Genomic DNA, 54,226 nt, shown 5'->3' with positions numbered 1-54,226 from the left:
GGGGTCCTATCCGGTATTAGACCCAGTTTCCCAGGCTTATCCCAGAGTCAAGGGCAGGTTGCTCACGTGTTACTCACCCGTTCGCCACTAATCCACCCCCGAAAGGGCTTCATCGTCCGACTTGCATGTGTTAAGCACGCCGCCAGCGTTCATCCTGAGCCAGGATCAAACTCTCCGTCAAAAACAGAAGAACCAGCCGGAAGGGCGGGAAAACACCCACACCGGCCAGCACAATCCAAAACTGGCATAAAAACCCGGCCACGCACACGGGGGTGCACGCAACCAGACAATCAACACCATCAAAAAAATGGCATCAACGAACTTGGCACACTATTGAGTTCTCAAACAACAGGCCCCCCGGGTAACGCGCTCAGCCGTTCCGGCCCTGCGCCTCCCCGAAGCACGATCCATAACTCTACCGGTTTCCATCCGCAGAATCAAATCCGCGTCTTCTTCGAAAACCTGATCCGGGGCGCTGCAGGAAGGCCGGAATTCCGGCAGTCCGAGCATTTCCCGGTTGAGTTCTGGGGTTTTTCGCCTCCGCTCTGCGTTGGCGACTCGGAATACATTACCCCCCGGCCGCTGCCCTCGCAAGTCGGGCGAACCGCCCGGGCGTGTCGGCTGGCGGCGCGGCCCGCCAGCGCGAGGGTCAGTCCTCGAGGACAGCCGTGGCCAGGTGCTTCTTTCCGCGGCGGACGAGGAAGTACCTGCCATGCAGAGCGTCCTCGGCGGCGATCCTGGCCTCCGGATCGGTGACCTTGGTGTTGTTCACGTACGCTCCGCCTTCGCCGACGGTGCGCCGCGCCGCGGACTTGCTCTCGGCCAAGCCCGTGGCGACCAGGAGCTCGACGATCCCGAGCTGCCCGGGCGTCACGGCCGCCGTCGAGAGCTCGGCTGTCGCGGCGTCGAGCGTTTCCTCGTCGAGGACACCCAAATCGCCGTTGCCGAACAGCGCGGCCGAGGCCGCGATGACCTTCTCGGTGGCCTCGACGCCGTGGACCAGCGAGGTGACTTCGTATGCGAGCCGGCGCTGGGCCTCCCGGGCGAACGGGCGCTCCGCGACCGACGCCGCGAGCTCCTCGATCTGTGCGCGCGTGAGGAACGTGAAGACCTTCAGCCGGTCGATCACGTCGGCGTCCTGCGTGTTGAGCCAGAACTGGTAGAACGTGTACGGCGAGCACATCGCCGGGTCAAGCCAGATGGCGTTGCCCTCGCTCTTGCCGAACTTCGTCCCGTCCGAATTCGTGATGAGGGGGGTTCCCAACGCGTGCACGGTCTTGCCCTCGACCTTGCGGATGAGCTCCGTCCCGCTCGTCAGGTTGCCCCATTGGTCCGAGCCACCGGTTTCCAGGCGGCAGTCGTACTGGCGGAACAGCTCCAGGTAGTCCATGCCCTGGAGGATCTGGTAGCTGAACTCGGTGTAGGAGATGCCCTCGTCCGAGGAGAGCCTCGATGCCACCGCGTCCTTGCGCAGCATCGTCCCGACACGGAAGTGCTTGCCAACCTCACGCAGGAAGTCGATCGCCGAGAGGGGCGCCGTCCAGTCGAGGTTGTTGACGATCCGCGCCGCGTTGTCCCCTTCGAAGGAGAGGAAGCGGCTCACCTGCGCCTTGAGGTAGCCCACCCACTCCGCCACGGTGTCCTTGGTGTTGAGGGTGCGCTCCGCCGTCGGACGCGGGTCTCCGATGAGCCCGGTGGAGCCTCCCACGAGGCCGAGCGGCTTGTGGCCTGCGAGCTGGAGCCTGCGCAGCACGAGCAGCTGCACGAGGTTGCCCAGGTGGAGGCTCGGAGCTGTGGGGTCGAAGCCGCAGTAGTACGTGATCGGCTCACCGGCGAGGAGCTTCTCGAGCTCGGCCTCATCCGTGGAGACGTGGACGAGTCCCCTCCACTTGAGCTCCTGCCAGATGTTCGGGAAGCTCGGATCGTTCTTCTGGGAGTCGAGAATTGCTGTCTGCGGCACGGCTTCTACGGTATCAGCGCCCGTGGTCGCCCAGCGCATCCCTGCCCTGCTTCAGCGGCCCTGCTCGATGCCGGCAGGGATGGGTCCCTCGGCGATGAGCCGGAGGCGCTGGGTGGGCCGCGTCATGGCGACGTACAGGTCGCCGACCTTGCCGTGCTCGTGGTCCAGCAGCGCCGCGGGCTCTAGCACCACGACGACGTCGAACTCGAGGCCCTTCGCCTCCCGTGGGTCGATCACGACGATGTCCTGCTCGAAGCTGCCCGCGCCGCTGCCGACCCGGGCCCCGTAGGCGCCGCGCAGCGCCTCCCGCGCGGCGCCGGCGAGCTTGCCCTCCGCGATCACGGCGACCAGACCGCCGTCGGCCGCCTCGATTTCCTCTGGCAGGACGGCGAGGAGACGTTCGACGACGCCTCCCGGGCCCACGCGGTCGACGATCGGCTCCCAGCGGCCCTCCCGCACGGCCTTGGGCGCGGAGACGACGAGGCCCGCCGCGGCCGCCATCCGGGCAGCGGCCTCCGCAATCTGGGCAGGCGTGCGGTAGTTGACGGTGAGCTCCTCGAGCGTCCAGCGGTCGCCGAAGAACGGCGTGAGCGCCCGGCTCCAGGAGGACGCGCCGGCGGCCGACGACGTCTGGGCGATGTCGCCCACGATGGTGAAGGACTTGAGCGGGCAGCGGCGCACGAGCAGGCGCCACTGCATGTAGGAGAGCTCCTGCGCCTCGTCCACGATGATGTGGCCGTAGGCCCAGGTGCGGTCTCCCACAGCGCGCTCAGCCGCCGTCATCCGCGCCTCGGGGCCCTGCTGGTAGTCAGCGAGGTCCTCCGCTTCGATCACTCCGTTCAGCCCGACCTCGCGGAGCGCCGCGTCCACGTTCTGCAGGGCCTGCTGCGCGTTCTCGAGGTCGCGGCGGCGCTCGGCCTCGCGCCGGGCCGCCTCGTGGCCCGTGGTCGCGTCGAGCTCCCCGAGGAGCTCTGCCGCCTCGTCCAGAAGGGGGACGTCGGCCTCGGTCCACGGCGAGTCCGCGGGGCGCCGCAGGAGGTCGCGCTCCTCCTCCGTGAGGGCCGAGCCGACCGCGTCGAGGATGCTGCGCCTGCTGAAGAGCTCCGAGACCAGCTGCTCAGGCGTCATGGGCATCCAGCACAGGTTGACGGCGACGCGCACGTCGCGGGACTGCCGGACGTCCTCGGCCAGGTAGGAGCGGTCGGCGGTGTTGCCGGCGTTGCTCGCTTCGACCTTGGACTGCAGCTGTTCCGTGAGCTCACGCAGGAGGATCTTGACGAAGGTGTTGCGGGCCTCGTTGTACGGCTTGCCCGTGGCCCGGGCCTTGTCCCGGGCCCGGCGCACCTGCCGCGGGGTGAGGAGGAGCTTGTAGCCCTCGACCTCGAGGACCCTGTCCCCCGCCGGCACACGCTGGCGGTTCGCGACCGCCGCCGCAACGAGGTCGACCATGCGCTTGCTGCCCTTGAGCGCGGCGACACGGGCATCCGCCTCGGGGACGGCCGTGATGCCCGGCATGAGCCTGCCGACGCTGGACATCACGACGCCGGTCTCGCCGAGCGACGGAAGCACCCTCTCGATGTACTTCATGAACGACGACGATGGGCCGACCAGGAGCACGCCCGCGCTCTTGAGGCGCTCCCGGTGGGAGTAGAGGAGGTACGCGGCGCGGTGGAGTGCAACCGCCGTCTTGCCGGTGCCCGGCCCGCCCTGCACGACGAGCGCCCCGGGCATGGGCGCGCGGATGATCCGGTCCTGCTCGGCCTGGATGGTGCTCACGATGTCGGCCATGCGCCCGGTGCGCTTGGAGTTCAGGGCCGCGAGGAGCGCGCCCTCGCCCTGGTGGCTGGTCGAGCCGTCGAGCATCTCGGCGTCGAGCACATCGTCCTCGATCGCCTTGACCTCGCGCCCCTGGAGGATGAGGTGCCGGCGCCGGCGGACACCCTGCCGGTCGAAGGCCGTGGCCTGGTAGAAGTGGCTGGCCTCGGGGGCGCGCCAGTCGACCATGAGCCGGCGGAGGTCGTCGGTGCTCAGGCCGATGCGGCCGATGTACTGCTGCTCGCCGCCGTCGAAGTCCAGCCGGCCGAACACGAGCCGGTTCTCGACCGCGTCGAGCTGGGCGAGGCGGTCCTCGTACATCGCGGCGAACGCGTCACGCTCGGAAACATTCTGCATCGACCCGATCGCCCCGGCCTTGCGGACGGCGTCGAGCTGTCCCCTCTTCTCCTCGCGCAGCTCGTCGAGCCGCGCGTAGAGGCCCCGGACGTATTCCCGTTCGTGGGACAGGTCGGCGTCGAGCATCTGTGCGTTCCCCTCATACTGAAAAGCTGGACCGTCCATTCTACAGCGATTCGGGTGAACGACGGCGAAACCTGGCCGGCGGCGGGTCAGTCGACCCGCTGGAGCGAGTGCACCGGGCGGCCTTCGAGCGCAGCGCGGCCGCCGAGGGCCGGCAGTTCGAGGACGACGCCGATCCCCACCACGTGCGCCCCGCACCGCTCGACGAGCCGGGCGGCAGCCCCCACCGTGCCGCCTGTCGCCAGCACGTCGTCGAGGATCAGGACGCGGGCTCCGGGGGCGAGGTCGGTCGTGTGGATCTCGAGGGTCGCGGCCCCGTACTCGAGCGCGTACTCCTCGGCGTAGGTCTCCCGGGGCAGCTTGCCGGCCTTGCGGATCGTGAGCACTCCGGTGCCCGTCGCGTAGGCCGCGGCGGCGGCGAGGAGGAAGCCTCTGGCCTCGATGCCCGCGATGAGGTCGAAGTGGCCGAGGAAGGGCTCGACGATCGCGTCGACGACGGCTCTCAGTCCCTCCGCATCCGCGAACACCGGGGTGAGGTCCTTGAACGAGACCCCCGGTGCGGGATAGTCGGCGACCGTGGCGCACAGGCGGTCGAGAATGTCCTCCACAGGGTGCTCCGCGAAGGCAGCGGGGCGGGCCTCGTCGTCAGTCTGGGGCGTGATGCCGGGGCGGGGTTCAGTCACGCCCCCACGTTACCCAAAGTTCATATCCACATCCGCCGCTGCGGCGTACCGGACAGGTTTCCCGGGTGCTTCACTGTCGGCATGCATCACGCGCTCACGCTCGCCGGGCACGGCGTCCGGCTGGTGCCGCTTGCGCCCCTGCACGCGGAGCACCTCTTTGGCCACGTCGACGTCCCGACGTGGTCCGGGATGGCCGCGCGCCGACCCCAGTGCGTCGAGGACCTGGCGGAGATCTTCTCCTCGCGGCTCGAGGACCCCGCGGCTCTGCCCTTCGCCGCCTGCGATCCCGTCACCGGGGCCGTGGCGGGGACGACCGGGCTCTACAATCTCGACGTGCGGCTGGGCCGTGCGGAGGTGGGCGGGACGTTCTTCGCCCGAGCGCACTGGGGCTCCGGCATGAATCCGGCGACGAAGCTGCTCCTGCTGGGCCATGCCTTCGACGATCTGGGCCTGAGCCGGCTCGCCTTCCGGGTGGACACGCGCAACGGGCGCAGCGTGAACGCCCTGCTCAAGCTCGGAGCGGTGCACGAGGGAACCCTGCGCGCATATCGGCCGGGGCACGACGGCGCGAGGGTGGACACGGCGGTGTTCTCGGTCCTCGGAGCCGAGTGGCCGCTCGTGCGCGCCAGGCTCCTGGCCCGGCTCGAGCGCCGCGACCTCACGGGCGCGGACCGTGTGGGCGAGGCACCCCCGGTCGATGCGGCTTAGCCGTCAGACGGCCGGGGTGTCAGACGGCCGTGGGTGTCAGGCGTGGGGCCGTGGGCGGGGCTTCGCCGGGCGGTAGGCGGAGACACTGGGCTCGCCGGGGAGCCAGAACCGCCACGGGTAGTCCGCCGACCCTCCGGGGCCGGCGACCCCGACCCGCGGACCGGAGAGCACCCCGGCGGCGCGGTGGGATGGCGGCTCGAGCCGGAACCGGCCGCCGTCGAGCGCGGCGCCGTTGTCCCCCCGGCCGATCGCGAGCGCCTGGGCGAGCCGGGCCGGTCCCCGGGCCAGATCCGCGTCGCGCTTCGCGGCCGGGCGTCGGGAGCGGGCGAGCTCGATGCCCTCGACGACCTCCCCGGCCCGCAGGAGGCAGCCGGAAGAGCTGCCCGCAGGGCCGCACACGACGTTCGCGCAGAAGTGCATGCCGTACGTGAAGTAGACGTAGAGGTGCCCGGGCGGTCCCCACATGACCTCGTTGCGTGGCGTGCGCCCGTTGTAGGAGTGCGAGCCGGGGTCGGGATGCTCGGAGTCGCGGTGCCCGCGGTACGCCTCGACCTCGGTGAGCCGGACCGAGACGGCGCCTTCCGCAGACGTGTGGGTCAGCACGGCGCCGAGGAGGTCCGGGGCCACGAGGACAGGGTCCCGGAGCAGCCACGCCGCCAGGTCGTCGGGCATGCCCTACTTCGCCGACGATGCCGCCGGCCACGGGCCGATCTGCGGCAGCGGCACGGCCTCGCCCGCGTGCTCCGCGCGCACCGAGGCATGGTCGACCGGCCGGCCGGCGAGCCATGCGAGGATGTCCGCCAGACGCCCGTGGACGTCCACGGTGTCCGGGCCGGAGCCGATGAGCAGGTCCGGGCGGCCCTGGGGATGCAGCGCGAAGGACATGCCCTCAGGCACGCGCGCGGCGAGGAAGCCGAGGAGATGGCCGCAGAACGCCTCGTCCCAGCCGTGCTGGCTCGCACCGGTGCCGAGGTCGGTGCGATGGATGACGAGCTCGCGCCAGAGGGCGAGGCCGCCGTCCCGGACCACACCGTCGCGGTACGTGATGGGCCGGTCCCACCCCGCGGGGCCGAGGCCGCGGAACGCCTCGAGCGCGCGGTCCAGCGCGGCGCCCGTCCGCTCGCGGTGCTCCTCGGCGCTCGAAGCCGCCCCCGCCTCGATTTCCTTGGTGCGCCCCTCCTGGCCGCCGTCGTACAGCTCGATGAGCTCGCCCCGCTCCGCATACTCGAGCTGGCGGGCCATCCCGCGGCACACCCCGGCCACGTGCGCGAGGACGTGCCCGCGAGTCCAGCCGGGCAGCAGGGAGTCCTCTGAGACCGACGTGTCCGTGAGCTGTGCAAGCTCAGTGCGGATGCCCTCGGCGGCGCTCTCGATGCCTGCGAGGAGGCGCTCGTCGTCGAGGCCGGCCGACGGGGTGGGGGCAGCAGCGGTGTCCATGGGGCCAGCGTACCGCCGGCCCACGACACTCGAGCGAGCCGGGTCTATGCTGAGGCCGTGCACCGGCGCCCTGGCCGCTGCCGCCCGCGCCGGCGACGAGGCGGCCCGCATGCTGTCCGCCCGCGCGAAGGACCGCAGCCGGCTCTGCGGAGCCACGGCCGAAGCATTCCTGAAGCGGGCGCGGGCGCTGGCCGGGCTGCGGGAGGAGCCGAAGTTCCTCCTTGTCCGCGTCTTCGACGCCGTCCGCACGGAGCTGCTGGCCGTCGGACGGCACCTCGCCGACACGGGCGTCCTCCCCGACCGGGACGCCGTCTTCTTCCTCACGTTCGCAGAAGCGCGCTCGGCGCTCGCACTCGCGCAGCCCTCCCGTAACCACAGCGTGCCCGCGGACGACGGCGCGCGGCGGCTGCGCGCCGTCGTCGCCCGCCGCCGGGCCGACTACGCGCGCGAGATGCACCGCCGCCGCGTGCCGCGGGTCCTGCTCTCGGACGGGACGGAACCCGAGGCGGCCCTCGGAGCGGGGACGGCGGGAGGGCCGCGCGAACCGGGAATCCTGAGGGGCGTTCCCGTGTCCGCCGGAACGGTCGCCGCAGCGGCGCGCGTGGTCCTCGATCCGGGGAACGCGTCGCTGCTGCCCGGGGAGGTGCTCGTCGCGCCGTCGACGGATCCGGGGTGGACGGCGGCGCCGGGACGGTGCGGCTGCCCTAGAGCCCTTCGAAGATGTCCCTGAGCAGGGGCATCCCACGCTCTCGAGGGGGCCACGCCTGGACGAAGTACTCCCGCGCGGCGATCGAGTGCCACGCGTCGAGGCCCGCCGGCGGGGCCATGAGGGAGAGCTGCTGGCTGCGGTGCTCCACGACCCCAGCGACGACACGCCCGGCGACGGTGCGCGTGTCGACCCGCATGTCGATGAGGTCGTCCGGGACGCCGCGGAAGTGGTAGACCTCCTTCGGGTCCCATGGCGGAAGGCCGAGGCGCAGCCGGGCCCGGTTCATCGTGAGCCACGAGGAGTGCTTCACGGCCCAGTGCAGGAGTCTGCGGAAGCCGGGGCCGCCGTCCGAGGCAAGTCCCAGGAAGGCGGCGTCGGCGGCCTGGCCGACCGCGATGTGGTCAGGGTGTCCCGTGATGCCGTCCGGCCCGAAGGTGTAGACCACGTCGGGCCGCTCCTCGGCCATGATCGCCCGGATGCGCAGCGCGAGGTCGGAGGGGTCCTCCTCGGCGACGCGCCCGTCGTCGTACTCGAGCCACTCGTGGCGGTCCGGCTCGCGCCCGTGGGCGAGCCAGGCCCGGCGGTCCTCCTCGCGCCGCACGGAGCCGAGGGTCTCGGGCGTCGCGTCGACGCCGGGTGCGATCTGGCCGGCGGCGCCGTCGGTCGCGTGGACCAGCACGAAGCGGAACGCCGGCTCGTCCGCGTGGAGGGCGATCGAGCCGGCGATACCGTAGGCGTCGTCATCGGGATGGGCGACGACGACCATCAGCGTGCGCGACTGCACGCAATGATGATGCGCCCGGCGGGTGTCCGCCGGGAAGGGTCAGCCCGCGAACTCCCGCGCGTCCGCGAGCTGGTCCTTGAGCGCCGTGAGCTGGCGGGCGACGGCGGACGGCGCGGTGCCGCCCTGCGCGTTCCGGCTCGCGAGCGAGCCCTCGGTCGAGAGCACCGTGCGCACCTCGGGGGTGAGCGCCGGGCTGATCGCCGCATACTCCTCGTCCGTCAGGTCCCAGAGCTCGACGCCGCGCGACTCGGCCTGCTTCACCGCGGCGCCGGAGAGCTCGTGCGCCTCGCGGAACGGCACGCCCTGGCGGACGAGCCACTCGGCGATGTCGGTTGCGAGGGCGAAGCCCTGCGGGGCGAGCGAGGCCATGCGCTCGGTGTTGAAGACGAGCGTGGCAACCATGCCCGAGACCGCCGGGAGCAGGAGCTCGAGGGTGTCCGCTGCGTCGAAGACGGGCTCCTTGTCCTCCTGCAGGTCCCGGTTGTAGGCGAGCGGAAGCCCCTTGAGGGTCGCGAGCAGGCCCGTGAGGTCGCCGATGAGGCGCCCCGCCTTGCCGCGCGCGAGCTCGGCGACGTCCGGGTTCTTCTTCTGCGGCATGATGCTCGACCCCGTGGAGTAGGCGTCGTCGAGCGTGACGAAGGAGAACTCCTTCGTGGCCCAGAGGATGACCTCCTCGGAGATCCGCGAGAGGTCCACCCCGATCATCGCCGCGACCCACGCGAACTCGGCGAAGACGTCCCGCGAGGCGGTGCCGTCGATCGAGTTGTGCACGGCCGAGTCGAAGCCGAGGTCCGCGGCGACGGCCTCGGGGTCGAGTCCGAGCGAGGAGCCGGCGAGCGCACCGGATCCGTACGGCGAGACCGCGGCGCGCCTGTCCCAGTCCTGCAGTCGCTGGACGTCGCGGAGCAGTGCCCAGGCGTGGGCGAGCAGGTGGTGGCTGAGCAGGACGGGCTGGGCGTGCTGGAGGTGCGTGCGACCGGGCATGGCCGCCTCCGGGTGCGCCTCCGCCTGGGCCACGAGCGCGTCGACCGTCGCGAGGACCCCGCGGGCGATGAGCCGCGCGTGGTCCCGCAGGAACATGCGCCCGAGGGTCGCGATCTGGTCGTTGCGCGACCGCCCGGCGCGCAGCTTGCCGCCGAGGTGGGCGCCAGCGCGCTCGATGATGCCGCGCTCGAGCGAACCGTGCACATCCTCGTCGGACTCCGCGGCGACGTAGGCGCCGGAGGCGACGTCGGCGTCGAGCCGGTCGAGCGCGTCCAGCATCCCCGCGAGCTCGGCGTCGTCGAGCAGGCCGGCGCGGTGCAGGACCCGCGCGTGGGCGCGGGATCCCGCGATGTCGTAGCGGGCCAGGCGCCAGTCGAAGTGCGTCGACTTGCTCAGCGCGGCGAGCGCGTCCGCCGGTCCCCCGGCGAAGCGGCCGCCCCACAGCGCGCCCTCGTTCGTCCCCGAGCGCCCCCCGGCCTCGCTGCGCTCGGCCGGGGACCCCTGCGCCCGTGGGCCCTGCTGCGGTGCTCCGCTGCCCTCAACCACCGGCGCTCACTCCCCCGCGACGCGCTGGTCGCGGCTCGAGGCCACCTTCGAGGACATGCCCCAGATGTCGATGAAGCCCTTCGCGTTGGACTGGTCGAACGTGTCGCCCGTGTCGTAGGTGGCGAGGTTGAAGTCGTACAGCGACGTGTCCGAGCGGCGTCCGTTGACCACGGCGGTGCCGCCGTGGAGGACCATGCGGATGTCGCCGGAGACGTACTGCTGGGAGTCCTCGATGAAGGTATCGAGGGCGCGCTTGAGCGGGGAGAACCACTGGCCGTCGTAGACGAGCTCGCTCCAGCGGCGGTCCACGCCGGCCTTGAAGCGGGCGTGCTCGCGCTCGATCGTGATGTCCTCGAGGTGCTTGTGCGCCGTGATGAGCGCCATCGCGCCGGGGGCCTCGTAGATCTCGCGGCTCTTGATGCCGACGAGGCGGTCCTCGACGACGTCGATGCGGCCCACGCCCTGGGCGCCGGCGCGGCGGTTGAGCTCCTGGATGATCTGCAGCGGGGACATCGCGACGCCGTCGAGCGCGGTGGGCGTGCCCTTCACGAAGGTGATCGTGACCTCGTCCGGGGCCGGCGGGAACTCCGGCGTCTGGGTGTAGTCGTAGATGTCCTTGGTCGGCGCGTTCCAGATGTCCTCGAGGTAGCCCGTCTCGACGGCGCGCCCCCAGACGTTCTGGTCGATCGAGTAGGGGTTCTTCTTGGTCGTGATGATCGGGAGGTGCTTCTCCTCCGCGTACGCGATGGCCTTGTCGCGGGTCAGGGCAAGGTCGCGGACCGGGGCGATGCACTTCAGGTCCGGGCCGAGGGTCTGGATGCCGACCTCGAAGCGGACCTGGTCGTTGCCCTTGCCGGTGCAGCCGTGCGCGACGGTGGACGCGCCGAACTCGCGGGCGGCCTTGACCAGGTGCTTGACGATGACCGGGCGGGAGATCGCGGAGACCAGCGGGTAGTGGCCCTGGTACAGGCCGTTGGCCTTCAGGGTCGGCATGCAGTACTCGTCCGCGAACTCGTCGCGGGCGTCCGCGACGTAGGCCTCGACGGCGCCGCAGCCGAGGGCGCGCTGGCGGATCGTCTCCATGTTCTCGCCGCCCTGCCCGACGTCGACGGCGACGGCGACGACCTCGGCGCCCGTCGCGTCGGCGATCCAGCCGATCGCGACGGAGGTGTCCAGACCGCCCGAGTAGGCGAGGACGATGCGATCCTTCACGGTGTTCTCCTTAGGCACAGGTTCCCTGGAAGCAGGGCAAGCACGAATTGTTATGCATCAGTCTACATAGATATGCATGGCGCGCAATCCGCAGGGGAGACGGCACTCAGGCATTCTCCCGCCCCGCGGCGCCGGGCGTACAGTGCTTGGCTCGGCCGAGCCCCTCTGGGAGGGTGGGGGCATGATGCCTTTCACGGCTGCACTGCGCGCCGAGACGGAAGCAGGCTTCGACGACGCCATCGCGGACCTCCGACGGCTGGTGGCCATCCCGGGCTCGGCGTGGGCCGCGCTCGATCCGGCGCCGCTCGAGCGCAGCGCGCAGCTCGTGGCGGAGCTGTTCGAGGGGACTGGCTTCCCGGAGGTCCGCATCGTGCGCGAAGCGCGGCCCGACGGCGCGCCCGGCGCCCCGTCGGTCCTCGCCAGCAGGCCGGCCGCGCCCGGGCGCCCGACCGTGCTCCTCTACGCGCACCACGACGTCCAGCCGGCCGGCGACCCCCGCGCCTGGCACACCCCTCCCTTCGAGGCGACCCGACGGGACGGACGGCTGTTCGGCCGCGGCGTCGCCGACAACAAGGGCGGGGTGGTCCTCCATCTGGCCGCGTACCGCGCCTTCGCCCGGGCCGTGGGGGCGGCGAACGGGCTCGGCGTCGTCGTGTTCATCGACGGAGAGGAGGAGATCGGCTCGCCGTCGCTGCCGCAGCTGCTGAGCTCCCGCGGGGACCTCCTGCGCGCCGACGTCGTGGTGGTCGCCGACTCCGGCAACTGGCGCGTGGGGGTGCCCGCGCTGACCACGAGCCTCCGCGGCATCGCGACAGCGGTCATCGAGGTCCGCGTGCTCGACCATGCCCTCCATTCCGGCACGTTCGGCGGCCCCGTGCTCGACGCGCTCGCGGTCACGTCCCAGCTGATCGCGAGCCTCTACGGACCCGACGGCAGCGTCGCCGTCGCCGGGCTGGGCGGGTGGGACTCGAGCCAGGTGGACCTGAGCGAGGACGACTACCGGGCGGACGCGGGCGTCCTCCCGGGCGTGCGGCTGGCCGGCTCGGGTAGCATCGCCTCCCGGCTCTGGACGAAGCCGGCTCTGTCCGTGGTCGGCCTCGATGCCCCGGGCGTGGACGTCTCGTCCGACGCCATCGTGCCTGCCGCCCGGGCGAAGATCAGCCTGCGGCTTGCCCCCGGGGACGAACCGCTGCGGGCGCTGGAGGCCGTGCGGGCCCACCTGGAGTCCCACACGCCCCTGGGCGCACACGTCTCGCTCGTGCCCGGGAGCGCGACCAAGTCCTTCGCCGGCGACGGCGAATCCCCGGCGGCCCGCACCATGCGCCGTGCCATGGAAGAGGCGTGGGGCGTGGCCCCGGTGCTCATGGGCGTGGGCGGCTCGATCCCGGCGGCCGCCGAGCTCGCGGCGTGGTTCCCTCACGCGCAGGTGCTCATCAACGGGGCCGAGGACCCCGATTCGCGCGCCCACGGCGCCGACGAGTCCATTGACCTGGCCGACTACCGCCGCGCCATCTTCGCCGAGGCGCTGCTCCTGGCGTCCCTCGAGCAGGGAGCGTGAATCGGGGCGGCGAGGAGGCGTCACCGACGGGTGAGCACGGTGTTCGAGGCGAGTCGGGTCAGCTTCTCCGGATTGCGCACGTAGTAGAGGCCCGTGGCCAGCCCCTCCTCGACGCGGACCATGAGGACGCCGTCGAGCTCGCCGCTGATGCGGAACTCGAGCCCCGGCGTCCCGTTGACCGAGGCAACCTCGCACGTGATGCGCCCTGGGGTCTTCGCCGAGATGCCGGCGAGGAACCGGACGGCCTTCTCGGCCCCGATGATCGGCCGGAGCGCAGCCTGCTTGAGGCCTCCGCCGTCGCTGACCAGGACGACGTCCGGGGCGAGGACGCCGAGCAGGCCCTGGAGGTCGCCGGTGTCGACCGCGTGCTGGAACGAGGCGAGCGTCGTGGCGAGCTGGCGCGGCGACGCGGTCTCCCGCGGCCGGCGCGCCTCGACGTGCTGGCGCGCGCGGGACGCAATCTGCCGGACGGCGGCCGGGCTCTTGTCGACGGCGGCCGCGATGTCGTCGTAGCCGACCTCGAAGACCTCGCGCAGGACGAAGACGGCGCGCTCAGTCGGCGAGAGCGTCTCGAGCACGAGCAGGAGTGCCATCGAGACGCTTTCGGCGAGCTCGACGTCGTCGGCCACGTCCGGCGAGGTGAGCAGCGGCTCGGGGAGCCAGGGGCCGATGTAGGCCTCCCTGCGGCGCGCCATGGTCCGCAGCCGGTTGAGCGCCTGCCTCGTGACGATCCTCACCAGGTAGGCGCGCTCGTCGCGGACGTGGTCGGGATCGACCGCGACCCACCGCAGCCACGACTCCTGCAGGACGTCCTCGGCGTCGGCCGCCGAGCCGAGCATCTCGTAGGCCACCGTGAACAGCAGGTTCCGCTGGTCGACGAAGGCCCGGGTGGCACGCTCGGTCGCGTGGTCGCTCATGGATCCTCCCCTCTTCTGCGCCCACGCTACGCGGGGCGCAGCGGGGCGAGGCCGTCATGGCGCGCGGCCTCGAGGTCGTCGCGCCGCCTGCGATCGGTGATGAAGGCCCAGTTGACGACCCCTGGCCTCCTGGCCTCGAAGAGCAGGCCGCGGTAGGTCGACCGGCAGATGCCTTCCTTGATCGCTGCCGCTGTCCGTCCGGCGAGGAAGGCCTTCCGCGCGCGGTCGTCCGTCGATGCGGCCTGGACCAGCCCAGTCCGTCGGCCGAGGCTCAGGCACTGTCCGACGAAGCCCGGGGAGACTGCCTTGGGCGTCGTGCCCGCGACGCGCGCCAGCACCGCGTCGGCCGCCAGCGAGCCGAGCGGGATAGCGGCCTGGCAGCTCATCCGGTACGGGATGCCCGACGGCGAGGCCGCGTCGCCGGCAGCGACGATGCGCGGATCGTCCACGCTGGCGAGCGTCTCGTCCGTCAGGATGCGGCCGCCGTCGTCGGTCGCCAGTCCGCTCTCGGCGGCGAGGCCCGGGACGGCGAAGCCGGCCGTCCAGATGGTGACGCCGCTGGGCACGTCGCGCCCGTCCTCGAGGCGCACGACGCCGGGACTCACCTCCGCGGCCCGGGCGCCCGGGCCGTCGAGCACTGTCACGCCGAGGCGGCTGAGCCGCCCAGCGAGTGCCAGGCGTGCCTCGGGGTGCAGGTACGGGCCGAGCACGCCGCCGCACACGAGAGCCACGGGCCGCCCGGCCTCGGCGAGCTCTGCGGCGGTCTCGATGCCTGTGGGGCCGCCGCCGACCACGGTCACGGCGGCGCGGGCCGGTGCGGCGTCGAGCGCGGCACGCACCCGTCGGGCGTCCTCGACCGTGGCGAGGGGGTGGGCGAACTCGTCCGCGCCCGGCACGTCCATGGGTGCGCCCGAGCTGCCGACGGCGTAGACGAGGTAGTCGTAGGCGAGCCGGGCACCCGATGCGAGCGCGACGGTGCGGCGAGGGGCGTCGATCCGCGTCGCCCTGTCGACGACAAGCCGGACGTCTGGGGCGAGGACCTCGCGGAGGTCGTGGACGGCGTCGTGCGTGCCGCCGACGAGCTGGTGCAGGCGGATCCGCTCGACAAACTGCGGGCGCGGGTTGACGAGGGTCACGTCCACGTCCCGGCGCTGCGTGAGGCGGTTGGCCGCCATCGTGCCGGCGTACCCGCCGCCGATGACGACGGCACGGGTCCGGGCGGTGCGGGGGTCTGCGGTGCTGCTGTTCTGGGTCACGGTGTCTCCTGACGGCTCCGGATCCCGCGGGCGCAGGATTCCGGCCACAAGACACCGCAGGCCCCGAATCTGTGACACCTCAGGGCTGACCGGATCGGGAGGCCCAGAAGCCGCCGCGTCTGGCAGGGCAGCCTCGACCTTGCCGGGCAGGACCGCCTACGTCCCCCCGAAGGACGCGCCTTCTACTGTGTATCGGCGCTCGATCGCCGCCGTGACGCGCCCCCACTCACTGCCAGCGACCCGTTCCTGGTGGACCGCGAACGCCTCCGGGTCGCTGAACAGTTCCTCGACCTCCCACACCAACGGGTCCGCGGACGGCTCCACTCGGAACGAGACGCACCCGGCCTCCGCACGCGTCAGCGCAACGTGGCGGGGGAGATGCCGGACCACAAGCGCGGCCTCGTTACTGTCACGGCAGATGAGCTGACCGCGGAGGTGGACTGCGGGCATGAAGCCTCACCCCCCCTGGGAGGCGAGCTCGAGGAATCGGGCAGCGACGGACTCTCCGCCCCCCGGCTCCCGGGTGACGATCATGACGGTGTCGTCGCCGGCGATGGTTCCGAGGATCGAGGGGATCACGGAGTGGTCGATCGCGAGGGCCAGGAAGTTCGCCGCACCCGGCGGGGTCCGCAGGACCACGATGTTCGCCGACGCCTCGGCGGTCACCAGCAGATCGGCGCACAGCTTCGCGAGGCGTGCGTCGAGCACTTCGGGGGCCTGGCCCGTGCGTGGGCTCCGGTCCCCTCCCTCGCCGCGGACGGCGTAGACCAGGCCGCCGTCGGCGCCGCGCACGCGCACGGCCCCGATCTCCACGAGGTCGCGCGAGAGGGTCGCCTGGGTGACCTGCACGCCGTCGTCCGCCAGGAGGGTGGCGAGCTCCGCCTGCGAGCGCACCGAGGTCCCCGCCAGGAGCGCGCGGATGCGCGCCTGGCGGGCGGCCTTGGTCTGCGGTGCGGAGCTGGGTATGGCGCTCATGTCGCTCAGGAGACCGCCGGGAGGCCCTCGACGACAGCCTGGCCCGAGTAGTGCAGGACCCACGCGAGCAGGGCCTTCTGGGCGTGCAGGCGGTTCTCGGCCTCGTCCCAGACCACGGACTGCGGGCCGTCGATCACCTCTGCGGCGACCTCGTAGCCGCGGTAGGCCGGAAGGCAGTGGAGGAACACGGCGTCGGGCGCGGCCTTGGCCATCGCCGCGGCGTCCACGGAGTAGTCGCGGAACAGCTGCATCCGCTCGGCCTTCTCGGCTTCCTGGCCCATCGAGACCCACGTGTCGGTCGTGACGACGTCGGCACCCTCGAGCGCTGCGGCCGCGTCCACGGTGACGAGCACCGATCCGCCGGTCTTCGCCGCGACGTCCTCGGCCTCCGCCACGATCTCCGGTGCGGGCAGGTAGCCCTCCGGCCCGGCGATGCGCACGTGCATGCCGGCAGTCACGCCCGCGAGGAGGTACGAGTTGGCCATGTTGTTCGCGGCGTCGCCGAGGTAGGCCATGCTCAGGCCGGCGAGCTCGCCCTTGTGCTCCTTGACGGTCAGGAGGTCGGCGAGGAGCTGGCACGGGTGGTAGTCGTCGCACAGGGCGTTGACCACGGGCACGCGCGAGTGGGCGGCCATGTCCACGAGGCCCTGGTGCGCTCCCGTGCGCCACACGATCGCGGCGACCATCCGCTCGAGGACCTTCGCGGTGTCCTCGACCGACTCCTTGTGGCCGATCTGCGCCTCGCCCGGGTTGATGATGAGCGGAGTACCGCCCATGTCGGACACGCCCGTGGCAAAGGAGACCCGCGTGCGGGTCGAGGTCTTGTCGAAGATGACGGCGACCGTCCTGCGGGCGGAACCCTCAGCCGCGAGCGGCTGGACCGAGTAGGGGGCGGCCTTCATGCGCACGGCGAGGTCGAGGACCTCCGCCTGCTCGGCGGGGCTGAGGTCGGTGTCCTTGAGGAAGTGCCGGGTGCTGGTCACTTCGCCTCCTTCGATGTCTGCGCGGCGGTGAGGCGTTCTGTGGCTGACGCCACCAGACCCGGCAGCGCCGCGACGAACGTGTCGGCCTGCTCGGCCGTGAGGATGAGCGGCGGCGCGAGGCGGAGGGTCCGCGGGCCCGGCGCGTTGATGATGAAGCCCGCCTCGAGTGCCTGGTTCACGACGGCGGCGGCGAGGTTCGCGCCGTCGGGCAGCGGCGCCGTGTCCCCCGGGGGGACCGCCAGGTCGATGCCGATCAGCAGGCCGCGGCCGCGGACTTCGGCGACCTCGGGCAGCGCGGCGAGGGCGGTGCGGAGCCGCTCCCCCACGGCGCGGACGTTCGCGAGGACGCCCTGCGACTCGAGCGCGTGGACTGTGGCCAGCGCGGCGGCGGTCGCGACCGGATTGCCGCCGAACGTGGTGCCGTGCTGGCCGGCGCTCAGGAGCGCGCTCACCTCGGCGCCGAACGTCACGAGGGCGCCGATCGGGAACCCGCCGCCGAGGCCCTTGGCGAGCGTGACGGCGTCGGGGACCACGCCCGAGCCCTCGATCGCGAGCCAGCTGCCCGTGCGGCCGATCCCGGTCTGGACCTCGTCGACGATCAGGAGGGCGCCGGCGTCGTGCGTGATCTTCCGCGCCTCGGCGAGGTATCCCTTCGGGAGCGGGATCACGCCGGCCTCACCCTGGATCGGCTCGAGGAACACGGCCTGGGTGCTCTCGTCGACGGCGGCGCGGAGCGCCTCGACGTCGCCGAACGGGATGTGCACGACCCCGCCGGGCAGCGGCTCGAACGGCTCGCGGTACGCCTTCTTGGCCGTCAGCGCGAGGGCGCCCATGGTGCGGCCGTGGAACGCGCCCTCGAGCGCGACGACCTTGGTGCGCGGCCCGCCGCCCGCGTTGGTGCTGTTCCTTCGAGCCAGCTTGAACGCGGCCTCGTTCGCCTCGGTGCCGGAGTTCGCGAAGAACACCTTGGACCCAGCGGGCGCGCCGGTGATCTCCAGCAGCTTCTCCGCCAGCGCCACCTGGGTGGGGCTCGTGAAGAAGTTCGAGACGTGGCCGAGCGTGGAGAGCTGGGACGAGATCACGCTCGTGACGAACGGGTGCGCGTGGCCGAGGGCGTTGACGGCGATGCCGCCGAGCAGGTCGAGGTACTGCTTGCCGTCGGCGTCCCACACGTAGCAGCCCTGCCCCCGGACCAGGACGCGCTGCGGAGTGCCGAAGACGCCCATGAGCGAGTCCGAGTAGCGGGCGAGCCAGGCCGCGCCGGACGGCGAGCCCTCCACCAGCTCGGTGAGGGGGCGGGCCTCCGGGGATCCGTGGGCACTCGTGGGCGGCAGGCCCGCCCCCTCAACGGGCGAAGGCGAGGTCGACCCAATGCTGTCGCTCATGCGTGCTGTCCTTCCCCGTCGGGCACCACCTGGGTGCCGACGCCGGCGTTCGTGAAGATCTCGAGGAGCATCGTGTGGGGGCTGCGGCCATCGACGATCGCGGCACGGTCCACGCCCTCCGTGACGGCCTTGAGGCAGGCGCCCATCTTGGGGATCATGCCGGACTCGAGGGAGGGGAGCATGTCGCGCAGCTCGGAGGCGGAGATCTGGGAGACGAGCGAGTCCCTGTCCGGCCAGTTGCTGTAGAGGCCCTCGACGTCCGTGAGGACCACGAGGCGCGAGGCGTTGAGCGCGACGGCGACCGCGGCCGCGGCGGTGTCGGCGTTGACGTTGAGGACCTGGCCGGTCGGCTGGAAGCGTTCGACGCCGTCGGGCCCGGTCTCCGCGGTGACCTCCGGGGCGACGGTGGAGACGACAGGGATGCGGCCCGCGCCGAGGATGTCGAGGATGGCGCCGGGGTTGACGCCGACGACCTCGCCCACGAGCCCGAGGTCCACCTCCTCGCCGTCGACCTCCGTGCCCGTGCGGACCGCCCGGAGGAGGCCGGCGTCCTCACCCGACATGCCCACGGCGTAGGGGCCATGGGAGTTGATGAGGCCGACGAGCTCGCGGCCCACTTGGCCCGTGAGGACCATGCGGACCACATCCATGGCCTCCGGCGTGGTGACGCGGAGGCCGCCCTTGAACTCGCTCTCGATTCCCACGCGGGCGAGCATCGCGTTGATCTGCGGGCCGCCGCCGTGCACGACCACGGGATGGATGCCCACGTGGTGCAGGAAGACGATGTCCTCGGCGAAGGCGCGCCGCAGCTCGTCGTTGACCATCGCATTGCCGCCGTACTTGACCACCATGGTGGTGCCGGCGAAGCGCTGGATCCAGGGCAGGGCCTCGATGAGGGTCTCGGCCTTGTCCATGGCGAGGCGGATGTTCGGGCTCGTCGTGCCGCTGCTGGTGGTCTCAGCCACGCGCGTCCCCTTTCAGCTCGAGTAGGCGGAGTTCTCGTGCACGTAGTCGTGCGTGAGGTCGTTGGTCCAGATGGTCGCCTCGGCGTCCCCGGCGGCGAGGTCGATCTCCACGAGGACCTCGCGCGGCTCGAGGTCAACGAGCGAGCGGTCCTGGCCGATGCCGCCGTTCTGGCAGATCTGGACCCCGTTGATCGAGACGTTGAGCGAGTCCGGCTCGAACGCGGCGTCGGTGGTGCCGACAGCGGAGAGCACGCGGCCCCAGTTCGGGTCCTTGCCGAAGATGGCCGTCTTGAACAGGTTGGACCGGGCCACCGCCCGCGAGACGGTCTCGGCGTCGCGCTCGCTGGCAGCGTTGAACGTGCGGATCGCGATATCGTGCGCGGCGCCCTCGGCGTCGCCGATGAGCTTGCGGGCCAGCTCGGCGCAGACCTGGGTGAGCCCGGCCGTGAGGGCAGCCGTGTCCGGCACCGCCCCCGAGGCGCCGGAGGCCATGAGCACCACGGTGTCGTTGGTGGACATGCAGCCGTCGGAGTCGGCGCGGTCGAACGTCACGCGGGTCGCGTCGCGCAAAGCCGCGTCGAGCACCTCGGGATGGACCTCGGCGTCGGTCGTGAGCACGACGAGCATCGTGGCGAGGCCCGGGGCGAGCATTCCGGCGCCCTTCGCGATCCCGCCGATCGTGAACTCCACACCCTGCGTGTCGGCGCCGGTGAACACGGCCTCCTTGGGCACGGTGTCCGTCGTCATGATCGCGACCGCCGCGTCGTGGCCGCCGTCCTCGGAGAGGGCTGAGGCGAGCGAGTCGATGCCCGGGACGATCTTGTCCATGGGGAGCTGCTCGCCGATGAGGCCGGTCGAGCACACCACGACGTCGCCCGCCGAGATGCCGAGGGCGTCGGCGGTCTTCTCCGCCGTGGTGTGGGTGTTCTGGAACCCCTTTGGGCCGGTGCACGCGTTCGCGCCGCCGGAGTTGAGCACGACGGCGTCAACGCGCCCGTCCGTGACCACCTGCTTCGACCAGCGCACGGGGGCAGCGGCGACGCGGTTGGAGGTGAAGACGGCCGCGGCGTTCCTGTCGGGTCCGTCGTTGACGACCAGAGCCATGTCCGGCTTGCCCGAGGCCTTGAGGCCCGCGGTGATCCCGGCGGCCCGGAAGCCCAAGGGTGAGGTGACGGTCACGGTGCGACTCCCAGCTGTGCGAGGCCGGCGCCCTCGGGAAGGCCCAGCGCGATGTTCATGGACTGCACCGCCCCGCCGGCGGTGCCCTTCGTGAGGTTGTCGATCACGGAGCTCACGATCACACGGCCCGCGTGCTCGTCGAACGCGAGCTGGATCGCGGCGTGGTTCGAGCCGACGACCATCTGGGTCGCGGGCCACTGGCCCTCGGGCAGGATGTGGATGAAGCTCTCGCCGGCGTAGGCCTCGTCCCACGCGGCGCGCAGCTGCGCGGCGCCGACGCCGGGCTTGACGCGGGCGGTCGCCGTCGTGAGGATGCCGCGGCTCATGGGCGCGAGGGTCGGCGTGAAGGAGACGGAGACGGGGGCGCCCGCGGCATTGGAGAGGCCCTGCTCGATCTCAGGGGTGTGGCGGTGGCCCCCGCCCACTCCATAGGGGCTCATCGAGCCCATCACCTCGGAGCCGAGCAGGTGCGGCTTGGCCGACTTGCCGGCGCCGGATGTGCCGGAGGCCGAGACGATCACGACGTCCTCCGGTTCGAGGAGGCCCGCGGCGAAGCCAGGGGTGAGGGCGAGCAGCGCCGAGGTCGGGTAGCAGCCCGGGACCGCGATGCGGCGTGCGCCGACGAGCTTGTCCCGCTGTTTCGCGCCGCCGCCCGTGGGCAGCTCGGGCAGTCCGTACGGCCACGTGCCGGCGTGCTCGGAGCGGTAGAAGCGGAACCAGGCCTCGGGGTCCTCGAGGCGGTGGTCCGCCCCGGCGTCGATCACCAGGGTGCCCTCGGGCAGCGCCGCGGCCACCTCTGCCGATGCCCCGTGCGGGAGGGCGAGGAACACGACGTCGTGCCCCGCCAGGTTCTCCGCGGTCGTCTCGACGATCACCCGGTCCGCGAGCGAGAGCAGGTGCGGCTGGAGCTCGCCCAAGCGGCTGCCGGCGCTCGAGTGGGCCGTGATGGCGCCGATCTCGACGTCGGGGTGGTTGGCCAGCAGGCGGAGGACCTCTCCTCCGGCGTAGCCGCTGGCTCCGGACACTGCTGCGGTAATAGTCACCCGGCCACTCTAGGCAAGTTTATGCATGACAGTCAATATTTATGCATCAGCAGATTGTCGGCGTCCGTAGGATGGTTCCCGAGCCTAGACGCACCCCAGCAGAAGGAGAGCCATGATAAACGCCATCGTCGCCGCCGCGCCCGGAGGGCCCGAGGTCCTCGCACCTGCAGAGGTGGAGATGCCGCATCCCGGTCCCGGCCAGCTCCTCATCCGGGTCGCCGCGGCGGGCATCAACTTCATCGAGACCTACCAGCGCCAGGGCATCTACAAGATCCCGTTCCCCTTCACTCCCGGCGCCGAGGCCTCCGGCGTCGTCGCCGAGGTGGGCGAGGGCGTCGAGGGATTCGCCCACGGCGACCGGGTCGCGACCGCCGAGGGCGTCAGGACGTACGCCGAGTACGCGCTGGTCGACGCGGACAAGGCGCTCCCGATCCCCGAGGGCCTGGACCTCCTCACCGCGGCGGCCCTGCCGCTGCAGGGCATGACGGCGCACTACCTCGTGACCTCGACATTCCGCGTCGAGTCCGGCCAGACGGCCCTCGTGCACGCGGGAGCGGGCGGCGTGGGGCTCCTCCTCATCCAGATGCTCAAGGCCCGGGGAGCGCGGGTCATCACGACCGTCTCCACCGACGCCAAGGCCGAGCTCGCCGACGGCGCGGGCGCGGACCACGTGATCCGCTACCACGAGTTCCCCGACCAGGTGCGCGAGCTGACGGGCGGAACCGGCGTCGATGTGGTGTACGACGGCGTCGGGCGGGACACGTTCGACGGCTCGCTCGCAAGCCTCCGCGTCCGGGGAATGCTCGTGCTCTTCGGCGCTGCGTCGGGCCCGGTGCCCCCGGTCGACCCTCAGCGGCTCAACACCGGCGGCTCGCTCTTCCTCACCCGCCCGACCCTCGCGCACCACCTGCTCAATGCCAACGAGCGGCGGTGGCGCTCCTCCGAGGTGTTCGGCGCCGCGGCCGACGGCTCGCTCAGCGTGCGCGTCGGGGCCCAGTTCCCGCTGTGGCAGGCGGCCGACGCCCACCGCGCCCTCGAGGGACGGAGCACGACCGGGAAGGTGCTGCTCGTCCCCTGATGCTGTGACGACCGCCGCCGACGGGAACCGTCCCCGTTCCCGGTCGGCGGCGCCCCGCTCTGCAACAATGGGCCGGGAGATGACAGCCCCGAGCGAGCCCGAAGGCCCGGCAGTGACAGATGCCCCAGAACGCGTTGCAGAGGCCGCGCCGAGGCCCCATCCTCCCCAGCTGCCCGGCTCGGACCGGACTCCGCCGGCGAGGACACTCATCGACATCCTGATCGCGACCGCGCAGGCCTTCCCCGACGCCCCGGCGATCGACGACGGCGTCCGGGCCCTCTCCTACGCCGAACTGCTCGAGGAGGTCCGCGCCACCGGCCGGACGCTCCACGCGGCAGGCCTCGGCGCCGGTGACCGCGTCGGCGTGCGGATCCCCTCGGGCACCGCGGAGCTGTACATCGCGATCCTGGCCGTGCTGCTCGTGGGCGCCGCATACGTCCCCGTGGACGCCGACGACCCGGACGAGCGCGCGAAGCTCGTCTTCGGCGAGGCCGGCGTCGCGGGAATCATCCGCGGAGGCGGGTCCCTCGTGGTGGGCAGGAAGCGGCCCAAGCCATTCCCCGCCCCCCGCATGCCCCGTCCCGAGGATGACTGCTGGATCATCTTCACCTCCGGCTCGACGGGCACGCCGAAGGGCGTCGCGGTGTCCCACCGCTCCGCGGCCGCGTTCGTCGACGCCGAGGCCCGCCTCTTCCTCCGGCACGAGCCGGTCGGCCCGGAGGACAGGGTCCTGGCCGGGCTCTCCGTCGCGTTCGACGCCTCGTGCGAGGAGATGTGGCTCGCCTGGCGGCACGGGGCGTGCCTGGTCCCCGCCCCGCGGGCGCTGGTGCGCACGGGCATGGACCTGGGACCGTGGCTCGTGCAGCGCGGCATCACGGTCGTCTCCACCGTCCCCACGCTCGCGGCACTGTGGCCTGCCGAGGCGCTCGAGAACGTGCGCCTGCTGATCTTCGGCGGCGAGGCGTGCCCGCCCGAGCTCGCCGCCCGCCTGGCGGTCGAGGGCCGCGAGGTCTGGAACACGTACGGGCCCACCGAGGCCACCGTGGTCGCGTGCGCCGCGCAGATGGACGGCGTCGGGCCCGTCCGGATCGGTCTCCCGCTCGACGGCTGGGACCTCGCAATCGTCGACGCGCACGGCACACCGGTGCCCGAAGGCGGCGTGGGCGAGCTGATCATCGGCGGCGTCGGCCTGGCCCGCTACCTCGACCCCGCCAAGGACGCCGAGAAGTACGCCCCCATGCCGAGCCTCGGCTGGGAGCGTGCCTACCGTTCGGGGGACCTCGTCAGGTTCGAGCCTGAAGGGCTCCTGTTCCAGGGCCGGGCCGACGAGCAGGTCAAGCTCGGCGGCCGCCGCATCGAGCTCGGCGAGGTCGACGCCGCCCTCCAGGCGCTCCCCGGCGTTGCCGGCGCGGCCGCGGCTGTGCGCACGACGGCGGCGGGGAACCAGATCCTTGTCGGGTACCTGGCGCTTTCCGACGGGGTGACGCCGGACCTCGCCGCATACCGGAGGCGCCTCGCGCGGGAGCTGCCGGCCGCGCTCGTGCCGGTGCTCGCCGTCGTCGGCTCCCTCCCGACCAAGACGAGCGGCAAGGTGGACCGCAACGCGCTCCCATGGCCGCTGCCGGGCCAGACCGATGACGAGGGGCCGGGCCTCGAGCTGCCAGAGGATGCGGCGTGGATCGTCGAGCAGTGGGGCGCCGTGCTCGGCACGCGGGCCCCCGGCCTGGACGCGGACTTCTTCGCCCATGGCGGCGGCTCGCTCTCCGCCGCGCAGCTCGTCTCGGCACTGCGCCGGAGGTATCCGACGGTGACAGTCGCGGACGTCTACGCGCACCCGCGGGTCGGCGCGCTCGTCGAGGCCGTCCTCGGAACGGGCGGGGCAGCGGCTGAGCCGCGGGAGCGGACCGTGCGGCCCACTTCGCGCCGGACCCAGGTGGTCCAGACCCTCATGGGCATACCGCTCTTCATCCTCGTGGGCATGCGGTGGCTCACGTACCTCGCCGCGGGCAACAACCTGCTCGCCGCGATCGGCGGATGGTCCGCGGCGCCCACACTCTCGTGGTGGTGGGTCGCCGCCATGTGGCTCGTGTTCGTGAGCCCGTGGGGCAGGATGGCCATCTCTGTCGCGGCCTCCCGGGTCCTGCTGCGCGGGGTGGAGCCCGGCAGGTACCCACGCTCGGGCAGCGTCCACCTGCGCCTGTGGCTTGCTGAGCAGATCTCCGACCTCGCCCAGGCCGTGAGCCTGGCGAGCGCGCCGTTTGTCCCGTACTACGCGCGGGCCCTGGGCGCGAAGATCGGCCGGGACGCCGTGCTTCATTCCGTCCCCCCGGTCACGGGCATGCTGTCCGTTGGCCCGGGCGCGTCGGTCGAGCCCGAGGTGGACCTCTCCGGCTGGTGGATCGACGGGGACTGGGTGCACATCGGCGGCATCAGCATCGGCGCCGGCGCGGCCGTGGGCGCGCGCAGCACGCTCCTGCCGGGAGCACGCATCGGCGCAGGGGCGGTCGTGGACCCCGGCTCGGCCGTGTCGGGGAAGGTCAAGGCCGGCCTGCGCGTGGCTGGCTCACCCGCCACCCGGGTGGGGAAGGCGAAGCCGGGCTGGCCGGAGGCCCCCGTGCGCCGGTCCAGTGTGCGCGAGGGCGCATGGATCGCCGCGTTCGCGGCGGCGTCGACCCTGCTGGCCCTCATTCCTTTCGTCTCGGCCGCGGCCGCCGCTCTTGTGCTCGTCTGGGCGGCGCGGGGGCACGACTCGCTGCATGGTGCCATCGTCCCGCTGCTCGCGGCGACGCCCCTCGCGGCGGCCGCCTGGTTCGTGCTCAACCTGGCGCTCGTCGCTGGCGTGACGCGCCTTCTCGGGCTCGGCCTGACCCAGGGGTACCACCGCATCCGCTCCCGGACGGGCTGGCAGGTCTGGGCCACCGAGCGTGTGCTCGATCTGGCCCGGGACGTCCTGTTCCCCGTCTACGCGAGCCTCTTCACCCCGGTGTGGCTGCGGATCCTGGGGGCAAAGGTCGGCAAGCACGTCGAGGCGTCCACGGTCCTCCTGCTGCCGAAGATGACCACGGTGGCCGACGGCGCGTTCCTCGCCGACGACACGATGGTGGCCAGCTACGAGCTCGGAGGCGGCTGGGTGAAGATCGCCCCGGCTAAGGTCGGCAAGCGCGCGTTCCTGGGCAACTCGGGCATGACGGCGGCTGGCCGCGCCGTGCCCAAGGACGGACTCGTCGCGGTCCTCTCGGCCACACCCAAGAAGGCCAAGTCGGGCTCGTCCTGGCTGGGCAGTCCTCCCGTCCGCCTCCGCCGCACCGCCATCTCGTCGGACACCGAGCGGACCTTCAACCCGGTCCCGCGCCTCAAGGTGGCCCGGGCCCTGTGGGAGCTGTGCCGCGCGGTGCCGGTCGTGCTCACGGTGGCGATCGCCGTCGTCGTGCTCGTTGCCCTCGACTGGCTCGCCTCGGCGTGGGGGTACCTGCCCGCGGCACTGCTGGGCGGCGCCGTCATGCTCGTCGCGGGCGCGATCGCCGCGGTGTCCGCGACGGCCGCGAAGTGGCTCTTCGTGGGGCGCATCAAGGCCGGCGAGCACCCGTTGTGGAGCTCGTTCGTGTGGCGCAACGAGGTCCAGGACACGTTCGTGGAGATGGTCGCGGCACCGTGGTTCGCGCGTGCGGCGTCCGGCACCCCGGCGCTCGTGTGGTGGCTGCGGTCCCTCGGTGCGAAGATCGGCTCGGGCACGTGGTGCGAGAGCTACTGGCTGCCCGAGGCGGACCTCGTCTCGCTCGGCCCGAGCTCCACCGTGAACCGCGGCTGCGTGGTGCAGACGCACCTGTTCCACGACCGCATCATGGCGATCGACGCCGTGGTGCTCGGCGAGGGCGCGACCCTCGGCCCGCACGGTGTGATCCTCCCGGGGGCGGAGATCGCCGACGGCGCGACCGTGGGGCCGGCGTCGCTCGTGATGCGGGGCGAGCACGTCCCGGCGGCCAGCTACTGGCGCGGCAACCCCGTGGCGCCCTGGAAGGAACCGGAGGCACCCACGCGGTGAGCCAGACGACGCATACCCGACCCGGGAAGAAGTCGAAGGACGAGGCCCTGCCGGACCCCTACACGCCCGGACACGGACAGGCGGGCTACGCCGTGGCGCACTACGACCTCGAGCTCGACATCCGCCTCGCGAGCAACCGCCTGTCCGGGCGTGCGCGCCTTCGTTCCACTGCGCGGGACCGGCTCGAGACCATCGTCCTCAGCCTCGCCGGCCTCCGGGCGACCAAGGTCCAGGTCAACGGCGCGAAGCCCGCCAAGACGTCCCAGCGCGCCGACGAGCTGCGCATCACGCCGTCAGCCCCCCTTGCGAAGGGCCAGGACTTCCACCTCGAGATCCGCTACGAGGGCACCCCGGAGCCGGTGGATGGGCTCTGGGGCGAGGTCGGCTGGGAGGAACTGTCCGACGGCGTGCTCGTCTCCGGCCAGCCTGTTGGCGCTCCCACGTGGTTCCCGTGCAACGACCACCCGAGCCAGAAGTCGACCTTCCGCATCACGGCGACGGCGGACGCTGGCTACCGGGTCGTCTCGAACGGCCTCCTCGTGGGCCACCGACGCAAGGCCAGCCGCGAGACCTGGGCCTACGAGGTCCACGAGCCCATGGCGCCCTATCTCGCGACCCTGATCATCGGGCGCTACCAGTTCCTCGAGCTCGGGCGGGTGCGTGCGCACGGCTCCCCCGCCGTCGGCGTGTTCGCCGCCGTGCCGCCGGCGCTGCGCGGCGCGGCGCTGACGGGCCTCCGCGACCAGGTGCGCATGGTCGAGCTGTTCGCCGAGCTCTTCGGGCCGTACCCGTTCCGTGACTACACCGTCGTCGTCACCGACGACCCCCTCGAGATCCCGCTCGAGGCCCAGACGCTCTCCATTGTGGGGCGCAACCACATCACGCGGTCGTGGGAATCCCAACGGCTCCTCGCGCACGAGCTGGCCCACCAGTGGTTCGGCAACTCGGTCACCGCGCGCCGTTGGGAGGACATCTGGCTCCACGAGGGGTTCGCCTGCTACGCGGAATGGCTGTGGAGCGAGCACTCCGGGCAGGGAACCGCCGCCGCGCGGGCGGCCGACGCCTGGAGGCTGCTCTCGGAGCAGAAGGAGGACATCCTCGTGGCGGCGCCCGGCCCGGAGCTCATGTTCGACGACCGGGTCTACAAGCGGGGCGCGCTGGCGCTGCATGCGGTGCGGCGGGCCGTCGGGGACGACCGGTTCTTCCGGGTGCTGGCGGCCTTCGGCTCCGAGCGGCGGCACGGCAATGCGACGACGGCGGACTTCACCGAGCTGCTCGGACGCGTCGGCGCCGGCGCACGCGGCTTCCGCGCCGAGGACCTGCTGGGGCCCTGGCTGTTCGAGCGCGCGCTCCCGCCGCTCCCCCGGTAGCCTCCGCAGCCACCCCGGCGGGCCGCCTTCCCGTCCCCTCCCTCTGGGAGTCACCTCCTGTGGGTCACCTTCTGGAGGTCATCTCCTGTGGGTCACCTCCTGGGGGTCAGCTGCAGCGCGTCTGGGCGACGGCCGCGACGAATTCCGGCGGCAGGCCGAGAGCTGCCGGGCTGAGGTCGCGCACCCGCGGGTCCTCGAGCGTCTCGATCGACTGGGTGTCCCCGCGCAGCCCGCTGCCGAAGGCCTTCAGAAGGGCTTCCTTGCGCGCCCAGATCCTCGCCGCTTCCCGGGCGGGCTCTGCCGCCTCCAACGCACGACGGCGCTCGGCCGCTGAGAAGGCAGCGTCCGGGATCGCGGCGCGGAAGTCAGCGACGGCGGCCAGGTCGACGCCGAGACCCTGCACGCAACCGGTGACCTCGGCACCACACGGGGTGACCTCGGCACCACACGGGGTGACCTCGGCACCACACCGGGTGACCTCGGCACCACACCGGGTGACCTCGGCACCACACGGGGTGACCTCGGCGGCACACGGGGTGACCTCGGCGGCGAGGAGGGCCCAGCCCCCGGCGCGGGACATGCTCGCCGCGACCGGGAGGAGCCGCCCGGGACGGGGAAGCGGCAGGCGGGCACCGCCGTCGTGCGCGGAGGCCGCGAGCACGAACCCGGGCGCACCATGCTCCCCCCGCCCGCAGTCGGGGCAGGTGTACGCCGGGAGCACGAGCCGGGGATCGGTCCCGGCGGCCTCGGCCACGAGTGCCCTGAGCGCGAGCCGCCCGGCGAGGAACTCGTGGCTCCGGACGGGCTCGAGGATCGCGGCGGCCCGCTCGAGCTCCCCGGGCGTGCAGACGCCGGCGGGCAGCACCGACCCGGGCGACCCGAGCGGCACTGCCCGCAGGAGCACGGCGGCGGGACGTGCTAGCCGCGCTGGACCGCGCCGTACCGCTCGGCGGCGAGCGCCACGGCGGCCGCCCGGGCCTCGGAGGCCTCGTCGGCGGTCAGGGTGCGGTCCTCGGCGCGGAAGCGCAGGCCGAAGGCGAGGGACTTCTTGCCTTCGTCGATGCCCTTGCCCGTGTACACGTCGAACAGGTGGACGTCCTCGAGGAGCTCACCGGCCCCCTCGCGGAGCGCACCGAGCACCTCGCCCGCCGGCAGCGCGGCGTCGACGATGAGGGCGACGTCCTGGGTCGCGACCGGGAACGTGGAGAGGTGCTTGGCCACGACGACGTCGGCCGCCGCCTCGAACAGCGCGTCGGCGTCCAGCTCCACAGCCACCGAGCGCGCCGGCATGTCCAGCTCGGCGAGCAGCTTCGGGTGCAGCTCGCCGGCGAACCCGACGACCTCGCCCGAGCGCAGGGCAAGCTGCGCCGCCCGCCCCGGGTGGAACGCCTGGTGCGATCCCTGGCTGACCACGAGCTCCACGCCGAGCACGTCGCCGGCGAGGCGCGCGACGTCGAGCGCGTCGGCCCAGTCCCACGCACGAGGCTCGGTGCCCGGTGCCTGGGGCGAGTCCTTCCCGGTCAGGACCGCCGCGACGTGCAGGGGCTGGTCCGGCAGCCCGTCGTAGAGCGCGTCGAGGACCTCATCGGCGGGACGGACGCCGAGCGGGGGAATCTCCGGCGTTCCGAGGGCACCGTCCTCGGGCAGGAAGACCAGCCCGGCCTCGAAGACCGCGAGGTCGCGGAAGCCGCGGCCATGGTTCCGCTTCGCGGTGTCGATGAGGCCCGGCAGCAGGGAGGTGCGGAGCCATCCGTGCTCCTCGCTCAGCGGGTTGGCGAGCTTCACGGCGGGGCGCGCGGCCCCGGCCTCGGCGACGCCGAACGTCTCGTTCTGCCTCCTGGAGGCGAACGGGTACGAGAGGACCTCGGTCAGGCCTGCGTCGGCGAACGCCTGCACGAGCCGACGGCGCTGCTGCTGGCTGCGGGTGTAGCCGCGCCCGGGAGGGGCCACTGGCAGGGTCGCGGGGATCTTGTCGTAGCCGACCAGACGCGCGATCTCCTCGGAGAGGTCCTCCTTCGTCTCCAGGTCATTGCGCCAGCTGGGCGGTGTCACGAGGAAGTCGGACCCGGACCGCTCGATGCGCGCGCCGAGGTCCCCCAGCGTTCGGGTGATCAGCTCCTCGCTGAACTCCATTCCGATCCGCTCGGAGGCGAAGTCCGCTGGCAGCGGGATGCGGATCGGCTCGGGCGCCGTCCCGACGTCGGTGCCCACCTCGTCCGCGACGCCGCCGCCGAGCTCGACGAGGAGGTCGACGACGCGCTGGGCCGCCACGTGCGCGACGTTCCAGTCCACGCCGCGCTCGAAGCGCTTGGACGCCTCCGAGGGCAGCTTGTGGCGCCGGCGCGAGCGGGCGATGCTCACCGTGTCGAAGTGGGCCGCCTCGACGAGGATGTTCACGGTCTCGTCGCTGCACTCGGTCGACGCACCGCCCATGACGCCGGCGATGCCGATCGGCCCCGACTCGTCGGTGATGAGAAGGTCCTCGGGGTCGAGCTCCCGGACCTTGCCGTCGAGGGTCTCGAGCTTCTCCCCCGGCGCGGCGCGGCGCACCGTGATGGGGCCGGTCAGCTTGTCGAGGTCGTAGTTGTGGATCGGCTGGCCGAGTTCGAACATGACGTAGTTCGAGATGTCCACCGGCAGGGAGATCGAGCGGACGCCGGCGAGGCGCAGCCGCGAGACCATCCACTGCGGCGTCGGCCGGGTGGGGTCGATGCCGCGCACCGTCCGCGCGACGAAGCGGTCGCAGCCGGGCACGCCGTAGATGGGCGCCTGGTCGTCGAGCACGACGCCGTAGCCCCCCTCGAGCGCCTCAGGCGCCTTGATCAGCTCGGCCGGGTCCGTGAACTCGGTGCCGGTGGCGTGGGAGTACTCGCGGGCGATGCCGCGGATCGAGAAGCAGTAGGCCCGGTCCGGGGTCACGTTGATCTCCGCCGCCTCGTCGGTCAGGCCGAGGAGCTCCAGCGCATCAGTGCCGACCTCCGGGTCGAGCCCGATGCGCGAGAGCACGAGGATGCCGTCGTGGTCGTCGCCGATGCCGAGCTCGCGCACGGAGGCGATCATGCCCGCCGAGACGTGGCCGTACGTCTTGCGGGCGGCGATGTGGAAGTCGCCGGGCAGCGTCGCTCCGGGGAGGGTCACCACGACCTTGTCGCCGGGCGCGAAGTTGTGCGCACCGCACACGATGCCCTGGACGCCGGAGGGGTCGATGCCCTTGCCGGTGAGCGTCTGCTCCTGGCCCTCCGGGACCACGCGCACCTGGCACCAGTTGATCGTCTTGCCGTTGCTCTGCGGCTCCTTGACGGCGCTGAGCACCTGCCCCACCACAATGGGGCCCCGGATCGAGTCGGACGGACGGTGGACGTCCTCCTCCTCGAGGCCGACCTTCACGAGGTCCGCCATGAGGTCCTCTGCGGTCGCGTCTGCAGGGAGCTGCGTGTATTCGCGCAGCCATGAAAGGGGGATTCGCATTGAACTAGATCTCCATCCCGAAGTGCTGGCTGAAGCGGACGTCGCCCTCGATCATGTCGTGCATGTCGGCGACCTCGTTGCGGAACATGAGCGTGCGCTCGATGCCCATGCCGAAGGCGAAGCCCGAGTACTCCTCGGGGTCGATGCCCGCCGCGCGCAGCACGTTCGGGTTGACCATGCCGCATCCTCCCCATTCGATCCACTGCGGGCCGCCCTTGGCGCCCGGATGCCAGATGTCCAGCTCCGCGCTCGGCTCGGTGAACGGGAAGTAGTTCGGGCGCAGGCGGATCTGCGCCTCGGCTCCGAACATCTGGCGGGCGAAGTGCTCGAGGGTGCCGCGCAGGTCGGCCATGGACAGACCCTTGTCGATGGCCAGGCCCTCGAACTGGTGGAACACGGGCGTGTGCGTCGCGTCGAGCTCGTCGGTGCGGAAGACCTTGCCGGGGCACAGGACGTAGATCGGGACCTCCCGCTCGAGCATCGAGCGGACCTGCACCGGCGACGTGTGCGTGCGCAGCAGCAGGTGGGCCTCGGGCGGGTCGACGAAGAAGGTGTCCTGCATCTCCCGGGCGGGGTGGTCGGGCTTGAAGTTGAGCGCGTCGAAGTTGAACCACTCGGACTCGACCTCGGGCCCCTCGGCGATCTCCCAGCCCATCCCGACGAAGATGTCGCTCACGCGGTCCTGAAGCGTCGAGAGCGGGTGACGGGCCCCGGCACGACGGCGGCGCGGAGCCGCCGTGACGTCGACGGTCTCCTCCACGAGGATGCGCGCATCGTTCTCGGCCTCGAGCACGGCCTGGCGTTCGGCGATGGCCTTGTTCACCCGTCCGCGCGCGCCGCCGACGATCTTCCCGGCGGCCGCCTTCGACTCCTTCGGGAGCGACCCGATAGCGCGGTTCGCGAGGGCCAGCGGAGACTTCTCACCCGTGTGGGCAATGCGCGCAGCCTTGAGCGCATCGAGGTCCTCGGCAGCCGCGACAGCGGCCAGGGCGTCCTCCACGGCGGCGCTCACAGCGGCCTCGTCGACAGGATCGGGGACACTCGTCTCGGTCACGGGAACCTCGGTATCGGCAGGTTGCGGTGTAGTCTCGGGCACCCGCCAAGTCTAGTTCACGGCTACCATGCCCCTGTGCGCCTTGGGAGCCGGGCACGGGCAGTGCTCAACACCGTGAACCTCTCGACGCCGCTGGGCCTGGCGCTCGCGGCGGCTGCGCGCACGCCGCTGCGCCGGGGCCCCGACGGCCTCTTCATCGCCGAGGGCTACCGGCCCAGGCTGCCCCTCGCGGCGGCGTTCGTCGTGGGGAACGTCGTCTTCACCAGGGGCAGCGCCGGTGGGCTCGTGGCCCGGCCCGCGCTCCTGGCGCACGAGTCCCGGCACGCGACCCAGTACGCCTTCTGCCTGGGCCTTCCCTTCCTGCCGCTGTACTTCGCCTCAGCGCTCTGGTCCTGGTCGCGGAGCGGGGACCCCGCCGCGCAGAACCCCTTCGAAAAGCTGGCCGGGCTTGCCGACGGCGGGTACGTGGCCGAGCGCCGTCAGGAGAGAGGACGTCCATGAAGACCGGGGAGTCGATCACCGTCACCGGCACCGGCGTGGTGCGGGTGGCGCCGGACACGGCGGTGCTGCGCCTTGCCTCGGAGTGCCGCTCGGCCAGGCTCGCCGAGGCGTTCGCCGCGGCCACGGGCGCGGCGGAGGCGATGGTCTCGGCAGCGCTCGCCGGAGGGGTCCACCGGGAGGACATCGCCTCCAGCGCCCTCTCTGTCACGAGCGAGACGGCGTGGCAGGAAGGACGCGGCCACCAGCTGCTCGGCTACGCCGCCAGCCGCGGGCTCACGCTGGCAGTCCGCGATCTGGCGGCCGCAGGAGCCCTGCTCGACGCCGTCGTCGCCGCAGGCGGGGACGCGGCGAGGATCCACGGGGTCTCCCTCGTCGTGTCGGACCCCTCCCCCGCGAGGACCCGGGCGCAGGAGGCCGCGTTCGAGGACGCCCGGTCGTCCGCGGAGCGGCTCGCCTCGCTCGCACAGCGCCGCCTCGGCGCCGTGGTGAGGATCGACGCCGGAGCCGCGCCTGAGGGCCAGCAAGTGCCCCTGCGCCGCGTCGCGCTGGCCGCCGACGCCGCGCCCGGGCTGGAAGCGGGACAGGCCGAGGTCGCGGCGAGCGTGACGGTGACCTGGACGCTGGACTGATCCGACGCGCCGGACACCTCCTTGACAGACTATCGAACATAGTTTCGAATAGACGGCATGCGATGGAACACGCAGGCGGTCTCCGAACTCCCCCTCCGGGAAACCGCCGACGAGCCGGCCCAGCCGCCCCTCCTTCCCCTGGCAGGGGCGCTGCGCACGGTCAGGACGCCGGAGTTCCACGGGATCACCTTCCACGAGGTCGCCGCGAAATCGGCGCTCAACAAGGTCCCGCCGGCGTCCTCCATGCCCTTCCGCTGGACAGTCAACCCCTACCGCGGCTGCAGCCACGCGTGCGTGTACTGCTTCGCCCGCAACACCCACACGTACCTGGACCTCGACGCCGGGCTCGACTTCGACCGCCAGCTCGTGGTCAAGGTCAACGTGGGCGAGGTGCTCCGGGCCGAGGTGTCGAAGCCCTCCTGGAGCCGGGAGCACGTGGCACTGGGGACCAACACCGACCCGTACCAGCGCGCCGAAGGGCGCTACGCCCTCATGCCCGGCATCATCCGGGCGCTCGCGGATTCGGGCACGCCGTTCTCGATCCTCACCAAGGGAACGCTGCTCGCCCGGGACATCCCCCTGCTGAAGGCCGCGAGCACCCACGTCCCGATCGGGACCAGCATCTCCCTCGCCGTCCTGGACCCCGACCTGCAGTCGGCACTCGAGCCGGGCACGCCCTCGCCCTCGGCTCGGCTGAAGCTCATCTCCCGCCTCCGCGAGGCGGGGCTGCCCTGCGGCGTGATGGCCATGCCGATCCTGCCGTGGCTGACCGACTCGGAAGAGCACCTCGACGCCCTCATGGGGGCGCTGGCCGCCGCCGGGGCGACCGGCGTGACGGCCGGCGCCCTTCACCTCCGCCCCGGGACGCGTGAGTGGTTCATCGGCTGGCTCGCCCGGAGCCACCCGCAGCTCGTGGGCCGGTACCGCAGGCTCTACTCCAAGGGCGCCTACGCCCCGGCCGAGTACCGGACGTGGCTCGCCCAGCGCGTCTCCGCGGCGAAGAAGCGCCACGGTTTCGGCCGCACCGAAGGGTTCGGGCATCGTGACGCAGGGGTGCGGGAGGCCGGGCAGCCGGCGGAGGCGACCGAGCCCCGCCAGGACTCCGTCCAGCAGACCCTCTTCTGAGCGCTCAGCCTCTGGCACTCTCAGCCTCCGGGCACTCAGGCTCTGGGCACTCCTCGGCCCGCGGTCGTCTGGCTCCGCACAGCGTCCACGATGGGGAGGTCGGCCGGGATCCACGGGAGGTCCTGGAGGGCGCGTCCCTCGAGGGGGACCCACAGGAGCTCGTCGTGGTCCTCGAGCGGCTCGGGGACTCCGGCCGCCACCTCGGCCAGCCACACGCGCATCGCGGCGCGCTCGTTGAGGGGCCACCCCTGGGCGAGTGGTCCGGGGACCTCGTCCCCCAGCACCACATCGACGCCCAGTTCCTCGGCGAGCTCGCGCCGCAGCCCGTCCTCGGGAGCCTCCCCGGGCTCGACCTTGCCGCCCGGGAACTCCCACAGGCCGGCCAGCGCGGGCGGCGCCGTCCTGCGCGCGGCCAGCAGCCGGCCCGGCCGGTCGAGCGAGTCGACGATCGCCGCTCCGACCACCTGGACGAGCGTGGCAGCGGCCGCGCCGTTCGGGGTCTCCTGCCTCTCCTTGTGCATCCGGCCAGTCTAGGAGGGAATGGACCGGCGTCCCGTAGTGTTGAGGGCAGATCGAGGGCCGACGGCGTTCCTCACCGCCATGCCCCGACCTATCCCAAGGACACCCCGCCGTGCCCCAGCCCGATCCCGCCCTTGCCCCGCCGACGGCCACAGCCGAGGCCCAGGCCGCCGCGTCCGCGGCGCGGGCTTCCCAGACCACCGCAGCCGCGCCGCGCCCCCGGCCCACCGTGCTCGCCCCCCGCCCTCTCTTCTGGGCCATGCTCGCCCTTGGCATCGGCGGCTTCGCCATCGGCACCGTCGAGTTCGCGACGATGGGGCTGCTGAAGGAGGTCGAACGCGGCCTCTCCATCAGCACGGCGGAGGCCGGCCAGCTGATCTCGGCGTATGCGCTCGGCGTCGTCGTGGGCGCGCCCCTGCTCGCAGCCGTCGGCGCGCGCCTGCCGCGCAAGGCCCTCGCGCTCGGGCTCATGGCGTTCTACGCGCTCGCCAACCTCTCCTCCTTCGCTGCCGCGGACTACGGCGCGATGATGCTGTCCCGCTTCGCCGCGGGCCTCCCCCACGGGGCCTACTTCGGCACCGCAGCAGCCATCGCGGCCTCGCTCGTGGCCCCGACCAAGCGCGGCTGGGCGATCGCGACCGTCATGTCCGGGCTGACCATCGCGAACGTGCTCGGGGTTCCGGCGGCGACGTGGCTGGGCCAGGCGTTCGGGTGGCGGCTCCTCTTCGTGGCAACGGCGGTGATAGCGCTCGCGTGTGTGGCCCTCGTGGCCCGCTTCGTCCCGTTCGAGCCCGCCCACCCGGAGGCCAGCGTCCGCCGCGAGCTGTCGGCTCTGCGCCGGGTGCAGCTCTGGCTCGCGCTCGCCGTCGGCGTCGTGGGCTTCGGCGGGTTCTTCGCGACCTACACCTACATCGCGCACACCATGACCGCTGTCGCGGGGCTCCCCGAGTCCCTGATCCCCCTCGTCGTGGCGCTGTACGGGCTCGGCATGGTCGTGGGCAACGTGGTCGGTGGGAGACTCGCGGACCGCTCCGTCATGGGCACCATCTACTGGGCGCTCGGCGCCGTCGCCGCCGTCATGGTGGTGTACGGCCTGGCGGCGTCGTGGTGGCCCACCGCGCTCTTCATGGTGTTCGTGGTGGGCGGCTCCGGGTCCATCCTCATCCCCGCGCTCCAGTCGCGGCTGCTGGACTCGGCCCCGGGTGCAGCGACGCTCGCGACGTCGCTCAGCCACTCCGCCCTGAATGTCGCCAACGCCCTCGGAGCATTCCTCGGCGGGGTCGTCATCGCGGCCGGCTGGGGATTCACCGCCCCCGCCTACGTCGGAGCGGTGCTCGCGGTGCTCGGCCTCGCGATCGCGCTCCTGAGCGGCCGCCTCGAGCGCCGCCACCCCGTCGCCTAGCGCGACCCGAGCGAGCGCGACGGCGGCAGCCCAACCCGGGCTGCCGCCGTCGCGCGTCACACCGGAAGTGCGTTCAGGGCGCGAGCCGCCGCCGCAGGAGGCAGAACTCGTTGCCCTCGGGATCGGCGAGGACGTGCCACTGCTCGTCACCGGTCTGGCCGACGTCTGCGGGTCGCGCCCCGAGCGCGAGCAGGCGCTCCAGCTCGGCGTCCTGCTCGCAGTCGACCGGGTTGACGTCGATGTGCAGGGGCAGCCGACCACCGCGAGGGTCGCTGCTGGGGCTCAGGATGATCGTGGGCTGCAGGCCGCCGAAGCCGGCCGTGGGAGGCCCGATCTCGATCGCGCCGTCCTGACGGTCGATCTCGACGTAGCCGAGGACCTCGCCCCAGAACACGGCCAGCCGCTCGGGGTCGGCGCACTTGAGGACCAGCTCGCTGATGCGTGAAGCCATGGAGCCCAGTCTAGGGACCGCCCGCGCGGTCAGTGGGAGCCCGTGCGGTCAGTGGGAGCCCGCACGGGGCACTTCCGGCTCGGCAGCGGGGGTTCCCTGGGCGGGCCGTTCCCGCTGGATGTCCGGTTCGATGTAGATGACGCGGGCTGCGGGAACGGCGTCGCGGATGCGCACCTCGGTGGCGTCGATCGCCTGGGCGATCTGGGCCCCCGAGGCCCCCGGCGCGACGCTGATCTTCACGCCCACGAGGAGCTCCTCGGGGCCTAGGTGCATGGTGCGCAGGTGGATGATGCGTGTCCCGTCCGACTGGATGGCCCCCTCGATCTTCGCCACGTCGGTCCTCGTGGCGGCTTCGCCGAGCAGGAGCGAGCTCGTCTCGACGGCGAGGACCCCGGCAATGATGACAAGGAGGATGCCGATCATGGCGGTGCCGAGTGCGTCCCAGACCCCGTTGCCTGTGATGAGCGTGAGCGAGACCCCGAAGAGTGCGAACAGCAGGCCGAGGAGCGCCCCGAAGTCCTCGAGCAGGATCACCGGCAGCTCGGGCTGCTTGGCGGTACGGACGAACGAGACCCAAGACTGGTTCCCGCGGATCTGGTTGGACTCGTGGATCGCCGTGCGGAAGGACAGCCCCTCGGCGATGATTGCCCCGACGAGGACGGCCAGGGGAACCCACCACCACGCACCCTCGATTCCGTGCGGGTCATGGAACTTCTCCCACGCTTCGAACAGCGCGAAGAGGCCGCCCACGGTGAAGAGGACGATCGAGACGATGAAGGCGTAGATGTACCTCGCCCGGCCGTAGCCGAAGGGGTGCTCGGGGCTCGCCTGCTTCCCGGCCCGCTTCCCGCCGACAAGCAGGAGGACCTGGTTGCCCGAATCGGCCACCGAGTGGATGGCCTCCGCGAGCATCGACGACGACGCCGTGAGCAGGAACGCGACGAACTTCATCACCGCGATGGCCAGATTCGCGGACAGCGCCGCGACGACGGCCTTGGTCCCACCGCCAGAAGCCATGATGGTGCCTGCTTTCTCCTCGAGTCCCGAAGTGCGATCGGTACCAACCTACCCGTTCGGGCATGCCGGGAACCGGCCCCGCCGGGAGGTCAGCGCCTCTGGCTGCGGGCGCTCGCGTACAGGCAGACGGTGGCTGCGGTGCCGACATTGAGGCTCTCGGCCGCGCCGTAGAGCGGGACAGCCACGCGGTGGTCGGCCAGGGCCTTCTCCTCCTCGCTGAGGCCCTGCGCCTCATTCCCGAACAGCCACGCGGTGGGCGCCTCGAGGCGGTACTCCCCGACAGCGGCGGCGGTTCCCATGCGCCTCGCCGCCGACTCGTCCTGGAGCCGGTCGAGATCGACCGGGCCCTCGCCGTCGGCTGCGAGGACCCCGAGCCCGGCGGCCCGGGCCGCTGCGGCGAGGTCCTCCGGTTCGATACCCAGCACCACGGGGACGTGGAAGAGCGACCCGGCGGTGCTGCGGACCGCCTTGGGGTTGTAGATGTCCACGCTGCCGGCCGTGAGCACGACCGCGTCGGCACCGGCCGAGTCCGCGGCGCGGAGGATGGTGCCTGCGTTGCCGGGATCCTGGACCCGGCACATGACGGCCAGAAGCCGCGGGCGGCGGGCGAGGACGTCCTCGAGCGCGACGTCGAGCATCGTGCACACGGCGACGACGCCCTGCGGGTTCACGGTGTCCGCCATGGCGGCCAGCACGTCGTCGGTCGCGAGGCGGAGCTGGCCGGTCGCCGCGGCCGGCCCGGCGATCTCGGGGTAGCGGTCCAGGCAGGCCTCGCTCGCGTACACCTCGGCGACGACGGCGTCCCGCCCGTCGGCGCGCCGCTCGGCGTCGAGGCGCAGCGCCTCACGCACCGCCTGGGGACCTTCGGCGAGGAAGCGGTGACGCCGGTTCCTCGCCGCGCGCGTCGCCAGCTTGGCGACGTCACGCACACGGTCGGCGCGGGGGTTGGCCATGGTCTCGGTCGGTATCACGGACCAACTCTAGCGACGCCGCAGCGGCCCGGGACGCGGCAGCGCCCGCGCAGCAGGGCTGCACGGGCGCTGTCGAAGGGGGTCGCGGGGCCGCGACGTCCGCTCGCTACTTGGCGACGGGGGCGTTGACGTCGGCCGGGAGGGCGTTCTTGGCGACCTCGACGAGGGCGGCAAACGCGGTCGCGTCCGAGACGGCCAGCTCGGCGAGCATGCGGCGGTCGACCTCGACCTCGGCGGCCTTGAGGCCCTGGATGAGGCGGTTGTAGGTCAGACCGTTCGCGCGGGAGGCTGCGTTGATGCGCTGGATCCAGAGGCGACGGAAGTCGCCCTTGCGCTTGTGGCGGTCCTGGTAGCTGTACACGAACGAGTGCAGCAGCTGCTCCTTGGCCTTGCGGTACAGGCGCGAGCGCTGGCCGCGGTAGCCGGAGGCCCGATCGAGGATGGTCCGGCGCTTCTTGTGGGCGTTGACTGCCCGCTTCACACGTGCCACGTGCGTACTCCTTTTGAATCTCTCCCAGACACCCGGGCGATGCGCCCGGCCGGGATGGCTAGTGGCCCCGGAGGGGCCGGTGGGTGGAAGAAATCAGACGCCCAGCATCCGCTTGATGACCTTGGCGTCGCCCGGGGAGACGATCTTGTCGCCGGCGAGGCGGCGCGTGAGCGTCGTGGGCTTGTGCTCGAGGTAGTGGCGGCGGTTGGCCTGCTGGCGCTTGAGCTTGCCCGAGCCGGTCAGCTTGAAGCGCTTCTTGGCGCCACTGTGGGTCTTCATCTTCGGCATGGGAACCGATCTCCTTACGTACCCGCGGCGCGAGGCCGCGGCTTTCTCTGGCGGTCAGCTTGCGCGGACCGACTGGTTTCTCCGCCCGCCGGCAGGCCGGCGGCGGTGGACCGGCTCGGCGGACCGGCGCCCTCTCAGGCGCCGGTCCGTCTGCCGGGTCTGGCTAGTTGCCCCGCCGGCCGGACGGCCGGGGTGCCGTCGGCTTCGGGGCGGAGGGCTTCGGCGTGGCCGCGGACGGGCGCGGCGCACCGGGCTTGGGAACGCTGGGCTTCGGCGCCGCCGGCTTGGGCGCCGAGGGGCGCGCGGAGGACGGCGACGGGACCGGCTTGGGCGCGGCCGGAACCGCAGGCTTGGAAGCACCCGAGGCGGCGGGCTTCGGCGCGGCGGTCTCGCGGGGAGCCTTCGGCTCAGCGGGCTGCGCCTTCGGCTGGGAAGGCTGGGCCGCCACGGGCTCAGCCTGCGGCTTGTCCGCCTCGGCGGCCGGAGCCTCCTCGGGGGCCGGAGCCTCCTCGGCCGCGGGGGTCTCCTCAGGAGCCGAAGGCGCCGCGGTGGGCGTCTCCTCGACCTCGGGTACCTCGACCTCGGGTGCCTCAGCCTCGGGTGCCTCAGCCTCGCGGGCCGTGGCTGCCTGGAGCAGCTCCGCAGGGATGGAGTCCGCAAGCGACTGAGTCAGGGGGGCGCCGTCGGCGGTGACATTCCCCGCCTTCGCCGCCTCGGCCTTGGCCTTGTCCGTGGCGCGCTGGGCTGCGCGACGGGCCTCCGCCTTGGCCTCCGCCTTGTTCTTGAGCGGGCCGATCACCATGACCATGTTTCGTCCGTCGATCCGCGGGGCGGACTCGACAGCGCCCACCTCGGCGACGTCCTCAGCGAACCTCTGGAGCAGGCGGATGCCCATCTCCGGACGCTGCTGCTCACGGCCGCGGAACTGGATCATGGCCTTGACCTTGTCGCCCGCACCGAGGAAGCGGAGCGCGTGGCCCGTCTTCGTCTCGTAGTCGTGCTTGTCGATCTTGAGGCGGAAGCGGATTTCCTTCAGGACCGTGTTGGTCTGGTTCTTGCGCGCCTCACGCGCCTTCACCGCAGCCTCGTACTTGTACTTGCCGAAGTCCATCAGCTTGCACACCGGCGGCTTGGCCTGCGGTGCTACCTCAACGAGATCGAGGTCGGCCTCAGCGGCCAGGCGCAAGGCATCCTCGATGCGGACGATGCCGACCTGCTCTCCGGCGGGCCCGACGAGGCGCACCTCGGGGACGCGGATTCGCTCATTGATGCGTGGATCGCTAATGTTCAAGCTCCTGTACATGTGCGGACGTGCCCGGCAACAAGGAAGGCCCCCGATTGCCGGTGCAATCGGAGGCCTCGGATGGACGCGCCCCGCTGGAGCGCCTGCCCGGAGCGACGGCGCGCGCCGTCCGGCCAACCTGAGTACCCGGCAGCTTTCCGGCCATGAGGCCCGGACGCCGACAGGTGGGAGAGATCTCCGCTTGCAAACTATCTGTCAATTATACAGGGTTGACGCAGACAACCGCACAACGGAACAGTCCCGGGGAACCGGTGCGTTGTCGGTGAGGCGCCCGCCACTGGAATAACGACATCCAGTCGGTCTGTGACAAGCTTATCAGCATGAGCAGCAGCACCCCGAACCCCGCCGCGTCCTCCGACGCGCCGTCCACCGCGCACGATGCCCACCGCCACAGTTTCGGCGACCCCGCCGACGCCGCACCGGACGTGAGCGCGCAGGTGCGGGACATCGCGGAGGTCGCCGCTGTCGAGGTGATCACGACGACGGCGGTGCACCTCATGAGCGCTGCCGCGGTGAAGTGCGGGCTCGCCGAGGGCCCGGACGCCGAAGGGCTCAAGGACCTGGACGAGGCCCGCAAGCTCATCACCGCCCTTGCCGGGCTGGTCACCGCGGCCGCACCCGAAATCGGGTCGCAGCACGCCGGCCCATTGCGCGACGGCCTGCGTTCGCTCCAGCTCGCGTTCCGCGAGGCGTCCGCCATCCAGGACGCGCCGGGCAAGGGCCCGGGCGAGAAGTACACGGGCCCGGTCAACTGACACCGCCCGCACACGGGCGGCACGCACCCTTTAAGGGTCACCTTCTGGAGGTCACCTCCTGGCGGTCACTTCGTGTGACCCCCAGGAGGTGACCTCCAGACGTCAGGCGGCGGGTGAGCCGGGGGCGGGCGCCCGTCGGCGCCGTCGTGCGCCCTGCGCCGCGAGGGCCGCCGAGCACAGCAGCACTCCGGCCGCCCCGATACCGGCGAAGCCCGCCCACGGTCCGACCGCGTCTACGAGCGTGCCGGTCAGAGGAGAGCCCAGGGCCGTGCCCGCGGTGAGGGCGGAGCCGTACCACCCCATCGCCTCGCCTCGCCGTTCCTCGGGCACGAGCTCCGCCACGCGTTCGGAGGCTGCCGACATGGTCGGCGCGCACAGGAGCCCCGGAAGGATGGACAGCACGCTGAGGGTGCCGGTGTCGTGCGCGAAGCCCAGCGGCATCGTGAGCACGCTCATCACGAGCAGGAGCACCAGCGGGGAGACCGGCCGGTGCATGGCGCCGTAGACGATCCCCCCGACCAGGGACGCCGCGCACCAGAAGAAGAAGACGATCCCGAGCTGGGCTGCCTCCCCGTGGCTGCGCAGGATCGCGACGATCCCGACGTCGGTGCCGGACAGCACCATGCCGGCACCGGCGGCGACGGCCATGACCACGACGACGGCGACGCCCACCCGCCACTTCCCTGGCGGCCTCGAGTCCGCCCCACGCGCCCGGATCAGGAGGCGGCGGAGCCCAGAGGCCCCGTCCGCCTGGCCCGCGGCGACCTCCGTGGGGGCAGGCCGGGCGGCGGACTCGAGCCCGGAGGGCAGGTCCTCCGGGGACCCGCCCGTGCCGAGCCCGGTGCTGTCGCTGGAGAGGGCGCCGGGCTGGCCCGTGCGCGTCGGCGGATTGAACCACATCAGCGCCAGCCCAGCAGCGGCCGCGGAGGCGCCGACGGCAGTGATCCCCCAGATGGTGGAGGCCTGCACGGCGGCGACGGCGGCGAGGGCGGGCCCGACCATGAAGGTCACCTCGGTGCAGATCGAGTCGAGGGCGAAGGCCGTGCGGCGCTGGGCAGCGTTCGTCATGACGCCGAGCGACTGCCGCACCACGGAGAAGATCGGCAGGGCGAAGATCCCGCCCACGAATGCCGCCGCCAGGAGCCAGGGGTACTCGAGGTGGGGCGCCACGCCCCACACGAGGGCCTCGGCGAGGATCGAGGGGACAAGGGCGGCGCGCAGACCTGCCGCATCCACCCGCCGGCCGCGCCAGGGCGCCCCCACAGCGATGCCGACGGTCAGCACTGCGGCGACGGCGCCCGCGGCGGCGTACCCGAGGCCCAGGGTCTGGACGACGTGCAGCGTCAGCAGGACTCCGGCGGCGGAGTGCGGGAGCCGCGCGACCATGGCGACCAGGAGCAGCCGGCGCACCATCGGCGTGCGCCAGAGCTGGCCGTAGTGCGCGAAGTGCATGGTCCCCTCCCCCCGGGCGGTGCGCGGTTCGGGCTCAGCTGGTCGCCGGGCGGACCTTGATCTCGATCGAGTCGACCGACTCCGCGAAGCGCGCGCTGCCAGCCAGCCGGCCGTGCAGCTCTGACACAGTCTCACGCACTGCCTCTGCTGGCAATCCGGGCTCGAGGGCCACGGTCAGGCGGAGCTCGGGCCCGGGGCCGCCGCCCGCGAGCACACGTCCGGACGCGTCGCGCGAGGCGACGCCTGCACCGGGGCCGATCTCGATGCCCCGCACCGCGTCGATGCTCTCGGACGCCCGGCCGACCTCGCCGACCAGATCCGCATCCGCGTACGACGGCGTCCACTCGCGCTGCTGAGCGAGCGCCCATACCCCGGGCCGGCGGAGCACGAACGTCACGTCCGCCCCGGGGTCGAGGACGAGGAGCTCGGCGCCCTCGGAGACGGCTGAGAGCGCCGCGCGTGGGGCGAACACGGCCACAGGGCGGGCCTCGGGGTGCCACGCGGCGAGTCGCTCGACGGTCGTGAAGACGGGCAGCGCCTTCCGGCCGTCGGGTGCCGCGACGGTCACGAGGGCCATGTCCGCCTCCTTGTCCTCGGCGAAGCCGTGCTCGCCGAGGCCGCCCTCGGCGAGCTCCGCGACGACGGCGACGAAGACGCGGGCCGTGGCGAGCGCACGGTGGACTGCGGTCTCGTCCCCGGTGCCCGAGGCGAGGGCGGCGAGCGCCGCCGCGACGCCCGTGTCGGCCGCGCCGTCGTCGCCGTCGAAGGTGTGGAGGGGGTTCCCGTCGCCGCTCAGGTCACGGCCGGCCCACGGCTGCCCCGCCGAGTCGGCGGCGCTCCCGGCTCGGGCCAGCGCGGCGGCGATGTGGCCGGGCAGATGCCGCTGCGGCCCACCTGCGCCGTGGGCGTGGTGCGGACCGTGCGCATGGCCGCGGTCGCCGTCGTGCGTCATCAGCGGCGCCCGGCCACGTCCAGCGCTTCGGGGAGCGTGAACTGGCCGGAGTAGAGCGCCTTGCCCACGATCGCGCCCTCGACCCCGAGCGGGACGAGCTCGCGGAGCGCGCGGAGGTCATCGAGGCCGGAGATCCCGCCCGAGGCGACGACCGGCTTGTCGGTGCGCTGGCACATCTCGCGCAGGAGGCCGAGGTTGGGCCCCTGGAGGGTGCCGTCCTTGGTCACGTCGGTCACGACGTAGCGGGCGCAGCCGGCGTCCTCGAGGCGTGCGAGCACCTCCCAGAGGTCACCGCCCTCCTTGGTCCAGCCACGCCCGGCGAGCGTGGTGCCGCGTACGTCGAGCCCGACGGCGATCCGGTCGCCGTGGCGCTCGATGGCCTTGGCCGTCCACTCGGGGTTCTCGATCGCGGCGGTGCCGAGGTTCACGCGCGCGACCCCCAGCTCGAGGGCCGCGTCCAGGCTCGCGTCGTCGCGGAGGCCGCCGGACAGCTCGACCTTGAGCGACAGGCTGCTGACCACGTCCGCGATCAGGGCGCGGTTGTCGCCCCGTCCGAAGGCCGCGTCGAGGTCCACGAGGTGCACCCATTCCGCGCCGGCCTGCTGCCACGCCAGCGCCGCGTCGAGCGGCGAGCCGTAGCCGGTCTCGCTGCCCGCCTCCCCCTGCACGAGGCGTACGGCCTGGCCGTCCACGATGTCGACGGCGGGCAGGAGTTCGAGGATGGTCTCCCCAGCGCTCATGTGGTGTGTCTCCTGGAGGGAAGGGATGGGAACAATTCGGAGGTCATGCGGCCGGAAGGGTCAGCACGTAGGCCGCCACGAGGGCGGCCACGGCCAACGCGCCGAAGGCGATCCACGTCCAGTTGGGAAGGCCCTGCTTGCGGAACGAGATCGCGCCTCCGACGAGCAGCCCGGCCAGGCCGAACAGCAGAACGGACCACATTCAGGCGGCGTCCTCGGCGCCGGAGGGAGTGCCCCGGCGCAGCGACTGGACCCAGTTGCGCAGGAGCTGCGCGCCCGCGTCTCCCGACTTCTCGGGGTGGAACTGGGTCGCGCAGAGGGGACCGTTCTCGACTGCCGCGATGAAGGGGGCGCCGTGCTCGCTCCACGTCACCAGCGGCGGGGCCATGCGCGGCTGGGCGACTTCGAACTCCCACTTCTGGACACCGTAGGAGTGCACGAAGTAGAAGCGCTCGTCCTCGACGCCGGCGAAGAGCTTCGACCCCTCTGGGACCGTGACGGTGTTCCAGCCCATGTGCGGGACGACGTCGGCGGGCAGCAGTTCGACGGTGCCCGGCCATTCTCCGAGGCCCTCGGCCTCGACACCGTGCTCGATCCCGCGCTCGAACATGATCTGGAGCCCGACGCAGATGGCCAGGACCGGGCGCCCGCCGGCGACGCGGCGGCCGATGATGCGCAGGCCGTCCACGGCCTTGAGCTCCTCCATCACGGTCGCGAACGCGCCGACGCCGGGCACCACGAGGCCGTCGGCGTTGAGCGCATCCTCCGCCTTCGCGCTCAGCGTGACCGCGGCTCCGGCCCGTTCGAGGGCGCGCACCGCCGAGCGGACATTGCCCGAGCCGTAGTCGAGCACGACGACGGTGGGCCGCCCCTCGGGGTCCGTCGCAGGTCCGCCCGCGTTCCGCGGGTCCACGGCGACGCCTCCCGGGGCATCCGCCGGCGCCTCGGGCAGGGAGTCCGCTCCGGGTACGGTGCTCACAGGGCTCCCTTTGTCGACGGGATGGCGTCTCCGATGCGCGGGTCGGGCTCGACCGCGGCGCGGAGGGCACGGGCAAAGGCCTTGAACTGGGCCTCGACAATGTGGTGGGGGTCCCGACCGGCGAGGACGGTCATGTGCAGGCAGATCCCGGCGTGCAGGGTGATCGCCTCGAACACGTGCCGCGTGAGCGAGCCCGTGAAGTGGCCGCCGATCAGGTGGTACTCCTGTCCGGCAGGCTCGCCGCCGTGCACGAGGTAGGGGCGCCCGGACACGTCGACGACGGCGTGCGCGAGCGCCTCGTCCAGCGGCACGCTCGCCTCGCCGAAGCGGCGGATGCCCGCCTTGGTGCCCAGCGCCTGCTTGAGGACCTCTCCGAGCGTGATCGCGATGTCCTCCACCGTGTGGTGGACGTCGATGTGGGTGTCCCCCGTCGCCTTGACGGTCAGATCGATGAGCGAGTGCTTGGCCAGGGCCGTGAGCATGTGGTCGTAGAACGGGACGCTGCTGGAGATGTCCGAGCGGCCGGTGCCGTCCAGGTCGATCTCGACGAGGACCGATGACTCGCTCGTCGTGCGCTCCATCCGCGCGCGCCGCCCGGTCCGCTCCTGGAGGTCCGCGGTCTGCAGCTCGGTGCTCATGGATGTGTCCTTCGGGTGAGGGGGTGGTCTCTATTCTATTCGCCTCGCAGCACGCCCCGTGCCGGGGGCCGCGGGGCGGCGCGCGGTCAGGGACCGCCGCGCTCAGTGCGCGAGCAGCTCCTCGAGCCGCGTGAGGAACGCGGTAGTCTCCGCTTCGGTCCCGGCGGTCACCCGAAGGCTCCCGGGGATTCCGACGTCGCGCACCAGCACGCCGACCTCGAGAAGTCCGCGCCACACGGCCTGCGGATCCTCGAAGCCCGTGACGAACACGAAGTTGGAGTCCGAGGCGGCGGGGGTGAGCCCGAGTCGGATCAGCTCGCGGACGATCCTGTCGCGCTGGGCCTTGATGGCCTCGACCTCTGCCATCAGGGAGTCGCGGTGCCGGAGCGCTGCGAGCGCGGTGGCCTGGGTGACGGCGGAGAGGTGGTAGGGAAGCCGCACGAGGCGGAGGGCGTCGATCACCTCGGGCGCCGCCGCGAGGTAGCCGAGCCGGGCACCGGCGAGGGCGAAGGCCTTGCTCATGGTCCGCGTGACGACGAGCCGGGGGCGCCCGGGAAGGAGCGTGAGCGCCGTCGACGTCCCTGCCTGGGCGAACTCGGCGTACGCCTCGTCGACGATGACGATGCTCTGGCTCGCCTCCCCCGCCTCGTAGACGGCCTCGACAACGTCGAGGCCGAGTGCCGTCCCGGTCGGGTTGTTCGGCGAGCAGAGGATGACGATGTTCGGCGCGTGCTCACGCACCTGGGCGGCTGCGGACTCGGGGCTCAGGCTGAAGTCGGCCGACCGCTCGCCCCGGAGGTACGCCGTCCCGGTGCCGCTCGCGAGCAGGGGGTACATGGAGTACGTGGGCGGGAAGCTCAGGACCGCGCGGCCGGGTCCGCCGAAGGCCTGCAGGAGCTGCTGCAGGACCTCGTTGGAGCCGTTCGCGGCCCAGAGCTGCTCTGCGGACAGCCCGTGGCCGAGGTACTCGGCGAGGGCCTCGCGCAGCTCGGTGAACTCCCTGTCGGGGTAGCGGTTGAGACCGCCGGCCACCGCTCGGACAGCCTCGACGATGGCCTCCTGCACGTCCGCGGGGACCCCGTACGTGTTCTCGTTGACGTTGAGCTGGATGGGGACGTCAAGCTGCGGCGCACCGTAGGGGTGCTGTCCGCGGAGATCGTCGCGGAGGGGGAGGCTGTTGAGTCGTTCGAGCTGGTCGTCCACCGGTCCAGCCTACGCCAGCGGCGCCGGCGCCCACATTCCGGGGGCGCAGCCGAAGACCCCGCAAGCGGCACCATGCCGCTCGCCCCGGAAAGGTTCAGCGGGCGGAGAGGTTCAGCGGGCGGAGAGGTTCAGCGGGCAAGCGGAACGACGATCTGCTCGCCGGGGAGCACTCTGGTGCTCTCCAAGTCATTGAGCTGGCGGATCTGGCTGATCGTCACGCGCGGGTCCTGGTCGGGCACACGGCCCTCGGCGATGCTCCACAGCGACTGGCCGGGCTGCACGGTCACCGTTTCGACAGCGCCGGGGCCGACCGCCTCCCCGGCCGCCTTCGCCGGCGCCATGAGCGCGGACCACGCGACGAGTACCGCCAGCGCCGCAGCGAACACCGGCAGGACGACGAGGACGAGCCTTCCCCTGCGGGTGAGGCGCAGCGGGGCGTGAGCGGCCCCGGACCGGAAGTCCGTGGCCGGCGCCGCCGGGACGCAGTGGACGACCTTCAGCCGGTGGCGTGCCTCCTGCTCGGCCGGAAGGGGAGCCCCGTGCCCATTTCCAGCGAGGATCGCGAGTGCCATGATGCGCCTTCCCCTGCGCAGTCGCCGAACGACGTCGAGTGCGAACACATCGGCGGCACTCTGCGCAGTGTTTCGAAGAAACGTTCGAAGTGATGACTCTTTCTTAGCACCTGTCCACGATGCCTGTCCAGACACGGTCGAACACATGTTTGAAAGGCCTGTCCGACTGGCCTACGGTGGGGGTAGCACCGGGTTCCACGCCGAGCTGCCCGCCCCCGTCGACCATGACGACATCCTGCCGAGGGGGTACGACAGTTCTCGCAGGGAGGCCCCGGGGCATCGACGGACGGGATCCCGGAGGCGTGGCGCCCCCGGTGGAGAGGCAGGACGGCATGGCATCACGGACCAGAGCAGCCAAAGGACTGACGGCGCGCCAGAAGAGGATCCTCGAGACGATCCAGCGCTCCGTGCAGCTCAAGGGCTACCCGCCGTCCATGCGCGAGATCGGGGACACGGTGGGCCTCGCAAGCCTCTCAAGCGTCACGCACCAGCTGATGCAGCTCGAGAAGCTCGGCTACCTGCGCCGCGATCCCAAGCGCCCCCGCGCCATGGAGGTCCTGATGCCGCTGACGCTGGACGAAGGCGAACTGAGCGTTCCGGCCGAGGAAGCCGCCGCCCTGCGCGGCGCGACGGGGGTCCCGCTCGGGGACATGGCCAGCGCGGCCGACACCGCGCTCGTTCCGCTGGTCGGGCGCATCGCCGCTGGTGGCCCCATCCTTGCGGACCAGGCGGTCGAGGACGTCATGCCGCTCCCCCGGCAGCTGGTGGGCTACGGCGAGCTGTTCATGCTCAAGGTCAAGGGCGACTCCATGATCGACGCCGCCATCTGCGACGGGGACTGGGTGGTCGTGCGCCGGCAGAACGCGGCGGAGAACGGCGACATCGTGGCCGCGCTGCTCGACGACGAGGCGACGGTCAAGACCTTCCGCCAGCGCGACGGGCACACCTGGCTCCTGCCGCAGAACACCCGCTACGAGCCCATCCTCGGCGACCACGCCACCATCATGGGCAAGGTCGTCTCGGTCCTGCGGTCGGTGTGAGCCGGCCGTTGAGCCGGCGGCCCGTTCAGCCGGCGGCGGCGAGACGCCTGAGCGCGTCGGTCACGACCTTCCGATCGGCCGTCCCCCACAGCGGCGGGAGCGCTCCGCGCAGGAACGCTCCGTAGCGCTCCGTCGCAAGCCTCGAGTCGAGGACGGCGACGACGCCGCGGTCCTCCGTCGACCGGATCAGCCGCCCTGCACCCTGCGCGAGGCGCACGGCCGCATGGGTCGCCGAGACGGCCATGAAGCCGTTCCCGCCTGCCTGGGCAACGGCGCGGGAGCGCGCCGTCGTGAGCGGATCGTCCGGCCGCGGGAACGGTATCCGGTCGATCACCACCAGACGGCACGAAGGGCCTGGGACATCCACGCCCTGCCACAGCGACATCGTCCCGAACAGGCAGGTGTCGGGTTCGGCGGCGAACTGCTTCACGAGGGCACTCATCGATGACTCGCCCTGGCAGAGGATCTCGACGTCGAGCCGGAGGCGCAGCTCGTCTGCGGCCTCCTCAGCGGCCCTCCGGGAGGAGAACAGGCACAGCGCCCCGCCCGAGGAGGCCCGCAGGAGTGCCTCGAGCTCGTCGACCGCCTCCGGGGAGAGTCCGCGTCCCGGTCGCGGGAGGTGCCTGGCGACGTAGAGCATGCCCTGCCTGGGGTAGTCGAAGGGGGATCCGACGTCGACTCCGGTCCACGAAGGCGCCCCTGCGCCCAGCAGCCCCAGTCCGCCCGCGGTCGGTTCGAACGCAGACCCGATCGCGAGGGTCGCGCTCGTCAGGACGACCGTGTGCCCGTCGAAGAGCCCCTCCCGCAGCCGGCCGCCCACGCCGAGCGGTGCGATGTGCAGCGTGGCGGGGGCGTCGTCGTCGGCGGCTGCGTAGCCCGTCACGGGATCCGGCGCGCCCGTGCGGGTCACCCACATGACCTCCCGGTTGGCTTCCGCCTCGAGAAGCCGCTCGCAGACCTCGAGGACGGCGAGGAGGCGCGACCGGGCGATCTGGCGCCCGCCGTCCGCCGACTGCCCGTCCCCGGGCTTCGAGTCCGACAGCGCCACGCGGCACGCGTCCCGTACGAGGGCGACATCCTGTGCCTGCTCCTCGTTCAGCCCGCGCGCGAGCAGCCCCGTCGGCGCGGAGGTGAGCGAGAGCTCGAGGGCGGTCGCGGCGGCCTGCAGGGAATCGACAGTGATCCCGCAGTGGCGGCGCGCGCTCGATGCCGCGGCCTGGATCATCTGGGCAGAGAGCTGACCGCTCACCGCGCCGGTGACGCGGTCCGCGAGCTCGTGCGCCTCGTCGACCACCACGACCTCGTACTCCGGGAGCACGTTGAGACCCTCGAACGCGTTGATCGCGAGGAGCGCATGGTTCGTCACAACGATGTCGGCCTCGGCGCCGCGCTGCCGGGCGAGCTCGCTGAAGCACTCGGCCGCGAAGGGGCACTTCTGCGCCCCGAGGCACTCGAGCGCCGTGACGGAGACCTGCCGCCACGCCCGGTCGGTGACCCCGGGCACGAGGTCGTCGCGGTCCCCCGTCTCCGTCTCCTCGGCCCACTGGCGCAGGCGCGCCACCTCCCGTCCGAGCTGGGTCGCCGGGCCGGCTCCGGGATGCCCGACGGCGGAGTCCTCGCCCAGGCTGAACAGCTGCCCCTCCGCGGCCTCGTCGGTCGGGAACCCACCCTCGAGCTTGTGCCGGCAGAGGTAGTTGGACCGGCCCTTGACGAGCGCGACGTCGACGGGCCGGTCGAGCTTGGGCGTGATGGCCTCAAGCAGGCGCGGGATGTCGCGGCCCACGATCTGGGCCTGGAGCGCGAGCGTCGCCGTCGCGACGACCGCGGGCCGGTCGCTGTGCTGGGCGTGCGCGATCAGCGGAACCAGGTAGGCCAGGGACTTCCCCGTCCCGGTGCCCGCCTGCACGAGCAGGTGCTTCTGCTCCTCGATGGCAGTGGCAACCTGTCGGGCCATCTCGTGCTGCCCGTCGCGCTGCTGGCCGCCCATCGACGCGACGGCAGCGTCGAGCAGGGAGAGCGCCTTCTCCGCGGCCCCGGCGCTGCCCCGTCCCGCGCTGGCGTGCGCTACCGCCGCCTCAGTCATGGACCACGAAGGGCGCGAGTTCCGCCGCGAGCTCCTCGCGGACCACGACCTCGGCGCGGGTGCCCTCCTCCACATGCTCGAGGGAGCGGATCTCCGAGCTCGAGGTGTGCAGGCGGTTGAGGAGGTCACCGCGGCTGTACGGGACCAGGATGGTCAGCGTCACGCTCGGACGCGGGATGGCGTCGCTGATCGCCTCCTTGAGCTCGGCGATGCCCGCGCCGGTCCGCGCGGAGACGACGACGTGGCGCGGTTCCCGCTGCCGGAGCCGCTCGAGGACGAACGGGTCAGCGGCGTCCGCCTTGTTCAGGACGATGATCTCCGGGACCTTGCGCGCGTCGACCTCCGCGAGGACCTGGCGGACCGCTGCGATCTGGCCCTCGGGGTCGGGGTGCGAGGCATCGACGACGTGGAGGATGAGGTCGGCGTCGGCCACCTCCTCGAGCGTGGACCGGAACGCCTCGACCAGCTGGGTCGGCAGCGACCGCACGAACCCGACGGTGTCCGCGAGCGTGTAGGGAAGCCCGTCCGGCGTCTCCGCCCGGCGCACGGTCGGGTCAAGGGTGGCGAAGAGGGCGTTCTCCACCAGCACCCCGGCGTCGGTGAGCCTGTTGAGCAGGGACGACTTGCCTGCGTTGGTGTAGCCCGCGATCGCCACCGAGGGAATCTCGTTGCGCTTGCGGTTCGCGCGCTTCGTCTCGCGGGCCGGCTTCATCCCGGCGATCTCCCGCCGCAGCTTGGCCATGCGGGTGCGGATGCGGCGCCGGTCCAGCTCGATCTTGGTCTCGCCGGGCCCACGCGAGCCGATCCCGCCGCCGGCGGCACCGACACGGCCACCCGCCTGCCGGGACATCGACTCGCCCCAGCCGCGCAGGCGCGGGAGGAGGTACTCGAGCTGGGCGAGCTCGACCTGGGCCTTGCCCTCGCGGCTCTTCGCGTGCTGGGCGAAGATGTCCAGGATCAGGGCAGTGCGGTCGATGACCTTGACCTTGACGATGTCCTCGAGTCCGCGCCGCTGTGAAGGCGAGAGCTCCGAGTCGACCACCACGGTGTCCGCCCCGGTCGCCGCGACGATGTCACGCAGCTCGAGCGCCTTGCCCGAGCCGAGGAACGTCCCGGCGTCGGGCTTCATCCGGCGCTGCACGACGCCGTCGAGCACCTCCGACCCGGCTGTCTCCGCGAGCGCGCCGAGCTCGCGCAGGGAGTTCTCCGCGTCCTCGAGCGTCCCCTCGGTCCAGAGTCCCGCGAGCACGACACGCTCGAGGCGCAGCTGCCGGTACTCAACCTCGGTGACGTCCTCGAGTTCGGTCGACAGGCCGGCCACGCGGCGGAGCGCGCGGCGCTCCTCGAGGTCCTGCTGCTCGCCGTCGTAGTCGCCGTGCTCGGACTGGAGGTCCGAGAGCGCCAGCGCCTTGCCGTCGCCGAGCCCCCGGCGAGTCCGCGTCTCACCCTCGCCTCCGCGCTCGGCGCGGCCGTCAGCGCTCCCGTCCCGTCGGGCACCCTTCGCTGCGGCTGCCTCCTCCTTGGCGAGGATCCGGTCGATGACGGCCTGGATGTCTGCTGGGCTCAGGTCCTGCGGGGCCGCGTCGGCGCCGCGGTCAGAGGGCTGATTCGGCTGATTGTCGGTCATGGTCTCCTTCGAAGATGCAATTCCAGAATAGTGCTGGCTCCGGTCGCCGGCAGTGTCAGAGGGAGGGGTCTGTGGAAAAGACCCCGCGGGGTGCTCGGGTGTCACGAGGATTCTCCTGGGAATGTCTGTTCGGTCCGGCCGGAAGGGCACATCGGCTCGGCTCGCTGCGTCCGCGGGGGCGCCGGGGGGCGTCATCTGACACCGGCTGCGCGCGGCGGAGGCATCACTTGAACAGGAACATGCCATCCAGTATACCGGACGCGCACGCGCCTCCTCGCGCCCGGGCACTAGGCTGGAGGGCTATGGAGCCTGCCCACTACTTCAATGCCGAGCCCGACGTCCCCGATGCGCGCAAGCCGCTCGACGTCGTGCTCGACGGGCGCCCGGTGAAGCTCACGACCTCGTCCGGCATCTTCAGCCCCGACGGCATCGACAAGGGCACGGCGGTCCTTCTGGGCGAGGCCCCCGACCCGGCCGGGCAGGGCGACCTGCTTGACATCGGGTGCGGATGGGGGCCGATCGCCCTCACGATGGCGCTGCGTTCGCCGGAGGCCACGGTCCACGCCGTCGACGTCAACACCCGCAGTGTCGCGCTCACCCGGGACAACGCGAGCGCTCTGGGCCTGTCCAATGTGGTGGCCGGGCTGCCCGGCGAGGTGGACCCCGAGCTCCGCTTCGCCACGATCTGGTCCAACCCGCCGATCCGGATCGGCAAACAGGCCCTCCACGAGCTCCTTCTGACCTGGCTCCCCCGCCTCGCGGTCGGCGGCGATGCCTGGCTCGTCGTCCAGAAGAACCTCGGGGCCGACTCCCTCCAGCGCTGGCTCGCGGACGAGCTCGGCGACGCGTTCGAGGTCGCGCGGGAGGCGACCTCGAAGGGGTTCAGGCTGCTGCGGGT

49 protein-coding genes (1 of these 49 running past the window's edge) are annotated in these 54,226 nt (G+C 72.2%); 13 read left to right on the top strand and 36 right to left on the bottom strand.

The window, feature by feature from the left end; genetic code table 11:
* Window positions 1-649: 649 nt before the first annotated feature.
* The 3 genes from tyrS to CGQ25_RS06105 form a co-directional block, all read right to left on the bottom strand.
* A complete protein-coding gene (gene tyrS, locus CGQ25_RS06115; protein WP_255405613.1) occupies window positions 650-1,960 on the bottom strand; it encodes a tyrosine--tRNA ligase in 1,311 nt (436 codons plus the stop codon).
* A gap of 51 nt (window positions 1,961-2,011) precedes the next feature.
* On the bottom strand, window positions 2,012-4,258 hold the full coding sequence (locus CGQ25_RS06110) for an AAA family ATPase (protein WP_208712272.1): 2,247 nt from the start codon (window positions 4,256-4,258) through the stop codon (window positions 2,012-2,014).
* 86 nt (window positions 4,259-4,344) lie between these two features.
* Entirely contained in the window at window positions 4,345-4,863 is a 519-nt protein-coding gene (locus CGQ25_RS06105; protein WP_255405744.1) for an adenine phosphoribosyltransferase, read from the bottom strand.
* A 156-nt stretch (window positions 4,864-5,019) separates the two neighbouring features.
* On the opposite strand from CGQ25_RS06105, the gene CGQ25_RS06100 reads away from it, so the two are divergent.
* Window positions 5,020-5,646, top strand: coding sequence for a GNAT family N-acetyltransferase (locus tag CGQ25_RS06100; RefSeq protein ID WP_208712271.1), 627 nt, complete (start codon window positions 5,020-5,022; stop codon window positions 5,644-5,646).
* Between the two features lie 36 nt (window positions 5,647-5,682).
* Here CGQ25_RS06100 and CGQ25_RS06095 read toward each other — a convergent pair whose 3' ends face one another.
* Together CGQ25_RS06095 and CGQ25_RS06090 are read right to left on the bottom strand one after the other, a co-directional pair.
* The gene (locus tag CGQ25_RS06095; RefSeq protein ID WP_208712270.1) at window positions 5,683-6,318 is read right to left on the bottom strand and encodes a DNA-3-methyladenine glycosylase; all 636 of its coding nucleotides are present in this window, start codon (window positions 6,316-6,318) and stop codon (window positions 5,683-5,685) included.
* 3 nt (window positions 6,319-6,321) lie between these two features.
* Window positions 6,322-7,083 carry a maleylpyruvate isomerase family mycothiol-dependent enzyme gene (locus CGQ25_RS06090; protein WP_208712269.1) on the bottom strand — a complete coding sequence of 254 codons (762 nt, stop codon included), beginning with the start codon at window positions 7,081-7,083 and terminating at the stop codon, window positions 6,322-6,324.
* A 46-nt stretch (window positions 7,084-7,129) separates the two neighbouring features.
* On the opposite strand from CGQ25_RS06090, the gene CGQ25_RS06085 reads away from it, so the two are divergent.
* The gene (locus tag CGQ25_RS06085) at window positions 7,130-7,813 is read left to right on the top strand and encodes a hypothetical protein (RefSeq protein WP_222703707.1); all 684 of its coding nucleotides are present in this window, start codon (window positions 7,130-7,132) and stop codon (window positions 7,811-7,813) included.
* Here the strand turns inward: CGQ25_RS06085 and CGQ25_RS06080 are convergent.
* The 3 genes from CGQ25_RS06080 to CGQ25_RS06070 are packed head-to-tail and all read right to left on the bottom strand — an operon-like array spanning window position 7,788 to window position 11,318.
* A complete protein-coding gene (locus CGQ25_RS06080; RefSeq protein WP_255405609.1) occupies window positions 7,788-8,576 on the bottom strand; it encodes a PIG-L deacetylase family protein in 789 nt (262 codons plus the stop codon). The two genes, CGQ25_RS06085 and CGQ25_RS06080, sit on opposite strands and share 26 nt — an antisense overlap.
* A gap of 39 nt (window positions 8,577-8,615) precedes the next feature.
* Entirely contained in the window at window positions 8,616-10,106 is a 1,491-nt protein-coding gene (gene argH, locus CGQ25_RS06075; protein WP_208712267.1) for an argininosuccinate lyase, read from the bottom strand.
* Window positions 10,107-10,112: 6 nt separating this feature from the next.
* On the bottom strand, window positions 10,113-11,318 hold the full coding sequence (locus CGQ25_RS06070; RefSeq protein WP_208712266.1) for an argininosuccinate synthase: 1,206 nt from the start codon (window positions 11,316-11,318) through the stop codon (window positions 10,113-10,115).
* Between the two features lie 181 nt (window positions 11,319-11,499).
* Here CGQ25_RS06070 and CGQ25_RS06065 point away from each other — a divergent pair, with 181 nt between their 5' ends.
* Complete coding sequence (locus CGQ25_RS06065) at window positions 11,500-12,876, top strand: M20/M25/M40 family metallo-hydrolase (RefSeq protein WP_255405608.1); 1,377 nt, start codon at window positions 11,500-11,502, stop codon at window positions 12,874-12,876.
* Between the two features lie 20 nt (window positions 12,877-12,896).
* On the opposite strand, the gene CGQ25_RS06060 is transcribed toward CGQ25_RS06065, so the two are convergent.
* From CGQ25_RS06060 to argC, 8 genes are all read right to left on the bottom strand, one after another.
* Window positions 12,897-13,793: an RNA polymerase sigma-70 factor gene (locus CGQ25_RS06060; protein ID WP_208712264.1), complete on the bottom strand. Its 897-nt coding sequence runs from the start codon at window positions 13,791-13,793 to the stop codon at window positions 12,897-12,899.
* A gap of 26 nt (window positions 13,794-13,819) precedes the next feature.
* Window positions 13,820-15,049: an NAD(P)/FAD-dependent oxidoreductase gene (locus CGQ25_RS06055; RefSeq protein WP_255405607.1), complete on the bottom strand. Its 1,230-nt coding sequence runs from the start codon at window positions 15,047-15,049 to the stop codon at window positions 13,820-13,822.
* A gap of 456 nt (window positions 15,050-15,505) precedes the next feature.
* Window positions 15,506-16,024, bottom strand: coding sequence for an arginine repressor (locus CGQ25_RS06050; protein ID WP_208712263.1), 519 nt, complete (start codon window positions 16,022-16,024; stop codon window positions 15,506-15,508).
* A 5-nt stretch (window positions 16,025-16,029) separates the two neighbouring features.
* Window positions 16,030-17,007, bottom strand: a complete 978-nt coding sequence (argF, locus tag CGQ25_RS06045) for an ornithine carbamoyltransferase (RefSeq protein WP_208712262.1) — start codon at window positions 17,005-17,007, stop codon at window positions 16,030-16,032.
* On the bottom strand, window positions 17,004-18,392 hold the full coding sequence (locus CGQ25_RS06040) for an acetylornithine transaminase (RefSeq protein WP_208712261.1): 1,389 nt from the start codon (window positions 18,390-18,392) through the stop codon (window positions 17,004-17,006). The genes argF and CGQ25_RS06040 overlap by 4 nt, the downstream gene beginning before the upstream one ends.
* Window positions 18,389-19,306, bottom strand: a complete 918-nt coding sequence (argB, locus tag CGQ25_RS06035) for an acetylglutamate kinase (protein WP_208712931.1) — start codon at window positions 19,304-19,306, stop codon at window positions 18,389-18,391. Before argB ends, CGQ25_RS06040 begins: the two co-directional genes overlap by 4 nt.
* 63 nt (window positions 19,307-19,369) lie before the next feature.
* Window positions 19,370-20,536 (bottom strand): bifunctional glutamate N-acetyltransferase/amino-acid acetyltransferase ArgJ, encoded by a 1,167-nt coding sequence (gene argJ / locus CGQ25_RS06030; protein ID WP_208712260.1) that lies wholly within the window; start codon window positions 20,534-20,536, stop codon window positions 19,370-19,372.
* Window positions 20,533-21,579, bottom strand: a complete 1,047-nt coding sequence (argC, locus tag CGQ25_RS06025) for an N-acetyl-gamma-glutamyl-phosphate reductase (protein ID WP_208712259.1) — start codon at window positions 21,577-21,579, stop codon at window positions 20,533-20,535. The genes argJ and argC overlap by 4 nt, the downstream gene beginning before the upstream one ends.
* A 112-nt stretch (window positions 21,580-21,691) precedes the next feature.
* Here argC and CGQ25_RS06020 point away from each other — a divergent pair, with 112 nt between their 5' ends.
* The 3 genes from CGQ25_RS06020 (at window position 21,692) to CGQ25_RS06010 (ending at window position 28,069) form a co-directional block, all read left to right on the top strand.
* A complete protein-coding gene (locus tag CGQ25_RS06020; RefSeq protein WP_208712258.1) occupies window positions 21,692-22,657 on the top strand; it encodes a quinone oxidoreductase in 966 nt (321 codons plus the stop codon).
* A 79-nt stretch (window positions 22,658-22,736) separates the two neighbouring features.
* On the top strand, window positions 22,737-26,699 hold the full coding sequence (locus CGQ25_RS06015) for a Pls/PosA family non-ribosomal peptide synthetase (protein ID WP_208712257.1): 3,963 nt from the start codon (window positions 22,737-22,739) through the stop codon (window positions 26,697-26,699).
* Entirely contained in the window at window positions 26,696-28,069 is a 1,374-nt protein-coding gene (locus CGQ25_RS06010) for a M1 family metallopeptidase (RefSeq protein WP_208712256.1), read from the top strand. Before CGQ25_RS06015 ends, CGQ25_RS06010 begins: the two co-directional genes overlap by 4 nt.
* Window positions 28,070-28,175: 106 nt before the next feature.
* On the opposite strand, the gene CGQ25_RS06005 is transcribed toward CGQ25_RS06010, so the two are convergent.
* From CGQ25_RS06005 to pheS, 3 genes are read right to left on the bottom strand one after another with little or no spacing between them, the layout of a single operon-like run.
* Window positions 28,176-28,973 (bottom strand): 4'-phosphopantetheinyl transferase superfamily protein, encoded by a 798-nt coding sequence (locus CGQ25_RS06005; protein ID WP_208712255.1) that lies wholly within the window; start codon window positions 28,971-28,973, stop codon window positions 28,176-28,178.
* Window positions 28,974-28,987: 14 nt separating this feature from the next.
* Complete coding sequence (gene pheT, locus CGQ25_RS06000) at window positions 28,988-31,537, bottom strand: phenylalanine--tRNA ligase subunit beta (RefSeq protein WP_208712254.1); 2,550 nt, start codon at window positions 31,535-31,537, stop codon at window positions 28,988-28,990.
* Between the two features lie 4 nt (window positions 31,538-31,541).
* The gene (gene pheS, locus CGQ25_RS05995) at window positions 31,542-32,591 is read right to left on the bottom strand and encodes a phenylalanine--tRNA ligase subunit alpha (RefSeq protein ID WP_208712929.1); all 1,050 of its coding nucleotides are present in this window, start codon (window positions 32,589-32,591) and stop codon (window positions 31,542-31,544) included.
* Window positions 32,592-32,666: 75 nt separating this feature from the next.
* Between pheS and CGQ25_RS05990 the strand changes: the two genes are divergently transcribed.
* The 3 genes from CGQ25_RS05990 to CGQ25_RS05980 are packed head-to-tail and all read left to right on the top strand — an operon-like array spanning window position 32,667 to window position 34,846.
* Window positions 32,667-33,092: a hypothetical protein gene (locus tag CGQ25_RS05990; RefSeq protein ID WP_208712253.1), complete on the top strand. Its 426-nt coding sequence runs from the start codon at window positions 32,667-32,669 to the stop codon at window positions 33,090-33,092.
* On the top strand, window positions 33,089-33,721 hold the full coding sequence (locus tag CGQ25_RS05985; protein WP_208712252.1) for an SIMPL domain-containing protein: 633 nt from the start codon (window positions 33,089-33,091) through the stop codon (window positions 33,719-33,721). The genes CGQ25_RS05990 and CGQ25_RS05985 overlap by 4 nt, the downstream gene beginning before the upstream one ends.
* Before the next feature lie 57 nt (window positions 33,722-33,778).
* The gene (locus tag CGQ25_RS05980) at window positions 33,779-34,846 is read left to right on the top strand and encodes an Rv2578c family radical SAM protein (protein WP_208712251.1); all 1,068 of its coding nucleotides are present in this window, start codon (window positions 33,779-33,781) and stop codon (window positions 34,844-34,846) included.
* A gap of 35 nt (window positions 34,847-34,881) precedes the next feature.
* Here CGQ25_RS05980 and CGQ25_RS05975 read toward each other — a convergent pair whose 3' ends face one another.
* A complete protein-coding gene (locus CGQ25_RS05975; RefSeq protein WP_208712250.1) occupies window positions 34,882-35,367 on the bottom strand; it encodes a (deoxy)nucleoside triphosphate pyrophosphohydrolase in 486 nt (161 codons plus the stop codon).
* Between the two features lie 257 nt (window positions 35,368-35,624).
* Between CGQ25_RS05975 and CGQ25_RS05970 the strand changes: the two genes are divergently transcribed.
* Window positions 35,625-36,767, top strand: coding sequence for an MFS transporter (locus CGQ25_RS05970; RefSeq protein WP_208712928.1), 1,143 nt, complete (start codon window positions 35,625-35,627; stop codon window positions 36,765-36,767).
* Window positions 36,768-36,840: 73 nt separating this feature from the next.
* On the opposite strand, the gene CGQ25_RS05965 is transcribed toward CGQ25_RS05970, so the two are convergent.
* The 6 genes from CGQ25_RS05965 to infC all read right to left on the bottom strand — a co-directional run bounded on the left by CGQ25_RS05965 (window position 36,841) and on the right by infC (window position 41,275).
* On the bottom strand, window positions 36,841-37,218 hold the full coding sequence (locus CGQ25_RS05965) for a VOC family protein (protein ID WP_208712249.1): 378 nt from the start codon (window positions 37,216-37,218) through the stop codon (window positions 36,841-36,843).
* A 48-nt stretch (window positions 37,219-37,266) separates the two neighbouring features.
* The gene (locus tag CGQ25_RS05960) at window positions 37,267-38,235 is read right to left on the bottom strand and encodes a cation diffusion facilitator family transporter (protein WP_208712248.1); all 969 of its coding nucleotides are present in this window, start codon (window positions 38,233-38,235) and stop codon (window positions 37,267-37,269) included.
* 89 nt (window positions 38,236-38,324) lie between these two features.
* On the bottom strand, window positions 38,325-39,188 hold the full coding sequence (locus tag CGQ25_RS05955; protein WP_208712927.1) for an RNA methyltransferase: 864 nt from the start codon (window positions 39,186-39,188) through the stop codon (window positions 38,325-38,327).
* Window positions 39,189-39,312: 124 nt separating this feature from the next.
* Window positions 39,313-39,696: a 50S ribosomal protein L20 gene (gene rplT, locus CGQ25_RS05950; protein ID WP_208712247.1), complete on the bottom strand. Its 384-nt coding sequence runs from the start codon at window positions 39,694-39,696 to the stop codon at window positions 39,313-39,315.
* A gap of 93 nt (window positions 39,697-39,789) precedes the next feature.
* Window positions 39,790-39,984: a 50S ribosomal protein L35 gene (gene rpmI, locus CGQ25_RS05945; RefSeq protein WP_208712246.1), complete on the bottom strand. Its 195-nt coding sequence runs from the start codon at window positions 39,982-39,984 to the stop codon at window positions 39,790-39,792.
* Between the two features lie 163 nt (window positions 39,985-40,147).
* Entirely contained in the window at window positions 40,148-41,275 is a 1,128-nt protein-coding gene (gene infC, locus CGQ25_RS05940; protein ID WP_255405605.1) for a translation initiation factor IF-3, read from the bottom strand.
* A gap of 332 nt (window positions 41,276-41,607) precedes the next feature.
* Between infC and CGQ25_RS05935 the strand changes: the two genes are divergently transcribed.
* On the top strand, window positions 41,608-42,042 hold the full coding sequence (locus tag CGQ25_RS05935) for a DUF1844 domain-containing protein (RefSeq protein WP_208712244.1): 435 nt from the start codon (window positions 41,608-41,610) through the stop codon (window positions 42,040-42,042).
* A gap of 102 nt (window positions 42,043-42,144) precedes the next feature.
* On the opposite strand, the gene CGQ25_RS05930 is transcribed toward CGQ25_RS05935, so the two are convergent.
* The 8 genes from CGQ25_RS05930 to CGQ25_RS05895 form a co-directional block, all read right to left on the bottom strand.
* The gene (locus CGQ25_RS05930; RefSeq protein WP_208712243.1) at window positions 42,145-43,494 is read right to left on the bottom strand and encodes an MFS transporter; all 1,350 of its coding nucleotides are present in this window, start codon (window positions 43,492-43,494) and stop codon (window positions 42,145-42,147) included.
* Between the two features lie 34 nt (window positions 43,495-43,528).
* Window positions 43,529-44,446, bottom strand: a complete 918-nt coding sequence (locus tag CGQ25_RS05925; protein WP_208712242.1) for an SseB family protein — start codon at window positions 44,444-44,446, stop codon at window positions 43,529-43,531.
* Entirely contained in the window at window positions 44,446-45,186 is a 741-nt protein-coding gene (gene priA / locus CGQ25_RS05920) for a bifunctional 1-(5-phosphoribosyl)-5-((5-phosphoribosylamino)methylideneamino)imidazole-4-carboxamide isomerase/phosphoribosylanthranilate isomerase PriA (RefSeq protein ID WP_208712241.1), read from the bottom strand. The genes CGQ25_RS05925 and priA overlap by 1 nt, the downstream gene beginning before the upstream one ends.
* A gap of 43 nt (window positions 45,187-45,229) precedes the next feature.
* The gene (locus tag CGQ25_RS05915) at window positions 45,230-45,388 is read right to left on the bottom strand and encodes a hypothetical protein (protein ID WP_208712240.1); all 159 of its coding nucleotides are present in this window, start codon (window positions 45,386-45,388) and stop codon (window positions 45,230-45,232) included.
* The gene (gene hisH, locus CGQ25_RS05910; protein ID WP_208712925.1) at window positions 45,389-46,099 is read right to left on the bottom strand and encodes an imidazole glycerol phosphate synthase subunit HisH; all 711 of its coding nucleotides are present in this window, start codon (window positions 46,097-46,099) and stop codon (window positions 45,389-45,391) included. It lies immediately after the preceding gene.
* A gap of 62 nt (window positions 46,100-46,161) precedes the next feature.
* Entirely contained in the window at window positions 46,162-46,803 is a 642-nt protein-coding gene (hisB, locus tag CGQ25_RS05905) for an imidazoleglycerol-phosphate dehydratase HisB (protein ID WP_208712239.1), read from the bottom strand.
* Window positions 46,804-46,905: 102 nt separating this feature from the next.
* On the bottom strand, window positions 46,906-48,006 hold the full coding sequence (locus CGQ25_RS05900; RefSeq protein ID WP_208712238.1) for a histidinol-phosphate transaminase: 1,101 nt from the start codon (window positions 48,004-48,006) through the stop codon (window positions 46,906-46,908).
* A gap of 128 nt (window positions 48,007-48,134) precedes the next feature.
* Window positions 48,135-48,578 (bottom strand): LysM peptidoglycan-binding domain-containing protein, encoded by a 444-nt coding sequence (locus CGQ25_RS05895; protein ID WP_208712237.1) that lies wholly within the window; start codon window positions 48,576-48,578, stop codon window positions 48,135-48,137.
* 332 nt (window positions 48,579-48,910) lie between these two features.
* On the opposite strand from CGQ25_RS05895, the gene lexA reads away from it, so the two are divergent.
* Window positions 48,911-49,618, top strand: a complete 708-nt coding sequence (gene lexA, locus CGQ25_RS05890; protein ID WP_208712236.1) for a transcriptional repressor LexA — start codon at window positions 48,911-48,913, stop codon at window positions 49,616-49,618.
* Between the two features lie 25 nt (window positions 49,619-49,643).
* On the opposite strand, the gene CGQ25_RS05885 is transcribed toward lexA, so the two are convergent.
* Both CGQ25_RS05885 and hflX read right to left on the bottom strand, forming a co-directional pair.
* Window positions 49,644-51,701, bottom strand: coding sequence for an ATP-dependent DNA helicase (locus CGQ25_RS05885; RefSeq protein WP_208712235.1), 2,058 nt, complete (start codon window positions 51,699-51,701; stop codon window positions 49,644-49,646).
* On the bottom strand, window positions 51,694-53,328 hold the full coding sequence (gene hflX / locus CGQ25_RS05880) for a GTPase HflX (protein ID WP_208712234.1): 1,635 nt from the start codon (window positions 53,326-53,328) through the stop codon (window positions 51,694-51,696). The genes CGQ25_RS05885 and hflX overlap by 8 nt, the downstream gene beginning before the upstream one ends.
* 302 nt (window positions 53,329-53,630) lie before the next feature.
* Here hflX and CGQ25_RS05875 point away from each other — a divergent pair, with 302 nt between their 5' ends.
* Window positions 53,631-54,226, top strand: partial view of a class I SAM-dependent methyltransferase gene (locus tag CGQ25_RS05875; protein ID WP_208712233.1) — the 5' portion only. Its footprint extends 16 nt past the window's final position; 596 of the gene's 612 nt are visible here — the first part of the coding sequence; the start codon lies at window positions 53,631-53,633; its stop codon lies off the right edge, out of view.

It is taken from the genome of Sinomonas sp. R1AF57 (genome assembly GCF_002224485.1).
In the GTDB taxonomy this organism is placed as follows: Bacteria; Actinomycetota; Actinomycetes; order Actinomycetales; family Micrococcaceae; genus Sinomonas; species Sinomonas flava.
The sequence above is the reverse complement of the archived record's forward strand: the minus strand, read 5'-3'. Positions and strand labels throughout refer to the sequence as shown.

Excerpts from the sequence above, each read along its gene's own strand:
- CGQ25_RS06085 (WP_222703707.1), top strand. The coding sequence starts at position 7,130 with ATGCTGAGGCCGTGCACCGGCGCCCTGGCCGCTGCCGCCCGCGCCGGC.
- CGQ25_RS06040 (WP_208712261.1), bottom strand. The coding sequence starts at position 18,392 with ATGAGCGACAGCATTGGGTCGACCTCGCCTTCGCCCGTTGAGGGGGCG.
- hisB (WP_208712239.1), bottom strand. The coding sequence starts at position 46,803 with ATGAGCACCGAGCTGCAGACCGCGGACCTCCAGGAGCGGACCGGGCGG.
- CGQ25_RS06065 (WP_255405608.1), top strand. The coding sequence starts at position 11,500 with ATGATGCCTTTCACGGCTGCACTGCGCGCCGAGACGGAAGCAGGCTTC.
- CGQ25_RS05970 (WP_208712928.1), top strand. The coding sequence starts at position 35,625 with ATGCTCGCCCTTGGCATCGGCGGCTTCGCCATCGGCACCGTCGAGTTC.
- CGQ25_RS06020 (WP_208712258.1), top strand. The coding sequence starts at position 21,692 with ATGATAAACGCCATCGTCGCCGCCGCGCCCGGAGGGCCCGAGGTCCTC.
- CGQ25_RS05965 (WP_208712249.1), bottom strand. The coding sequence starts at position 37,218 with ATGGCTTCACGCATCAGCGAGCTGGTCCTCAAGTGCGCCGACCCCGAG.
- lexA (WP_208712236.1), top strand. The coding sequence starts at position 48,911 with ATGGCATCACGGACCAGAGCAGCCAAAGGACTGACGGCGCGCCAGAAG.
- CGQ25_RS05960 (WP_208712248.1), bottom strand. The coding sequence starts at position 38,235 with ATGGCTTCTGGCGGTGGGACCAAGGCCGTCGTCGCGGCGCTGTCCGCG.
- CGQ25_RS05980 (WP_208712251.1), top strand. The coding sequence starts at position 33,779 with ATGCGATGGAACACGCAGGCGGTCTCCGAACTCCCCCTCCGGGAAACC.
- CGQ25_RS05895 (WP_208712237.1), bottom strand. The coding sequence starts at position 48,578 with ATGGCACTCGCGATCCTCGCTGGAAATGGGCACGGGGCTCCCCTTCCG.
- CGQ25_RS05985 (WP_208712252.1), top strand. The coding sequence starts at position 33,089 with ATGAAGACCGGGGAGTCGATCACCGTCACCGGCACCGGCGTGGTGCGG.
- CGQ25_RS06015 (WP_208712257.1), top strand. The coding sequence starts at position 22,737 with ATGACAGCCCCGAGCGAGCCCGAAGGCCCGGCAGTGACAGATGCCCCA.
- CGQ25_RS06060 (WP_208712264.1), bottom strand. The coding sequence starts at position 13,793 with ATGAGCGACCACGCGACCGAGCGTGCCACCCGGGCCTTCGTCGACCAG.
- CGQ25_RS05955 (WP_208712927.1), bottom strand. The coding sequence starts at position 39,188 with ATGGCCAACCCCCGCGCCGACCGTGTGCGTGACGTCGCCAAGCTGGCG.
- CGQ25_RS06090 (WP_208712269.1), bottom strand. The coding sequence starts at position 7,083 with ATGGACACCGCTGCTGCCCCCACCCCGTCGGCCGGCCTCGACGACGAG.
- CGQ25_RS05935 (WP_208712244.1), top strand. The coding sequence starts at position 41,608 with ATGAGCAGCAGCACCCCGAACCCCGCCGCGTCCTCCGACGCGCCGTCC.
- rpmI (WP_208712246.1), bottom strand. The coding sequence starts at position 39,984 with ATGCCGAAGATGAAGACCCACAGTGGCGCCAAGAAGCGCTTCAAGCTG.
- CGQ25_RS06100 (WP_208712271.1), top strand. The coding sequence starts at position 5,020 with ATGCATCACGCGCTCACGCTCGCCGGGCACGGCGTCCGGCTGGTGCCG.
- CGQ25_RS05885 (WP_208712235.1), bottom strand. The coding sequence starts at position 51,701 with ATGACTGAGGCGGCGGTAGCGCACGCCAGCGCGGGACGGGGCAGCGCC.
- CGQ25_RS05925 (WP_208712242.1), bottom strand. The coding sequence starts at position 44,446 with ATGACGCACGACGGCGACCGCGGCCATGCGCACGGTCCGCACCACGCC.
- CGQ25_RS06050 (WP_208712263.1), bottom strand. The coding sequence starts at position 16,024 with ATGAGCGCCATACCCAGCTCCGCACCGCAGACCAAGGCCGCCCGCCAG.
- CGQ25_RS06110 (WP_208712272.1), bottom strand. The coding sequence starts at position 4,258 with ATGCTCGACGCCGACCTGTCCCACGAACGGGAATACGTCCGGGGCCTC.
- argB (WP_208712931.1), bottom strand. The coding sequence starts at position 19,306 with ATGGACAAGGCCGAGACCCTCATCGAGGCCCTGCCCTGGATCCAGCGC.
- priA (WP_208712241.1), bottom strand. The coding sequence starts at position 45,186 with ATGAGCGCTGGGGAGACCATCCTCGAACTCCTGCCCGCCGTCGACATC.
- CGQ25_RS06095 (WP_208712270.1), bottom strand. The coding sequence starts at position 6,318 with ATGCCCGACGACCTGGCGGCGTGGCTGCTCCGGGACCCTGTCCTCGTG.
- CGQ25_RS05930 (WP_208712243.1), bottom strand. The coding sequence starts at position 43,494 with ATGCACTTCGCGCACTACGGCCAGCTCTGGCGCACGCCGATGGTGCGC.
- hflX (WP_208712234.1), bottom strand. The coding sequence starts at position 53,328 with ATGACCGACAATCAGCCGAATCAGCCCTCTGACCGCGGCGCCGACGCG.
- CGQ25_RS05975 (WP_208712250.1), bottom strand. The coding sequence starts at position 35,367 with ATGCACAAGGAGAGGCAGGAGACCCCGAACGGCGCGGCCGCTGCCACG.
- CGQ25_RS05915 (WP_208712240.1), bottom strand. The coding sequence starts at position 45,388 with ATGTGGTCCGTTCTGCTGTTCGGCCTGGCCGGGCTGCTCGTCGGAGGC.
- pheT (WP_208712254.1), bottom strand. The coding sequence starts at position 31,537 with ATGCGAATCCCCCTTTCATGGCTGCGCGAATACACGCAGCTCCCTGCA.